53 protein-coding genes (1 of these 53 cut by a window edge) are annotated in these 57,277 nt (G+C 66.9%); 30 read left to right on the forward strand and 23 right to left on the reverse strand.

What is annotated here, in order from left to right; translation table 11 throughout:
• Positions 1-182 precede the first annotated feature (182 nt).
• From E1263_RS00710 to E1263_RS00725, 4 genes are all read left to right on the forward strand, one after another.
• Positions 183-362 (forward strand): hypothetical protein, encoded by a 180-nt coding sequence (locus E1263_RS00710; RefSeq protein WP_132164188.1) that lies wholly within the window; start codon positions 183-185, stop codon positions 360-362.
• 68 nt (positions 363-430) lie between these two features.
• A complete protein-coding gene (gene bla / locus E1263_RS00715; RefSeq protein ID WP_132164190.1) occupies positions 431-1,327 on the forward strand; it encodes a class A beta-lactamase in 897 nt (298 codons plus the stop codon).
• A gap of 168 nt (positions 1,328-1,495) precedes the next feature.
• Positions 1,496-2,044: a hypothetical protein gene (locus E1263_RS00720; protein WP_202868654.1), complete on the forward strand. Its 549-nt coding sequence runs from the start codon at positions 1,496-1,498 to the stop codon at positions 2,042-2,044.
• Positions 2,045-2,064: 20 nt separating this feature from the next.
• Positions 2,065-2,667: a hypothetical protein gene (locus E1263_RS00725; protein WP_132164192.1), complete on the forward strand. Its 603-nt coding sequence runs from the start codon at positions 2,065-2,067 to the stop codon at positions 2,665-2,667.
• Here E1263_RS00725 and E1263_RS00730 read toward each other — a convergent pair.
• A complete protein-coding gene (locus tag E1263_RS00730; protein WP_165956415.1) occupies positions 2,612-3,685 on the reverse strand; it encodes an acyltransferase family protein in 1,074 nt (357 codons plus the stop codon). The two genes, E1263_RS00725 and E1263_RS00730, sit on opposite strands and share 56 nt — an antisense overlap.
• A 380-nt stretch (positions 3,686-4,065) precedes the next feature.
• Here E1263_RS00730 and E1263_RS00735 point away from each other — a divergent pair, with 380 nt between their 5' ends.
• Positions 4,066-5,244 carry an acyltransferase family protein gene (locus E1263_RS00735; protein ID WP_132164196.1) on the forward strand — a complete coding sequence of 393 codons (1,179 nt, stop codon included), beginning with the start codon at positions 4,066-4,068 and terminating at the stop codon, positions 5,242-5,244.
• Positions 5,245-5,303: 59 nt separating this feature from the next.
• On the opposite strand, the gene E1263_RS00740 is transcribed toward E1263_RS00735, so the two are convergent.
• Positions 5,304-6,464, reverse strand: a complete 1,161-nt coding sequence (locus tag E1263_RS00740) for a M23 family metallopeptidase (RefSeq protein WP_132164197.1) — start codon at positions 6,462-6,464, stop codon at positions 5,304-5,306.
• Between the two features lie 124 nt (positions 6,465-6,588).
• Here E1263_RS00740 and E1263_RS00745 point away from each other — a divergent pair, with 124 nt between their 5' ends.
• Positions 6,589-8,802 (forward strand): ATP-binding protein, encoded by a 2,214-nt coding sequence (locus E1263_RS00745; protein WP_132164199.1) that lies wholly within the window; start codon positions 6,589-6,591, stop codon positions 8,800-8,802.
• 122 nt (positions 8,803-8,924) lie between these two features.
• Positions 8,925-9,812 (forward strand): C40 family peptidase, encoded by an 888-nt coding sequence (locus tag E1263_RS00750; protein ID WP_165956416.1) that lies wholly within the window; start codon positions 8,925-8,927, stop codon positions 9,810-9,812.
• Here the strand turns inward: E1263_RS00750 and E1263_RS00755 are convergent, their stop codons facing one another.
• From E1263_RS00755 to E1263_RS00765, 3 genes are all read right to left on the reverse strand, one after another.
• Complete coding sequence (locus tag E1263_RS00755; protein ID WP_238161012.1) at positions 9,813-10,997, reverse strand: serine/threonine-protein kinase; 1,185 nt, start codon at positions 10,995-10,997, stop codon at positions 9,813-9,815.
• Between the two features lie 79 nt (positions 10,998-11,076).
• A complete protein-coding gene (locus E1263_RS00760) occupies positions 11,077-11,898 on the reverse strand; it encodes an alpha/beta fold hydrolase (RefSeq protein ID WP_132164203.1) in 822 nt (273 codons plus the stop codon).
• A gap of 38 nt (positions 11,899-11,936) precedes the next feature.
• Entirely contained in the window at positions 11,937-12,377 is a 441-nt protein-coding gene (locus E1263_RS00765) for an OsmC family protein (RefSeq protein WP_132164205.1), read from the reverse strand.
• A 100-nt stretch (positions 12,378-12,477) separates the two neighbouring features.
• Here E1263_RS00765 and E1263_RS00770 point away from each other — a divergent pair, with 100 nt between their 5' ends.
• From E1263_RS00770 to E1263_RS00785, 4 genes are all read left to right on the forward strand, one after another.
• The gene (locus E1263_RS00770) at positions 12,478-13,065 is read left to right on the forward strand and encodes a TetR/AcrR family transcriptional regulator (protein ID WP_132164207.1); all 588 of its coding nucleotides are present in this window, start codon (positions 12,478-12,480) and stop codon (positions 13,063-13,065) included.
• Positions 13,066-13,172: 107 nt separating this feature from the next.
• Complete coding sequence (locus E1263_RS00775) at positions 13,173-15,116, forward strand: PEP/pyruvate-binding domain-containing protein (protein WP_202868655.1); 1,944 nt, start codon at positions 13,173-13,175, stop codon at positions 15,114-15,116.
• Positions 15,117-15,121: 5 nt separating this feature from the next.
• Positions 15,122-16,339, forward strand: coding sequence for an MFS transporter (locus E1263_RS00780; protein ID WP_165956417.1), 1,218 nt, complete (start codon positions 15,122-15,124; stop codon positions 16,337-16,339).
• On the forward strand, positions 16,336-17,694 hold the full coding sequence (locus E1263_RS00785) for an ATP-grasp domain-containing protein (protein ID WP_132164213.1): 1,359 nt from the start codon (positions 16,336-16,338) through the stop codon (positions 17,692-17,694). The genes E1263_RS00780 and E1263_RS00785 overlap by 4 nt, the downstream gene beginning before the upstream one ends.
• 166 nt (positions 17,695-17,860) lie before the next feature.
• Here the strand turns inward: E1263_RS00785 and E1263_RS00790 are convergent, their stop codons facing one another.
• Positions 17,861-18,634: an SDR family NAD(P)-dependent oxidoreductase gene (locus E1263_RS00790; RefSeq protein ID WP_132164215.1), complete on the reverse strand. Its 774-nt coding sequence runs from the start codon at positions 18,632-18,634 to the stop codon at positions 17,861-17,863.
• Between the two features lie 98 nt (positions 18,635-18,732).
• Between E1263_RS00790 and E1263_RS00795 the strand changes: the two genes are divergently transcribed.
• Entirely contained in the window at positions 18,733-19,548 is an 816-nt protein-coding gene (locus E1263_RS00795) for a helix-turn-helix transcriptional regulator (RefSeq protein ID WP_132164217.1), read from the forward strand.
• Between the two features lie 70 nt (positions 19,549-19,618).
• Here the strand turns inward: E1263_RS00795 and E1263_RS00800 are convergent, their stop codons facing one another.
• Complete coding sequence (locus tag E1263_RS00800; RefSeq protein ID WP_132164219.1) at positions 19,619-20,434, reverse strand: alpha/beta hydrolase; 816 nt, start codon at positions 20,432-20,434, stop codon at positions 19,619-19,621.
• Between the two features lie 106 nt (positions 20,435-20,540).
• Between E1263_RS00800 and E1263_RS00805 the strand changes: the two genes are divergently transcribed.
• On the forward strand, positions 20,541-21,116 hold the full coding sequence (locus E1263_RS00805; protein ID WP_132164221.1) for a TetR/AcrR family transcriptional regulator: 576 nt from the start codon (positions 20,541-20,543) through the stop codon (positions 21,114-21,116).
• Here E1263_RS00805 and E1263_RS00810 read toward each other — a convergent pair.
• From E1263_RS00810 to E1263_RS00835, 6 genes are all read right to left on the reverse strand, one after another.
• The gene (locus E1263_RS00810) at positions 21,113-22,567 is read right to left on the reverse strand and encodes a carboxylesterase/lipase family protein (RefSeq protein ID WP_132164223.1); all 1,455 of its coding nucleotides are present in this window, start codon (positions 22,565-22,567) and stop codon (positions 21,113-21,115) included. The genes E1263_RS00805 and E1263_RS00810 overlap by 4 nt on opposite strands.
• Before the next feature lie 18 nt (positions 22,568-22,585).
• Entirely contained in the window at positions 22,586-23,581 is a 996-nt protein-coding gene (locus tag E1263_RS00815; protein WP_132164225.1) for an aldo/keto reductase, read from the reverse strand.
• Positions 23,578-24,414 (reverse strand): NADPH-dependent oxidoreductase, encoded by an 837-nt coding sequence (locus E1263_RS00820; protein ID WP_132164227.1) that lies wholly within the window; start codon positions 24,412-24,414, stop codon positions 23,578-23,580. The genes E1263_RS00815 and E1263_RS00820 overlap by 4 nt, the downstream gene beginning before the upstream one ends.
• Positions 24,415-24,522: 108 nt before the next feature.
• Positions 24,523-26,274: a cytochrome c biogenesis protein CcdA gene (locus E1263_RS00825; RefSeq protein ID WP_132164229.1), complete on the reverse strand. Its 1,752-nt coding sequence runs from the start codon at positions 26,272-26,274 to the stop codon at positions 24,523-24,525.
• 285 nt (positions 26,275-26,559) lie between these two features.
• On the reverse strand, positions 26,560-27,318 hold the full coding sequence (locus E1263_RS00830) for a carbonic anhydrase family protein (protein WP_132164231.1): 759 nt from the start codon (positions 27,316-27,318) through the stop codon (positions 26,560-26,562).
• A 97-nt stretch (positions 27,319-27,415) separates the two neighbouring features.
• The gene (locus E1263_RS00835) at positions 27,416-27,856 is read right to left on the reverse strand and encodes a MarR family winged helix-turn-helix transcriptional regulator (RefSeq protein ID WP_202868656.1); all 441 of its coding nucleotides are present in this window, start codon (positions 27,854-27,856) and stop codon (positions 27,416-27,418) included.
• A gap of 61 nt (positions 27,857-27,917) precedes the next feature.
• Between E1263_RS00835 and E1263_RS00840 the strand changes: the two genes are divergently transcribed.
• The 6 genes from E1263_RS00840 to E1263_RS00865 all read left to right on the forward strand — a co-directional run bounded on the left by E1263_RS00840 (position 27,918) and on the right by E1263_RS00865 (position 35,827).
• Complete coding sequence (locus E1263_RS00840; protein ID WP_132164233.1) at positions 27,918-28,460, forward strand: DUF6790 family protein; 543 nt, start codon at positions 27,918-27,920, stop codon at positions 28,458-28,460.
• A 57-nt stretch (positions 28,461-28,517) separates the two neighbouring features.
• On the forward strand, positions 28,518-30,014 hold the full coding sequence (locus E1263_RS00845; RefSeq protein ID WP_132164235.1) for an alpha/beta hydrolase: 1,497 nt from the start codon (positions 28,518-28,520) through the stop codon (positions 30,012-30,014).
• Positions 30,011-31,132, forward strand: coding sequence for a sensor histidine kinase (locus E1263_RS00850; protein WP_132164237.1), 1,122 nt, complete (start codon positions 30,011-30,013; stop codon positions 31,130-31,132). Before E1263_RS00845 ends, E1263_RS00850 begins: the two co-directional genes overlap by 4 nt.
• Positions 31,129-31,776 carry a response regulator gene (locus E1263_RS00855; protein WP_132164239.1) on the forward strand — a complete coding sequence of 216 codons (648 nt, stop codon included), beginning with the start codon at positions 31,129-31,131 and terminating at the stop codon, positions 31,774-31,776. The genes E1263_RS00850 and E1263_RS00855 overlap by 4 nt, the downstream gene beginning before the upstream one ends.
• Before the next feature lie 35 nt (positions 31,777-31,811).
• Positions 31,812-34,430 carry an ATP-binding protein gene (locus E1263_RS00860; RefSeq protein WP_132164241.1) on the forward strand — a complete coding sequence of 873 codons (2,619 nt, stop codon included), beginning with the start codon at positions 31,812-31,814 and terminating at the stop codon, positions 34,428-34,430.
• A gap of 119 nt (positions 34,431-34,549) precedes the next feature.
• A complete protein-coding gene (locus E1263_RS00865) occupies positions 34,550-35,827 on the forward strand; it encodes an epoxide hydrolase family protein (RefSeq protein WP_132164243.1) in 1,278 nt (425 codons plus the stop codon).
• 83 nt (positions 35,828-35,910) lie between these two features.
• Here the strand turns inward: E1263_RS00865 and E1263_RS00870 are convergent, their stop codons facing one another.
• The gene (locus E1263_RS00870) at positions 35,911-36,711 is read right to left on the reverse strand and encodes an aldo/keto reductase (RefSeq protein WP_132164245.1); all 801 of its coding nucleotides are present in this window, start codon (positions 36,709-36,711) and stop codon (positions 35,911-35,913) included.
• 35 nt (positions 36,712-36,746) lie between these two features.
• On the opposite strand from E1263_RS00870, the gene E1263_RS00875 reads away from it, so the two are divergent.
• Positions 36,747-38,630, forward strand: coding sequence for an SEC-C domain-containing protein (locus E1263_RS00875; RefSeq protein ID WP_132164247.1), 1,884 nt, complete (start codon positions 36,747-36,749; stop codon positions 38,628-38,630).
• On the opposite strand, the gene E1263_RS00880 is transcribed toward E1263_RS00875, so the two are convergent.
• Both E1263_RS00880 and E1263_RS00885 read right to left on the reverse strand, forming a co-directional pair.
• Positions 38,627-40,222: an RICIN domain-containing protein gene (locus E1263_RS00880; protein WP_132164249.1), complete on the reverse strand. Its 1,596-nt coding sequence runs from the start codon at positions 40,220-40,222 to the stop codon at positions 38,627-38,629. The two genes, E1263_RS00875 and E1263_RS00880, sit on opposite strands and share 4 nt — an antisense overlap.
• A 63-nt stretch (positions 40,223-40,285) precedes the next feature.
• On the reverse strand, positions 40,286-40,774 hold the full coding sequence (locus E1263_RS00885) for a flavin reductase family protein (RefSeq protein WP_202868657.1): 489 nt from the start codon (positions 40,772-40,774) through the stop codon (positions 40,286-40,288).
• Between the two features lie 34 nt (positions 40,775-40,808).
• Here E1263_RS00885 and E1263_RS43105 point away from each other — a divergent pair, with 34 nt between their 5' ends.
• Entirely contained in the window at positions 40,809-41,087 is a 279-nt protein-coding gene (locus E1263_RS43105; protein ID WP_202868658.1) for a hypothetical protein, read from the forward strand.
• Here E1263_RS43105 and E1263_RS00890 read toward each other — a convergent pair.
• Positions 41,047-41,646, reverse strand: coding sequence for an HAD family hydrolase (locus E1263_RS00890; RefSeq protein WP_132164253.1), 600 nt, complete (start codon positions 41,644-41,646; stop codon positions 41,047-41,049). The genes E1263_RS43105 and E1263_RS00890 overlap by 41 nt on opposite strands.
• Positions 41,643-42,644 carry a LacI family DNA-binding transcriptional regulator gene (locus E1263_RS00895; protein WP_202868659.1) on the reverse strand — a complete coding sequence of 334 codons (1,002 nt, stop codon included), beginning with the start codon at positions 42,642-42,644 and terminating at the stop codon, positions 41,643-41,645. Before E1263_RS00895 ends, E1263_RS00890 begins: the two co-directional genes overlap by 4 nt.
• Before the next feature lie 157 nt (positions 42,645-42,801).
• On the opposite strand from E1263_RS00895, the gene E1263_RS00900 reads away from it, so the two are divergent.
• The 6 genes from E1263_RS00900 to E1263_RS00925 are packed head-to-tail and all read left to right on the forward strand — an operon-like array spanning position 42,802 to position 49,961.
• Complete coding sequence (locus E1263_RS00900) at positions 42,802-43,710, forward strand: ABC transporter permease (RefSeq protein WP_165956418.1); 909 nt, start codon at positions 42,802-42,804, stop codon at positions 43,708-43,710.
• On the forward strand, positions 43,707-44,609 hold the full coding sequence (locus E1263_RS00905; RefSeq protein WP_132164255.1) for a carbohydrate ABC transporter permease: 903 nt from the start codon (positions 43,707-43,709) through the stop codon (positions 44,607-44,609). The genes E1263_RS00900 and E1263_RS00905 overlap by 4 nt, the downstream gene beginning before the upstream one ends.
• Positions 44,610-44,611: 2 nt before the next feature.
• Positions 44,612-46,219: an extracellular solute-binding protein gene (locus E1263_RS00910; RefSeq protein WP_132164257.1), complete on the forward strand. Its 1,608-nt coding sequence runs from the start codon at positions 44,612-44,614 to the stop codon at positions 46,217-46,219.
• Positions 46,220-46,237: 18 nt separating this feature from the next.
• Positions 46,238-47,287 (forward strand): Gfo/Idh/MocA family protein, encoded by a 1,050-nt coding sequence (locus tag E1263_RS00915; protein WP_132164259.1) that lies wholly within the window; start codon positions 46,238-46,240, stop codon positions 47,285-47,287.
• Complete coding sequence (locus E1263_RS00920; RefSeq protein ID WP_132164261.1) at positions 47,284-48,432, forward strand: Gfo/Idh/MocA family protein; 1,149 nt, start codon at positions 47,284-47,286, stop codon at positions 48,430-48,432. The genes E1263_RS00915 and E1263_RS00920 overlap by 4 nt, the downstream gene beginning before the upstream one ends.
• Before the next feature lie 26 nt (positions 48,433-48,458).
• On the forward strand, positions 48,459-49,961 hold the full coding sequence (locus E1263_RS00925; protein ID WP_202868660.1) for a nucleotidyl transferase AbiEii/AbiGii toxin family protein: 1,503 nt from the start codon (positions 48,459-48,461) through the stop codon (positions 49,959-49,961).
• Here the strand turns inward: E1263_RS00925 and E1263_RS00930 are convergent.
• Entirely contained in the window at positions 49,943-50,614 is a 672-nt protein-coding gene (locus E1263_RS00930) for an alpha/beta hydrolase (protein ID WP_132164263.1), read from the reverse strand. The genes E1263_RS00925 and E1263_RS00930 overlap by 19 nt on opposite strands.
• A 98-nt stretch (positions 50,615-50,712) precedes the next feature.
• Between E1263_RS00930 and E1263_RS00935 the strand changes: the two genes are divergently transcribed.
• Both E1263_RS00935 and E1263_RS00940 read left to right on the forward strand, forming a co-directional pair.
• Positions 50,713-51,945, forward strand: a complete 1,233-nt coding sequence (locus tag E1263_RS00935; protein WP_238161013.1) for an MFS transporter — start codon at positions 50,713-50,715, stop codon at positions 51,943-51,945.
• Between the two features lie 256 nt (positions 51,946-52,201).
• Positions 52,202-53,422, forward strand: coding sequence for a GGDEF domain-containing protein (locus tag E1263_RS00940; protein ID WP_165956419.1), 1,221 nt, complete (start codon positions 52,202-52,204; stop codon positions 53,420-53,422).
• Here E1263_RS00940 and E1263_RS00945 read toward each other — a convergent pair.
• Genes E1263_RS00945 through E1263_RS00955 form a run of 3 tightly spaced genes read right to left on the reverse strand, consistent with a single transcriptional unit; the run spans position 53,385 to position 55,493 of the window.
• A complete protein-coding gene (locus E1263_RS00945; protein ID WP_132164267.1) occupies positions 53,385-53,867 on the reverse strand; it encodes an ATP-binding protein in 483 nt (160 codons plus the stop codon). The two genes, E1263_RS00940 and E1263_RS00945, sit on opposite strands and share 38 nt — an antisense overlap.
• Position 53,868: 1 nt before the next feature.
• Positions 53,869-54,831 (reverse strand): HEAT repeat domain-containing protein, encoded by a 963-nt coding sequence (locus E1263_RS00950; RefSeq protein ID WP_132164269.1) that lies wholly within the window; start codon positions 54,829-54,831, stop codon positions 53,869-53,871.
• Positions 54,825-55,493, reverse strand: coding sequence for a HEAT repeat domain-containing protein (locus E1263_RS00955; RefSeq protein ID WP_238161014.1), 669 nt, complete (start codon positions 55,491-55,493; stop codon positions 54,825-54,827). Before E1263_RS00955 ends, E1263_RS00950 begins: the two co-directional genes overlap by 7 nt.
• 247 nt (positions 55,494-55,740) lie before the next feature.
• On the opposite strand from E1263_RS00955, the gene E1263_RS00960 reads away from it, so the two are divergent.
• Complete coding sequence (locus E1263_RS00960; protein WP_132164273.1) at positions 55,741-56,685, forward strand: S8 family serine peptidase; 945 nt, start codon at positions 55,741-55,743, stop codon at positions 56,683-56,685.
• A 50-nt stretch (positions 56,686-56,735) separates the two neighbouring features.
• On the opposite strand, the gene E1263_RS00965 is transcribed toward E1263_RS00960, so the two are convergent.
• Positions 56,736-57,277, reverse strand: the final stretch of a protein-coding gene (locus E1263_RS00965; RefSeq protein WP_132164275.1) for an RICIN domain-containing protein. It continues 1,699 nt past the right edge of the window; the window shows 542 of its 2,241 coding nt (coding positions 1,700-2,241); its start codon lies beyond the right edge, outside the window; the stop codon is at positions 56,736-56,738.

Consider the following 57,277-nt stretch of genomic DNA (forward strand, 5'->3'; position numbering starts at 1 on the left):
TGCAGGCCCCCCGCAGCTGGGTCGAGAAGATCTACCCCACCCTCAACTACTACAACAAGCCCACCCGAGGCGGTCACTTCGCCGCCTGGGAAGAACCCGCCCTCTTCACCACCGAAGTCCGCAACGCCTTCAAGTACCTCCGCTAGGGAACCGGGGGCGGCGATTCGTGCGTCGGAACGGGTATGACTGATCAACCTTCGTTGGCTTGTCCGTTGTGTGCGTGTACCAGTTTTCAGCAGGAGGAATCCCGGCAGGACTCCCGGTGGGGGTTCACGTCGCACCGGATGACGTTGCTGATCTGCGAGAGCTGCCGGTACGTGCTGCACTTCTACGACCGGAACTCGATCTTCGACTTCGACTGACGACAACTGGAGCCGGTACTCCGGGGTCCGGCCGCCCGTGATTCCAACGATTGATTAGTGTGGCTGGCATGCGACGACTCCTGTTGGCCGGTGTGTCCGCTGCCCTGCTGATCAGCTCGGCGTGCTCGTCGGGGGCAGTGGCTGCCCCGACGCCAACACAGCCGGCGAGTACGACGACTTCGGCGGTCGCGTCCAGCAACAAGGCGTTCCAGCAGTTGGAGAAGCAGTACGCGGCTCGGCTGGGCGTGTTTGCGCTGGACACGGGCAGCTACAAGACGGTGAGCTACCGGGCGAACGAGCGGTTTGCGTACGCGTCGACGTTCAAGTCGCTGGCGTGTGGCGTGCTGCTCAGTCAGGCCGAGGACCTCGACAAGCTGATCCGCTACACGCAGGCCGATCTGGTCAGCTACTCCCCCATCACCGAGAAGCATGTCGACACCGGGATGACGCTGCGGGAGTTGTGCGACGCGGCAATCCGCTTCAGCGACAACACCGCAGCGAACCTCATCCTGGTCGAGCTCGGCGGTCCGGCTGGACTGCAGCGGGCGCTGCGGAAGTTGGGTGACGGGATCTCCAACGTGAACCGCAACGAGCCGACGCTCAACGAGGCCAAGCCCGGCGACAAGCGCGACACCACCACGCCGCGCCAGCTCGCGACGAGTCTGCAGAAGTTCACGCTCGGCCGCGCATTGCCGCCGGCCAAGCAGAAGATCCTCAACGACTGGCTGCTCACCAACACCACCGGCGACAAGACGATCCGGGCGGGCGTCCCGGCGGGCTGGAAGGTCGGAGACAAGACCGGTACGGCGGGCTACGGCGGCCGCAACGACGTCGCGATCCTCTGGCCACCGAACCGGGCCCCGATCATGCTCGCGGTCATGTCCACGAAGGGCGTCAAGGACGCTCCGACCGATGACGCCCTGATCGCCGCAGCTGCCCGCGAGGCGGTCAAAATTCTGGGCTGATGCCCACGGAAACATTATCCATGCGGCTTTGCGCAACATCTCAGTCGCATCACACGCCGATCAAGCAATTGAAATAGGCGCCCTCAGCTGTTGCTCCATGAGAACGCTCTCGCTAGTGTCCCGAATTGTCATCGAGCGATTCGAACGAACTTTCGGGAGATGAGGGAAATGACCGTGAGGTTCATTGCGGGACTGAGTAGTTTTTCTTTGGCAGGAATAGCGCTGGCCGGGGTGGGGCTCCCCGCTCAGGCCGCGGCGCCGCCGGGCGAGCACTGTGTGCAGAATCTAAAGTCCGGCAGCACGGAATGCTTCAGCACTTTCACCGCCGCGATCAGCGACGCCACCCACGGCAAGGTGCAGAACGCACCTGCTGCCGTACCTGACGCAAAAGGCCGGGCGACGCTGAACAAATCAATTGAAGCAGCCGGCGAAGTTATTCAAGGGACATTCTTCGACAATCGCGATTACGGCGGCGACAGCTGGACCGTGGTCGGGGCCGGATTGTGTGACGGCTCCGACGGTGTCATCAACTACCAGACGAACACCATCGATGGCTGGGCCGACCGGATCAGCTCCGTCCAGCCCTGGGCCAGCTGCAAGATCTGGCTCTACCCCGAGCCCGATCTGAACGGCGACCGGGACGGTCCCTTCACCCAGAACACCGCGTGGGTGGGATCGATGATGGACGACCGGACCAAGTCGGTCGGGTTCAGCTGATCTGAGTGAGGAGCACCGCCATGCCGAAATATCTGACCGCTCTGGCCGGAGTCGCCGTACTCGCCGCGACCAGCTTCACCGCCGCCCCGGCGTTCGCCGAGGGACCGACCGGGCGCGAACTGCTCGACAAGTGCAACAACGGCACCGACTCATGTGTCTTCCACCCGTCCGGCGCACCGGAGCGGTTCCGCGGTGACGCCCACCAGGTCGGCGACACCTACTACAACTGCACCGGTACGCCGCAGCGCAGCACGATCAAGTGGTCCGAGACGACCGGGGAATCCAACAGCTTCGGCGTCTCGCTCTCGGCCGAGTTCGGCTTCTCCGAGGTGTTCAAGGTGTCGATCGAGACGTCGTACTCGCACACCTGGGAGACGTCGAGCACGTTCGGCCAGGACAGCAATGTCGACGTACCGGCCGGCGAGAAGGGCTGGATCGAGCGCAGTACCGAGATGGAGAAGGTGCACGGGCAGTACGAGATGCACTTCCCGGAAAGGTACTACGACCACTACATCTGGTACCAGAACTTCGACGCGACCGGGCCAGTGAAGGACGCGGCCGGTCAGATCACCGCGAAGACGACGGCGATGTCCGCCGATGAGAAGCCGCAGCACTGCGGCTGACCCCGAGACCGAAGGGTAGCTCGAAGAGGGCCTTGGGCAAGTACTTGTAGACGAACAGGCACAGCCAGGCCAGGAACGCCGTCAGTACGACGGGCTCGACGATCTGCGCAACCAGCTGGATCGTCGGGCCCGCGGCCGACAGCGGCTTCACCAGGACCGCATGAAGCACCGCCAGCAAGGGCATGTGCATCACATAGATCGGCAGCGTACGGCGGCCGATGCTGGCCAGCCCGTTCGTCAGCCGGCCCCAGCGAGTCACCAACCCGGCCGCCGTGACACCGAGGACGATCGCGACTCCGCTGACCAGCGGCCATAGCCCGAACCAGGTCTTCGCGTCGAAGAACGCGACCACCGCGAGCAGTACGGCGTACGGGACGGCGATCACGGCCAGTCGCAACCAGCTCGCCTGAGCGGCCAGCTTCTCGATGATCGTCTTGCCGTAGATGCCGGCCAGGAAGAAGATCAGGTTCTGGTAGACACCGGCGCGGTCACCCGGCACCGGGACGAGACCGGCAGACGCAACCGCCGACAGCAGGAACGCGGCCCCGAGAACAAGCCAGGCCGGCAGCCGCTGGGCGGCCTTGGCGACGATGAAGTAGAGCGCGAGAGCGTAGAGATACCAGAGGTTCGACGGCGTGATGAACAGCTGGGCAAGGAACTTGAGCGGGCCGTCCGCGCTCTCGGTGCCGAAGTTCGGCACGAAGGCCAGGATGACGGTGTGGATGACGAGCCACACGACGTAGATGTAGTAGAACTTCGCGACCTTGGTGCGCAGCACCTCCGGCCACGTCCGCTGCACCGCGCGCACCGCGAAGTACCCGGAAACCGCGAAGAACAAGGGCATCCGCAAGGGCAGCAGCTGCTCCCCGAAGGTGCCCCAGGCCCCCTTCAGCGGACCGCCGACGTGCCAGTCGACCTGCAGGTAGTGCTTCATCAGCACGTGCCACAGGACCACCAGCAAGATACAGACGCCCTTGGCCACATCGGCCCAGGCGAGTCGGTTCCGCTCCGTCATCATGTCCTCAAAATTAGGGAGTTCAAGGCAGCAAACCGTCAGCCCCCGGACGGAAGCCGATGTCATCCCGTGGTCTGACCCGGGCGGTCGCCGTACACCAAAAGTGCGACCAGGCGGATCGCAACATGGTCCGTACGGGTGACTACGAGGGACGACAGAGGACAAGACACTGGAGGCAGCAGGAAAGGTTGAGTCGCGTGGCCCGAGTCACATGGCCCGAGTTACAGGCGCAGCACAGCCCTGCTGTACCAATCGGTACGATTTAGGCGGTGGCCTGGCGGCCCGTTAGAGTGACAGACCGGTCTCCGGGTGTCACAGACCGAACTTTTCGCCCGGCGCCGGCGTCGTACCGAACATTTGTCCGGCCCTCGCACAGGAGCACGATGCCCTCCCAACAGACCGCAGACGTCGTACCCCGCGCGATAGCGGAGCAGCCCAGCGGCTCCAGTCAGCCGATGAGCCACACCGAGTACCTGGCGCTGAAGCGGTTCCCGGCGCTCGACGGCCTGCGCGCGATCGCGGCGCTGATGGTCGTGGTCTTCCACAACCAGGGGCCGGACTGGCTGCAGGGCTGGATCGGGGTGCAGATCTTCTTCGTGATCTCGGGCTACCTGATCACCACGCTGATGCTGCGCGAGGAGGACCGCAACGGGCGGATCTCCTTCAAGAAGTTCTACGCCCGGCGGATCTTCCGCATCCTGCCGGTGTACTTCTTCCTGCTCGCCGTCACGCTGATCTCGCAACTCATCCACGGCAATCTCACCAGCAAGGCGCCGGGGAACGAACTGCCGCTCTTCCTGTTCTTCTTCAACGAGTTCGGCCACGGCGGCGAGTACGGGCAGGCCTGGTCACTCGGCATCGAGCAGAAGTTCTACCTGTTCTGGCCGATCCTGGCGTTCTCCGCCATCTACATACAACCCCGTATCGTGCAGCGCAAGGCGAAGTTCGCCAGCCGGCTGGGCGTGAACGTGGTGCTGATGACCGTCATGCTCGCCGCGCTGCCGTTCACGATGAGCAATGACCCGAAGGGCTGGCCGGGGCACTACTTCTCGATCCTGATCGGCTGTCTGGTCGCGGTCCTGATGCACAACCCCAGGACCTGGGCGCTGTTCCGGCCGTTGACCCGGCCCTGGGTCGCCTGTACGGCGGCCGCGGTCTTCGTCGCCATCCACGGGACTGTTCACCTGTGGGCAGCCTTCATCGAGAAGCACCACCTGGCCGGTGACATCCCCGGCTTCGTCGCGGTCCCCCCGCCGTACGTCTTCCTAGTCGCTTTCCTGCTGCTGCCGGCGCTGCTCGCGAACGCCTTCCCGCAGCGCCTGCTGTCGACCCGGCTCCTCGTCTTCCTGGGCGAGCGGTCGTACTCGATCTATCTCGTGCAGCTGCTCGCGCACTCGGCGGTGCTCGGGATCTACTCGCTGTTCGGCGCGAAGCTGAACGCGACCCCGGTGCCGTGGGTCGCGGTGTCGCTGATGTCCATCCTGATGGCCCACCTGTGCTTCATCTGGGTGGAGAAGCCGATGATCAACGTCGGCAAGCGCTTCATCGCTCGCAAGCTGTAGGGCCAGTCAGAACAGGGCTGACAGCCGGGGGCGCTGGGGGCACCCCCGGCCACCTCAGGTCAGGGACAGGTTCCGTTGACCGGTGTTGAGAGCCCGGTCCACATGAACGCGTCGCTGACCCAGGTGCCGTCGCTCAGCCGGTTCCAGAGGCTGGTGGTCCCCCATCGCCCGCTGTGCGAGGTGCCGTTCTTGGAGCAGGCGATGTTCACCGTTGTGGCGTCGGCGATGCTGCCTGCGAGTGCGTAGTTCGTGCCCGGTCCGGTGCGCTTGTTGACCGTGCCGCCACCATTCGAGTCGATGATGCCCTGGGTGAAGCCCAGCGCTCCGTAGTTGAAGAGCTGCTGACCCGGGCTGCGCACCGTGCTGCCGTGCAGAGCGGTGCCGTTGTAAGCCGACGACTGCTGGAAGACCCAGCCACCGACGTTATGACCGGCGATACCGACGTACGCGCTGTTCTGCCGCAGCGCGAAGTGGACGTGCGGACCGCTGGCCGAACCGCCACAGGAGACGTCGGTGCCGATGTTGCCGAGGAACGTGCCCTCGCTGACAGCCAGTCCGTTGGCCGCGATGTTGCCGCTCAGGTGGTAGTAGTCGGTCGCGTAACCACGGTCGTGGATGACTCGGATCCAGCCCTTGCCATTGCCACACATCGTGTACGCCGTACCGCCGCGCGCCGCGAGCACCTGACCGTTACCGCCGGACAGATCCACCGAGCTGTACGGCGTATCCGTGCCGGCCCAACCGTGTGCACCACCCGGCATGCTCCACGAAGCACCGTTCGCGAACGGCAGCCGCATACCGGTCCGGAAGTCGCCACCAGCAGCCTGCGGAGCGAAGAGCTGCTTCTCCTTCCCCGACATCACCGGTGACGCGGCTGTCAGGTCGCTGAAGGCACGCTCGCCCTCCAGACCGACCTGCCACTTGCCGTCGACCAGCCGAGCCGCGAACAGCCAGCCCTCCGGGTGCGTGTCCTGCCCCTGCGGAACCAACGCAACCGTGGTTCCGAAGACGGCGTCTGTCCCCGCGCCGCGGGTCACGTTCACCTGTACTGCGGCGTCTTTGAATGTGGCTAGCACTTTGCTCGTCTTGGCGGCGCTGACCTTGGCGGTCACGGCCTGCTGCAGCGTCTGCTGGGGAGCGGCGTGGGCGGCGGCCACCGGAACCGCCAGCGCACCGGCAGTCAGCAGGGCACCCCAGCGCAATCTCGAGTTGAACGTCATAACGGTCCTCCTGATGGGACGGAACAGGATCGGTGGCAAAAAGCTAGGCGCTGATTACTGAGAGTCGGTTATGTTTTGCCCTGAATGCCGTCCAGAGACTGTCCACTGGGGGTGAGGTGAGGCAATGGACAGCTCAGCGTTGGCTGCGCTCGGCGCTGCCATGCTGCGTTATCGCCTAGCTCGTGGCCTGTCGCTCCGACAGCTCGCCGCGCGCCTCGGCATGCAGGGGCACGGCGGCCTGTCTGACTACGAGAAGGGCCGCCGGCTCGCGCCCGAGGACCTGATCGAGCGGTACGAGGACCAGCTCCAGATCACCGACGGCGAGCTCAGCGCGCTCCGCACCGCAGCCCTCGCCGAACGCGCCACCAGCAGCACCGAGCCGGTCGAGCCGTCCACCCTCACCATCGCCGAGCTGCCTGCTGCCCCCTCCGACTTCCAGGGCCGCCATGCAGAACTGGCATCCGTACGCGCGGCAGCCGCCGACTGTCTGGCCGGACGCGGCCCGGTGGTTGTCGTGGTGACCGGTCAGCCGGGCGCGGGCAAGACGACCCTGGCGGTGCGGGCGGCCCAGCAGGCGTTTCGGGTCGGCCTGCAGGATGCCCAGTTCTTCGTCGAACTCGGAGTCGCCGGGCCAGAAGCGGTACTACGCCGACTATTGCGGGCCCTCGGCGTACCGGATGCGCAGTTGCCCACTGAGGTGGCTGAGGCCACGGCCATGTTCCGGTCCCGGATGGCCGGGCAGCGGTGTGTGCTCGTGCTCGACAACGCGCGGGACGAGGCGCAGGTCCGTGCGTTGCTGCCAGGCCCTGGTCCGGTGCTCGTTGTCGTCACCAGTCGGCAGCGGCTGACTGGGTTGGTCGGCGCCCGCCGTGTGGGTTTGGCCGAGCTCACCATGGACGACGCCCAAGCCCTGCTCACCGACATCGTCGGCGCTGATCGCGCTAAGGCCGAGCCGGAGTCGGTGGCCGAGGTCGTCGCCGCCTGCGCCCGACTCCCCCTCGCTGTACGGATCGCTGGTAACCGACTGGCGTCCTGGCCGGACTGGTCGATCGCTCATCTCGCCGAGCTGCTGAGGGACGAGCAGAACCGGCTCGGTCGCCTCACCGCGGGCGACTTGGCAGTGCGCAGCGCGTTCGCGCTGTCCTACCGCGAGATCTCGCCACTGGCCGGGCGGCTCTTTCGGCGGCTGGCGCTCGCGCCGGGCGCCGACTTCGACGTACAGGCTGCTAGCGCGTTGCTGGGTGAGCCGGCTGAGGCCGCGCTGGAGGTGTTGGCGGGTGCGAGCCTGATTGGTTTGGCAGCGACGCCGGGGCGCTATCGCATGCACGACCTGTTGCAGCTCTATGCGTGCGAGCTCTTGCAAGACGATGCACAGCGCGACAAGGCCGAGAAGGCCTTGCTCAGCTGGGTTTTCGACCAGGCCCGCCGAGCTGCGGCAGCCCTCTCCCCCGAGCCTGCGGAATATCCAGGTGGCCGTTCGGCCGCGGTCGCCTGGCTGGATGCCGAGGCAGGGACAGTGCTCGGCGCCGTACGGCGGACCAGCGAGCGCACCGACGGCGAGTACGACGCTCTGCTGAGCGACCTGACCCAGCTGATCCCCTGGTACTACGACCTGCGCTGCCGGTGGTCGGACATGGTCGAGGTCGCCGATCACACACGCCTTGTCGCGGACCGCAGAGGCGATCCAGCCGAGCGCGCTTTCGCCTACAGCATGCTCGGTCTCGGCCAGCTCGGTCAGCACCGCTACCGCGCCGCCCTGGCGTCGTGCGAGCTCGGCCTTGCGGACGCCCGAGCCGCTGGGCTAGCGGCCGAAGAGGCCGAGCTGTTCGGCCGGATGGGGCTCGCTTATGAGGGCCTCGGCCAGTACGCCGAAGCCGAGGCCAGGCACGCGGATCACGCTGAGCGGTGCCGGGTGCTCGGCGACAAGTTCGGCGAGGCGGCGGCGGTTGGCCGGCGCTCACACACGTTGCAGCTGCTGGGTCGCCATACCGAAGCCGCTGCTTGTCTCAAGCTCGCACTGAAGATGCGGTCGGAGCTCGGCGATGAACGCGGAGTCGCGATGGCGGAGTACCGATTCAGTGCCCTGCGCAACAATCAGGGCAACCACGAAGAGGCGCTCTTGCGCGGGCACCGGGCGCTCGCCGCGTTCGAAACCCACGACGACCAGTGGGGTACGGCGGTCACCCACTACGAGCTGGGTCGCGCGCTGGCCGGGCTCAATCGCCTCGGCGAGGCGGCAACGGCGTACCGGACGGCGATTCGTGGCCTGGAAGAGGTCGGCGAATGGCAGCGCCTGGCCGAAGCGACCTCCGCCCTGACGGATGTCCGGAGCAGGTAGCTGGTCCGTCGGCGGGGCAGGTACGGGCGAGGTACGGGCGAGCTGCGGGCAGCGACGCGAGCACGCAGGCTCCTAGGTTCCCTGCTGACCGCTCAACCGACGGTCGAACCAGGGAGAAGCGAATGTTCACCAACAGACCTATCCGACCGCGCCGATCAGTTCCGGCGATCCTGCTCGCAGCGCTGGCCTTCCTTGCCGCCGGCCTCGTCGTGGCCTCCCCAGCCGCGGCCGCTCCGATCAGCAACCCGAGCCTCGAGATCCCGGTGGCCTGCCCAGGCGCTCGCGCCGTCATCCAGGTCACGTGGGAGGGCACCCGCTCCGCCAGGGTGCACTGGGAACTGACCGACTCGGGCGCGGACCGCGAATCACCGGTGATCAAGATGGTCGCCAGGGACGCGTCCGGCGCCGGCTCCAGCTGGGTCTTCCCCGACGGTGCGAAGGCGTTCACGCTCAGCGGCGGTAAGGGCAGCTCCGCCAGCGGTGTCGACAGCTGGGACCCGGCCGGTATCGCCCAGTTCAACCACCTCGAGATCTCGGTCCGAAACGGCGCGGACGCCGAGACGGCGCAATGCTCGGTCGTGCGGAAGATCTACAACTACAGCCGGCTGGCCTACACGTACGCGCTCAACCTGAGCGACAAGTCCTACGTCTACGGTGACTACGGCCCCGACACGTTCGACTGCTCCGGCCTCGTCTACTTCACCTACAACCTCGTCGCGGGCTTTCCCAACTGGTCGCGCATGTCGTCGGCGCAGCAGCGCAGCTGGGCGGCGGCGGCCGACGCCGACAACAACTCGGATCTGAGTAATCTCAAAAGCCGCGACGCCATCAAGGTCAGCCGCGGTGAGCTACAGACCGGGGACCTGATCTTCTACGACGGCCATGTCGGCTTCTACGCCGGTGGTGGGCAGATGTACTCGGCTTTGAACGAGGCTCGGGACATCACCACCATCGACATGGACTACACGACCCCGTTGGGCTACTACCGCGTCGTCGGCGTCACCAGCTAGCTAAGGCTTGCCCGACGAGGGTTTCGGCTTCTTCGGTTTCTTCGTCTTGTCCGGTTTCGAGGATTTCACCGGTTTCGCGGACTTGGTCGACTTCGTCAGTTTCGGGCCCGTTGTGCGGACCGTGGTGGGTTTCGTCGAACGGGTCACCGGTGGACGGGTCGTGGTGCGGACCGCCACTGCGGTGGCGGTCGGCTCGACGGACGGCTTGCCCGGTAGCAGGCTGTCCGTCGCCGGCTTCTGCTCGGCCTCGTTGTAGACAGCGACGCCGACAACGGCCGAAGCCGCCAGCACCAAGCCCGCGCTCGCCCCGGCGAGCACCCGGCGCCGGTCAGGTCGTCGTACCGGCGGTAGTTCGGTCGTGGTGGTGTCGTTCGACGGTCGAGCGCCACCGGCAATCTGAAGGGCGGTCGGGCGCTTGGCCGGGTCCTTGGCGAGCATCCAGAGGATCAGCTCCTCGCACTCACCGGCCAGCTCGGGTCTGAGCTCACTCGGCGCCACCGGCTCCCGCTCGACATGCTGGAACATGATCGCGGCCGGTTCGTCGGCCGTGAACGGCGTGCGACCGGTGACCAGCTGATACAGGACACAACCCAGCGCGTAGATGTCCGAGGCAGGTCCGGCCGGCTTGCCGAGCGCCCGTTCGGGGGCGAGGAAGTGGCTCGTCCCGACGATCTGGGCACTCGAGGTCATCGTGGTAGTTTCCTCGTCGAGGAATCTGACGATGCCGAAGTCGGCGACTTTGACCGTCCCGTCCTCGGCCAGCAGCAGGTTGCCCGGCTTGACGTCACGATGGACGACGCCCTGTTCATGCGCTGCCGCCAGCCCGGCCGCTGCCTGCCGGACCACGTGCAGGGCGCGGTCGGCGGTGAACGGCCCGTACTCCCGGAGCTCCTCGCCGACCGTGCATCCGGTGACCAGTTCCATCGCCAGGTAGCTGTCGGGACCGTCGGAGCCGAAGTCGTACGCCGAGACGACATTCGGGTCGCGGATCTGCGCGATGGCCCGCGCCTCCCGCTGGAAGCGCTCTGTGGCCATCAGCGTGTCGGCGACCGGCCGGACCAGCTTGAGCGCGACCTCTCGCTGCAGGACTACGTCGACGGCTCGATAGACGTCACCCATCCCGCCCCGGCCGATGGCCTGGACGATCCGGTAGCGGCCTCCGACCGTCTCCCCTGCGCGCCTCACCGCGGCACAGTACCCGCCCCGACGATCATCATGCAGAAACCGGGCGACCCCCGTGGGGCCGCCCGGCTGTCTCAGGAGATCAGCTGCCGTTGGCGGCGGCGATGATCAGCTGGGTGACCTTGTGGGGCTGGGAGACCAGGACCGCGTGCGATGCGCCCTTGACCTCGACGGTGTGGGCGTGGGCCCGCTTCGACATGAAGCGCTGGGCCTCGGCCGGGATGTTCTTGTCGCCGGTCGGGATCAGCGACCAGGACGGGATCTTCGTCCAGGCCGGGTTGCCGGAGGCTTCCTTCAGGGCGGCCTCGGTGATCGGGCGCTGGGTGGCAGCCATCAGCTTGGCCTGCGCCCGCGGCACATCGGCGGCGAACTGCTTCCAGAACAGGTCCTGCTTGACGTACAGGTCGACTCCACCGTCGACGAGCGGGACCGGCTGCAGTGTCGGGCCGAGGGTGCTGCCCGGGAACTTGTTCGACAGGTCGAACGCGCTCTCCCCCTTGGCCGGGATGAAGGCCGCGATGTAGACGAGCGCCTTCACGTTCGGCTCGTTGTAGGCCGCGTTCGTCAGGACCTGGCCGCCGTACGAGTGACCGACCAGGACGACCGGACCCTTGATGCTACGGATGACCGAGCGGACCGAGGCCGCGTCGGAAGCGACGCTGCGCAGCGGGTTCGACGGGGCGATCACCGGGTAGCCGCGGCGCTCGAGCTCGGCGATCTCGCCGTTCCAGCTGGAGGCGTCCGCGAAGGCGCCGTGCACGAGGACGATGGTCGGCTTCGGCCCCTTGGCGATGCTCTCCTGCGTCGCGGTCGCCGAGGACGACGGGATCAGCAGGGTCGCGGCGGTGACGGCAAGCGCGGCACCTGCGGTCAGTGCACGGGTGATGGTGGACTTCACGGACATCTCGGCAACACCTTTCAGAGTTTCGGAGTTGGGAAGGTCTACTGCTCGAGGGCTGCGTCGAGGGTGATCTCGACACCGGTGAGGGCCTTGCTGATCGGGCAACCGGCCTTGGCCTCGGCGGCGAGCTTGGCGAAGGTGTCGGCGTCGATCCCGTCGACCTCACCGCGGACGGTGAGCGTGATGCCGGTCAGCTTGAAGCCGCCGGCCGGGTCCGGGCCGAGCGTGACATCGGCCTTGACGTCGAGCGCCTGCGGAACACCGCCGGCCTCGCCGATCAGCGCCGAGAACTGCATCGCGTAGCAGGACGAGTGCGCCGCGGCGATCAGCTCTTCCGGGCTGGTCGTGCCGCCGGCCTCCTCGGCTGCGCGCTTCGGGAACGAGACCTCGTAGGTGCCGACCTTCGAGCTGGTGAGCTCGACCTGTCCGGAACCCTCCTGCAGGGTGCCGTTCCAAGCGGTGCGCGCGGTGCGTGTGGGCATCTCGATCTCCTCGGTGTCAGGTTCCTGCGGGGTTGATGTGAAGTAGACTAACTAGTTACTCTTGCTGATGTCAACCGACAGAAATGGGATAGTGATCGCGATGACGAACGACACCGCCAGCACCGACCGCGCCCGCCCGGTGCGCGAGCGCCTGATCGACTGCGCCAGCGAGCTCTTCTACGCGGAGGGCATTCGCGCGATCAGCGCCGACCGGATCATCGCCGGGGTCGGCACGACGAAGGCGACCTTTTACCGCCACTTCCCCACCAAGGACGACTTGGTGCTGGCCTACCTCCAGGGCAAGGCCGACTGGGAACGCACCCACATCAGTGCCGCCGCCGACACCCCTGACGCGCGGGACGCCCTCCGCGGCGTCGTCGGCGTACTGGCGAACTCGAGCTGCCAGCCCGGCTTCCGCGGCTGCCCGTTCATCAACGCGGGCGCCGAGTACGCCGACGTCACCCACCCCGTACGACGTCTCGTCGCCGACCAGCGCCAGTGGTGGACCGGCTTCTTCCGCGGCCTCGCCGTGCGGCTGGGCGTCCCCGAAGGCGAGCCCGCCGACAGCGCCGCCGCCCAGATCATGATGCTCCGCGACGGGGCCCTGGTGGCCGGCTACCTCGACGACCCGGCGCACGTGGAAAACAGCCTCACGAAGGCAATTTCTGCGGTCGTCGCCGCGCCCTGAACGTTACAGATGGTGAGACTGCCCACAGGCGGTCACCGAAACTACCGTTCGGCAGGCTCTTTACCTTATTGTGATCTGTTGTGTCTACCGCCCCCACAATTCCTGCGTTGCCCCATGCCCACCTGAGCCTGACCGACTTCGAGGGCCTCGCGACCACAGTCGCCGGATACCCCTATGTGAAGGTCGTTCTCGACCAGGAGACCTCGACCGTCCACCTGATCGACGGCGCCGATCGGCTGCTGCACGTCCAGTACGTCGCCGAGCGCGTGCTCGGGATGACCCGCGCCGAGCTGGCCCGGAATCTGGATGCCTTCAACGACTCGGTCTACCGTGCCGCGGACCGGCGCTTCCTGCTCGGCACCCTCGCGCTGCACAACCGCCCCGAGTACGGCGGCCAGTTCTTCAGCCTCGAAACCGTCGAGGTCGACACGATGAGCGCCGACCTGCTGCACACCTTCTACCGGACGATCCGCGAGCTCGTGGACGCCTCTGTCCCGGTGCTGCTGAAGCCTGCGAACCACCTGCAGGAGAGCTTCCCCGCTGAGGACATTCCGCGGATCCTCGCGCACGAGCTCTACTCGACCGCGCCGTACGTACCCCTCAACCCCGGTACGACGACCGGCCGCCTGCGCGTCTTCACCTCCGAGGACGCGTACCGCAAGACCACCGAGCCCGTGCGCTGGTACGACGTACTGGTGATGGACCGGATGCCCGACGACATCCCGCGCATCTCGGGGCTGATCAACTCCCGGCACACCACTCCCCTGTCGCACACCAACGTGCTCGCGGCCGGCTGGGGTATCCCGAACGCGATCCAGATCGACGCCCTTGCCGACCTTGCGGAGCTGGATGGCGCGTGGGTCGCCGTGGCCGTGGATGCGGCCGCAGCGAAGGTCGAGGTCCACGCGACCGAGCGGCCGGCTTCGATCGACGCCGGACCGTCCTGGGCGATCACGCAGGTCGACATCGGCAAGCCCGACCTGGCTGCCGCGCAGATCCTGCCGCTGGAGGAGCTGCGGGCCACCGACGCGCACCGCTTCGGCACGAAGGCCGCGAACCTCGGCGAACTGACCGCCGTACTGCGGGATGGATCGCCTTACTGGCTTGGTTTCTACACCAAGCCGCGGCCGCCGCGGCCGCACCTGCTCGAGTACCTGGCGCGGCATCTTGATGCCGACAGCATCGATGAGACCGAGCTGTCGCAGACCGCGCTGCGGATGGTCAAGGAGTACGTGACTGTTCCGCGTGGGGTCGCGCTGCCGTTCGCATTGCAGCAGCAATTCCTGGAGTCGTCCCCGGCGATCCAGCAGACCATCGGCAAGCTGAAGATGGCGCTCGCGCTCGGTGGCGAGGTCGACGAGCTGTGCGGCGAGCTGGGTGCGCTCATCCGCGATACCCCGTTGCCGTCGGATCTGCGCACACTGATCGAGGACGCCGTACTGCGGCATCTCACGGGTGCTGGCCGGGTTGTCGTCCGCAGCTCGTCGAATGCCGAGGACCTGATCGGGTTCTCCGCCGCGGGTATTTACGAGTCGATCCCCGAGGTCGAGTCGATCGAAGACGTCGTGAACGCGATCCAGCGAGTCTGGGCATCGCTCGTCACCACGCGTGGCGTGCTGCTCCGCGACGAGGCCGGGATCGGTCTGTCGGACTGCTTCATGGGTGTCGTCATCCAGCAGCAGCTCGATGGCGCACTCGGTGGCGTCATGGTCACCACCAACCCGCTCGACCGGCGCGACTTCCGTTCGGTGCTGCTGAACCTGGCGCGCAACTCGGTCGACGACATCGTCACCGGGACCGGCGATCCGTTGCAGCACCTCTACAACACGATGGAGGGCGGCAGCCGGACGGTTGCCCTGGGCACCGATGGCGTCGACGTGGACGACCAGGCCAAGACCACACTGGGCCGGTTGGCGTTGATCGGCCGGTTGCTGCAGGCCCATTTCGCTGGGGCTGACGGGCCGGTTGATGCTCCGGTGGACGTCGAGTGGCTGGTCGACGGCGACCGGATCGTGTTGCTGCAGTGCCGTCCTTACCAGCTCGCCGGGTGAGCGCCGTGAGCACAGCGACGCCCGAGGCACAGCGGGTGATTCGTCGCTACAACGCCTTCCAGCTGTTCGCCGGACTGCTCTGGTGGTTGCCGGTCTTCTACGTGTTCCAGCGGTCCGCCGGGCTGTCGGACACCGAGATCTTCTCCATCCAGAGCATCTTCTACCTGGCGTTCTGCCTGTTCGACATCCCGACCGGGATGATCGCCGACCGCTTCGACTACCGCCGCTGCCTGCAGGTCGGCTCGGTCATCCTCGTGGTCGCGAACCTGATCCCGGTCTGGGAGCCGACGTTCGCCGGGTTCCTGATGCAGTTCCTGCTGATCGCGTTGGCGCACTCGTTGTTCTCGGGGGCCGGGAGCGCTTACCTGTACGAATACTTGCAGCGGACCGGGAACGAGACGTCGTACCAAGGAGCCGAGGGGTCGGCCCGCGCGTGGACACTGATCGGGCGGATCGTGTGTCTACCCGCGGCCGGCTTCCTCACCGCTTGGTGGGGGCCGTCGGCGTACGTCTTGTCCGCGGTGACCTGCGGGATCGCGGCCATCATTGCCCTGGGCTTCCCCGCCTTGCCTGCAACGGATTCTGACCCGTCCAAGCCCGAACCGGTTTTCCCGGCGCTGGCGGCTGCGCTGCGCTCGCTCGCCAAGTCGAAGCGGCTCATACTGCTGATGGCTCAGGGCATTGCGGTGTTCACACTCGTCCGGATCGGCCAGGCCAACTTGTTCCAGCCGATTCTGGAGTCGAAGCACCTTCCCCTGCACTGGTTCGGCGTTCTCATGGCCGCGACCACCGTGTTCGAAGTCGCCGGTGCCGCGCGGTCCGCCGTACTGGCGCGGTTCGGGCAGATCCGCGTCGTACTGGTGCTAACCGTGCTGATGGCGATCGCGCTCGCCTCGGTCATCCCACTCGGCCTCGTCGGGACGATGGCCTGTCTCGCCGTCTTCTCGCTCGCGTCCGGGCTCGCGTTCCCGGTGCAGCGCAAGCTGGTCAACCAGGCGATCACCGAACCGGCCCGCCGCGCGACCCTGCTGTCGATCGAATCTCTCGCCGACCGCGCAGTCTGTGCTCTGGTCGTGTTCATCATGGGCGGGTTCCTCGCCCGGGGCCAGATGCCGGCCTTCCTGGTCGCGCTGGCCGCCGCCGTCACGGTGGCGATGGTCGCCCTCGCCGTACTTGTCACTCGCAGCCGCGATCGCGCGGCCACCAAGGAGAGCCTCGCGTGAAGAAGATCCTGTATGTCTACGTCAAGGGTGGCGCCCCGCTCGAGACCGCGTTCCCGCGGCTCGCGGCTCAGGGTGAGCTGCATGTACTCGCGCTGTCGCCGTTGCCCGAGGCCGCCAAGTCGATCTGGGAGCCTGCCTGTACGTCGATCGCTGTCCACCCGGGTGGTCTGACGCCGGGTGAGCCGGTCGTCGAGGCGATCATTGCGCACGCCGAATCGATCGGGGCGGATGCGCTGTTCACGTTGTCCGAGTTCGCCGTACTGGCTGTGGCCAACGCTGCTGACCGACTCGGCCTGGCCGGCGCCGGCCCCGGGATTCGGGTCGCGCGGGACAAGCGGCTGATGCGGCAGGCCTGGCAGGCTGCGGGCGTGCCGATCCCCCGGTTCCGCCGGGTCGATTCGGCCGCTGACCTTCGCGGTGCGCTCGCCGCGCTGACCCCGCCGCTGCTGCTCAAGCCGGCGTGGGGTGCGGGCTCGGTCGCGCAGCTCGTGCTGACGTCGCAGGATCAGGTCGCCGATGCGTGGGCCGAGATCGAGCAGGCGTTGCATCGTGGCGGCCAGGTCGGCATGAACGAGCTGTTCGAGCAGAACACCGACGGCGACCGCCTGGTCGAAGAGATCATGGACGGCACGACCGAGGGTTGGTACGACGAAGACGGGTACGGCGACTATCTGAGCGTCGAGGGCATCGTTGCCAAGGGCATCTACCACCCACTGGCGATCACCGCCAAGCTGCCGACCGTTCCGCCGTACATCGAGGTTGCCAGTACGTCGCCCTGTGTCCTGCCGGAGGAGTTGCAGCGCAAGATCGAGGACGTCTCGCGCCGCGCGGTCGATGCACTCGGGCTCGAAACCTGCGGCACGCACACCGAGCTCAAGTTGCGCGCGGACGGCGAGCTCGTCGTGATCGAGGTCGGGGCCCGCTTCGGTGGATTGCTGACCACCCGGCAGACCGAGATCGTCTTCGATCTCGATCCGATCGGAATGCTGATCCGCGAGCAGCTGGGTGAGCCGGTCGACTACCCGCCGGCGATGCTCGTCGACGGCGGCCGGGCCGCAGCTTCGGTGGCCGTCATCCCCGCCGCTGCCGACGGCACACCCTGGAAGACCCAGCCGATCTGGGATCCCGAGCGCGTCGACTGGTCGAGCCTGCTCTCCGAGGGCAGCGCGGTCGAGCCGGTACCGGCGTTCATGATGCCGACCGGCACCGAGGTGCCGCGCTTCGATCCGTCCGGTGGATCGCGCAACTGGCTGGGCGTCTTCCTGCTGACGGCAGTCGACGCACCAACCCTGCAACGCGACTGCCGCGCGATCCTCGACGGCATGGAGTCCGCGCTAGCGCAGCCGGCTTCCTGATCCGAAACCCTGCGACCCACCGCCGGAGACCTATGGGATGAGGTCTCCGGCCATCTCTTCCTGTCTCCTGCGGATGATTCCTTGCGTCCGGTTGATTCCGCGCTGGCCACGACCTGCATGTGTTGGCAACGCAGATCGTCGGCCTCCTGGTCGGCGGGCTCGCAGCTCAGCGGTAGCGGCTCGCGAGTTCCACACTTTGGCCACCGAATGCGGCCAGGTCGGCCCGGAAGACATCGTCGAGCAGGCTGACATCCTCGACGCCCGGAGCAGTGACGACCTCACCGAGTTCGAGGCCGCGCAGGCCAGCGGTGACGACGTCGGCTGCGCTCATCCGTGGGATCGCGCTCAGGTCGAGACCCTGACTGCTGTGAAACTCGGTCGCGACCACACCCGGGCACAACACCTGCACCCGTACGCCGGTGCCGTCGAGCTCGGCGCTCAATGCCTGTGACATCGCGACCAGGTGCGCCAGCGTTCCGGCGTACGCGGCACGTCGTGGCATCACTGACTTGTCGGCCGGTCCACTGAACGCGATCATCCCGGCCACATTGATGATCGCGCCGGCGCCACGCGCCTGCATCGGGCCGACGGCCGCGCGAGTGATCAGCGTCGGGGCAAGCACCTTCACGGACAGCAGTTCGCGAGCCTTGTCGGCGGGCAGGTCGGCCAGCGGCATGTAGTGCGAGACGCCCGCATCGTTGACGAGCAGATCGAGCGGTTCGGTCGCGGCGAGGTCAGCGACCGTGTTGATGCCGTCGTCGGTCGACAGGTCGGCGGTCACACTCGTGACGGATACCTCCGGATGCGCGGCGGCGAACGCGTCGAGGCGTTCCTTGCGGCGCCCGACCAGGATCAGGTTGTACCCGTCCGTGGCCAGCCGCTCGGCGAAGGCCGCGCCGATCCCTGAGGTAGCTCCGGTAACAAGAGCAAGTTTGTTCATGTGATCCACAGTGCTCGCCTGGCCCTCGGACAGGTAGTCGCCTCGGCTTCCTAGGACTGACAGGGCTAGGCAGTCCTAGGCCTGTGCATACTGGAGAAATGGCGCGAACCAGTCTCGGCGAGGCACTCATGACCTGGCGAGCCGCAGTCGCTCCCGGCGATGTCGGCCTGCCCGGCAACGGCGCCCGCCGTACGCCGGGACTGCGGCGCGAGGAGCTCGCCCAGCTGGCCGGGATCTCCGCCGACTACCTCACCCGCCTCGAGCAAGGCCGAGCCGCCAACCCCTCAGCCCAGGTGGTCGAGGCACTGGCCCGGACATTGCAGCTCACCGACAACGAACGCAGTCATCTCTACCAGCTGGCCGGCCTGGCCGCACCCGGCCCTGATCGCATACCTCGAACTATTTCGCCAGGCGTACAACGGATGTTGGACCGGCTGAACGACACCCCGGTTGCCGTCTTCGACGCAATGCTGACCGAACTGCACGCCAACCCCTTGTACGTGGAGCTGATGGGCAATCGCACCGGCAACGAACGCAACGCAGCCTGGCGAAACTTCCTCGGCACCGCTGGCCGCATCCGCCAAACCCCCGAATCCCTCGGGCTGCTGCAAGAACTCCAGGTCGCCGACCTGCGCCGTACGGCGGGTCGCTACCCGAACGATCCGAACCTGCACGCCTTGATCGACGAGCTCCGCCGGCGCTCCGGCCGTTTCGATCACCTCTGGGAATCCGGCCCGGTGGCCGAACACCAGGCAACCCAGAAGATCATCGATCATCCCCGAGCGGGCGCAATCACCTTGGACTGCGACGTTCTCCACGTGGCCGGAGACGACCTGCGCATCATGGTCTACACCGCCGAGCCCGGCTCCGGAGACGCCGACAAGCTAACGCTGCTCTCAGTCGTCCACAGCTGACCCTTCAACTCGGCCAAAGAGCAGCCGCCGTGTCTTTGGGCCCACATGCCGGAGATCGATCGCCGTCGGCTCACCGAGCGTGCGCAACAGCCCAGGTGAGGGCGTAGTCGGCGATCTCTTCCCAGCCGTCCTGGCTGACCAGGCGGTGGGTGCGACCGGCGTACTCCTTGAACTCGACGATGCCGGGGCCGCCGGCCTTCTGGTACTTCGCGACGACGGCCTTGCCGATGGCCGGCGGGACGACGTGGTCGATGCTGCCGACAATGACGAGCAGCGGGGCGCGATCGGCACGGGCGTAGTCGACCTTCGTCACGCCGGACTTCTCGTTGAGGACCGAGGTGACGCCCTCGAAGAAGACCCGGTTGTAGGAGTTGACGGCGTACTCCTTCCAGAGCTTGTCCGACTCGCTCCGGGGCAGGTCGTTGCCGAAGGTGAAGTGGAAGTGCCGCTTCGACAGCGGTTTGGCGCCGTTCTTGCCGAACGGGTTCGAGAGGATCGGGAAACCGGTCCACAGGGTCGACAGCGGCAGTGCCGTGACACCGGCGGTCTGACCCGGGGCGACACCGACATACGCGGCGCCCAGGCCACGATCGGCGAGCATCTGGGTGATGACGCCGCCGAACGAGTGACCCATGATGATCGGCTTCTCGGGGAGCTCGCGGATGATCGCCTCATAGTGGTCGGCGATCTGCTTGAGGCCGATCCCCTTCAGTGCTTCGGGGTTGGAGCGGATGTCGGCGACGCTGCGGTCATCGATGCCAGGCCAGCCCGGTACGACGACCTCGTGGCCCTGGCTGCGGAAGTGGCCCGCCCAGGTGTCCCAGCTCTTCGGGGTCATCCAGAGACCGTGGACCAGGACGATCGGGCGCTTGTGGGTCGTGTTCATGGCGAGCTCCTTAGGTAGACTGACCGTTCCTTCTACCAATGACTTTAGGGACTCGCTCGGCGCCACGTCAAGGGTTTTGTAGAAAGATCGTTCTATCATCGGAGACATGGCTACTCCGACCGGTCCCCGCGGACCTTCCGAAGCCCGGGCGCGCCTGATCCGGGCGGCGAGCGAGCTGTTCTACGCCGAGGGCATCACGTCCGTCGGCGTCGACCGGCTGATCGCTGCGGCAGGCGTCACCCGGGTGACCTTCTACCGGCACTTCCCCAGCAAGGAAGACCTCGTGCTCGCCTATCTCCAGGGCGAGGACGAGGCGATCCAGGGTGCCTTCGCCGCGGCGGCGGAGTCCGGCGCGGAACCGCGCGCCCTGGTCGGGCTCGTCATCCAGGCGCTCGCGGACGACATCGAGCAGCAGCACACCCGCGGCTGCCCGTTCATCAACGCGGCGGCCGAGTACCCGGACGCGTCCTCACCGATCCGGGTCAAGATCGCCGACCACCGCGAGTGGTTCCGGTCGACGCTCGAGAAGGTGATCACCGCTGCCGACCTCCCCGAGCCGGAGGAGAAGGCGCGGGCGTTGGTCCTGCTCCGCGATGCCGCCATGGTCGGCGGCTATCTCGACGGTGCGGCCGCGATCCGGCCGACCTTCGAACGGACCGCTCGCGGGGTGCTCTCGCTCTAGCGCCGGCCCGCCCAGAGGGCGCGGCTTTCGGGGTGGACGTCGGCCACGAGTTTGCCGTCGCCGCCGAATTCCTGCTCGACGCGACCATCGACGTACGACGGCCAGCCGGGGTCGCCGGTCTTGACGAACGCGACCCAGGTGGCGTGCATCCGGGTGGCGACCTCTTGCGAACCGGGTCCGCCGAGCAGACCGGCCCAGTTCGAGTCGGCCAGGTTGTCGAAGACGTACGGCAGCTCCATCGCGTGGCTCGCGCCCAACCGGCCGTCGTACGCCGGGGATTCCCAGCTGAAGCGGTAGACGTGCGCACGTCCGTGGGCCTCGGCCAGGTTGATGGCCGGGATCCGATAGACGGCGTCGGTCAGCAGCGCGACCAGCACTTCGTAGTCGCTGGCCATCCAAGCGCGGTAGGCCGCCCGATCCTTGCGGCCGAGCCCGAACAGTCTCGACATCACGAACGTGGTGAGCCGCGTCTTCCAGCCGTTCTCGGGCAACTCGATGAAGAACAGCCGGCCTTCCTGCGTGTTGTAGCCGACCAGTACGTCGATGTCGCGGCCGGCGCCGTTCTCCATCGCGCGGATCGGCAGCTCGGGCAGCACCTCGCCGTCGATCACCGGTTCGAAGGGCATCAGGTTTGTTGCCACGTCACCCCAAGTCCGCCGGAACGGCGACTTGCCCAGTTGGGCGGAGACCGCCGCCTGCGCTGCAATCAACGCGTCCGTGCTCGCCGTCGCCACTGCTTCCCGGGTCGGCGCGACACCGAGCGCCTTGGCCAGGCGTCGCCCAACGGTCAGCGCTCCGGCCGGCGTAATCGCGTGGTGTCCGGCGCCCGACTCCATGATCGCCCGGTCGAACAACCCCTGAGCCGACGGCATCGTCATCAACGCACCAACACTCATCGCACCCGCCGACTCCCCCATCACCGTTACGGCGGCCGGATCTCCACCGAAAGCGGCAATCGAGTCCCGCACCCACTTCAGCGCCGCCACCTGATCGAGCAGCCCGAGGTTGGCGACCCCCTCGCCGAACCACAAGAAGCCGTTGGCCCCGAGCCGGTAGTTGATCACCACGATCACCACACCGTCACGTGCGAACGCAGAACCGTCGTACCCGCTGAGTGCGTTCGAGCCCGTCACGAACGCGCCGCCATGGATGAAGACCAGGACCGGCGCCGAGCCGCTGACATCCGGCGTCCAAACATTCACGTGCAGATAGTCGTCACCGGCAATCACCACATTCGGCAACAACTCTGAAGACTCCCCGGACTGCGGTGCCGTGGCCCCGGCCTCCCGCGCATCCCGAACCTCAGTCCACGGCGCAACCGGCGCCGGTGGCTGGAACCGCAACTCACCCACCGGCGGCGCCGCATAAGGAACCGCCCGAAACACCGCGCCATGCTCAGTCACTGCGCCAAGCACAGGACCGTACGGCGTCTGCACCACGGGATCAGTCATGCCGCCCAGTCTGGCAGCTCACAGGTTGAGGCCGGTGCCGTGGATGCCGTGCTGGTCGATGAGTGCGAGCTCGTCAGCGGTCAGCGGCGGGAACGCGAGTGCCTTCAGGTTGTGGTCGAGTTGCTCCGTCGAACTGGCACCGATCAGGGCTGAGGTGACTTCTGGTCGCCGGAGGACCCACTGCAGCGCAAGCTGGGCGAGGGACTGGCCGCGGGATTCGGCCAGCTTGTTCAACTCCGCCGTACGGCGTCGGTAGGTCTCGTCGATGACATCGGGCGACAGGAACGTGCTGTTCTGCGCGCGGGCGCCGTCCGGAATGCTGTCCAGGTACTTGTCGGTCAACAAGCCTTGGGCGAGTGGGCTGTAGACGATGACGCCGAAGCCGTTGCGCTCGGCGGTTTCGAGTAGGCCGTCTATCTCGGGGCGGCGGTCGTAGATCGAGTAGCGGCTCTGGTCGATGAGCAGCGGGACGCCGGCTGCCTTGAGCAGTTTCGCTGCGGCCTCGGCGCGATCGGGCAGATAGTTGCTGATGCCAACGTAGAGCGCCTTGCCCTGGTCTACCGCGCTGACGAGCGCGCCGACGGTCTCCTCCAGCGGCGTCTCCAGGTCGGGGCGGTGGTGGTAAAAGATGTCCACATAGTCCGTGCCCAGATCGCGCAGGCTCTGATCGAGAGACGTCAGCAACGACTTTCGCGAACCACCACTCTGATACGGGCCCGGCCCGATCGGATTACCGGCCTTCGTCGCGAGAATCAGCTCATCCCGGTACGGCGCCAGGTCCGTCGCGAGCAGTCGGCCGAACGTCTCCTGAGCCGCCCGACGCGGTGGGCCGTACCGATCGGCATTGTCGAAGTGCGTGATGCCCAGATCGAAAGCATGTAAGAGAATCTCGCGCTGCGTGGCATACGAGTAGTCCTGCCCGAACTTCTGCCACAACCCGAACGAGAACGCCGGCAGCTTCAGCCCCGAACTCCCCATACGGCGATAGTCCATCGTCTCGTAACGCGCGCTCATCGGAGCTGGAACCCCCTGTCGAACAGAGCCGCCCGCAGGTGCTCTCGCCCCTTCAACCCTGCAACACTCCCAAACCGATGCGCCACCCGCTGAGCCCACCCCTCCGGAAGGCCGGCCTCGGCGTAGAAGCCGTTCAGCACGTCCTCATAAGTTTCAAGATGTGCCGGGTCCAGCGAATACTGCTCCCGATGCAGCACGGCCTCCTGCGGCAACCGCGGCTTCACCGCCGTCTCCTCCAGCCGGTCAGGATGACCAACTGTCAGCCCGAACACCGGGAACACGTTCGGCGGCAGCCCAAGCTCCGCGGCCACCTCCAGCGGCTTGTTGCGGATGGCACCGACAAACACCGTGCCTAGTCCCAGAGACTCTGCCGCCAGCGAGGCGTTCTGCGCGGCCAGCGCGACGTCGATGAACGACAGCAGCGCCGCCTCCACGAAGTCCGCACCCTCGGCCGTCGCTGACCCGGTCTTCGAAGTCACCTGCCGAGCGCGCGCGAGATCCGCCAGCCAGACCAGGAACAACGGCGCCTGCGCGACGCTGCTTTGTATCGGATTGGCCTGCTCCCCCGCCAACGCGGCCAGCCGATGCCGCCGCGCATCCTCACGCACCGCCACGACGCTCCACAGTTGCAGGTTCCCCGAGGTGGGCGCCGACTGCGCCGCCGCGATCAGGGCCGACAACGTCTCGTCGGACACTTCACCATCCGCCCGATACCGCCGTACCGATCGGTGGGCCAACTGCTGTGCCAGCACCTCGGTCCACTCAGCCGGTGGCTCCCCCACCACCGGCGCGCCGTACCGCAACCGGTACGACGCCTTCGCACTCACGCTCATGTACACCAACCTAGAAGACATTCCCCCGCAGTGGGGCTCGTCTCACAAGGTGGCGAACTGCTGCAGATCTTTCAAGAGCGCTGTTCAGTGCTCGCTCATGGTTGCTCCTCAGCCGAAGCTGTAGGTGAAGGCCGTCAAGCCGGGGCTGTAGGTGACGGTCATCGTCTTGCGTTGCTGGCTGGGCAGGTCGACCAGTTGGTAGGCGTTCGGCGTACCGGAGACCTTGAGGGTCTTGTCGGGCAGGCCCGGGATCGACACGGTGACGGTGCCTTCGCCGGACAGGACGTGGAAGACCTTCGCTGCGTTGAAGTTCAGCCGGCTCTGCGAGGTCTTGGTCGACGTCACGCTCTGCGTACCCACCGCCCAGTCTCCGCCGAGGCTGTAGGTGTCGGCGGGCTGCTCGGGGTTGAGGCCGAAGGCAACGGTCTTGTTCGGGGTGAGCTTGCCCGAGCCGTTCAGGTTGGCCGAGCGGGAGTAGGACAGGTAGGTCTCCGGCGTGGTTCCGTCGGCGCCGATCGAGTCTGCCTTGACGGTGCCGTCGACCGGGGCCGGGAGCTGGACGTTGGGGTTGGCGTCCTTGAGGAGCTGGCGGATCTGGTTCTCGGTCTGGGCGTAGCTGCCTTCGCCGAACTTGATCGATCGGACGGTGCCGCCGGCATCGACCAGGTACTTCGCGGGCCAGTACTGGTTGCGGTATTCGGTCCAGGTGGCCAGGTTGTTGTCTTGGCCGACCGGGTAGTTGATGCCTTCCTTGCGGATGGCGGACTCGACGTTCCCGGCGCTCTTCTCGAACGCGAACTCGGGTGAGTGGATGCCGACGATCTGCAGGCCGAGGGACTGGTAGGCCTTGTTCCAGGCGAGCAGGTGCGGGGTGGCGCGCTGGCAGTTGATGCAGGAGTAGGCCCAGAAGTCGACCAGGACGACCTTGCCCTTCAGCTCGGCGAGCGTCGCGGGCTTACCACCCGGGGTATTGAACCACTTCTGCGTCCCGGTGAACTCCGGCGCCGCACCACACATCGCCAGCTCGGCGGCCCCCGGCGTGCACTTCGCCAGCTCCTGACCACCTTGACCGAGCGCCGGAGCGAGCACACCCTGGACCGTCTTGTTCTCGGCAACCTTCTTCTCAAGACCACTCGTGTACGACGGCAGCGAGCGCTGGATCACGTCGGTGATGTTGAAGGCCAGCGCGATGGCGAGCAGGATCATGACGATACCGCCGCCGATCCGGAAACCCTTCTGGTGATCGCGGTACGCCTTCACCCGCTGGGAAATCCGCGAACCGGCCGACGCGAAGATCAGCAGCGGCAGCGCCGCGCCCATCGCGAAAGACACAGTCAGTACGACGGTCCGCCAGCCAACGTTGCCCGTGGCACCGGCCACCGTGATCGCGGCAAGCACCGGTCCCGCGCAGGGAACGTACAGGGTGCCTAGTCCGAGACCGAGGACGAAGGCGCCGTTGTTGTTGCGGTTGATCTTCGGCAGCCGGTAGAAGGGCTTCTCGATCCAGTGACCGAGCGCCGGGAAGATCAGGCCGAGGCCGACCAGCGTCAGGATGGTCAGGCCGCCCCAGCGCAGGAAGCTGTCCGGCAGACCGAGCGCGGACAGGATCACCGAGCCGGCGAGCGTGAAGAGACTGAACGAAACCACGATCCCGGCGATGATCTTCAGCGGCCTGAAATCTCTTGCAGGCTTGGCGATCTCGATCTCTTCGACGAGGACGTCACCCTCGGCGCGGGTCTTGTTGGTGGTCTTCGTTTGTTTGGTTCCGGCGAAGAAGATGATCGGAAGCATCGGCAGAACACAAGGTGAGACCCCGGTGATCAGACCGCCTACCAATCCGATGAAGGCCAGTGTGAGCATCAGGAATCTCCAAGGCTGGAAAGCCGAACAGGACGTCTGCTCTTCGGTCCTGCCACCGCCTCCGGATGGGTTCAGAATCTTTCTCCGATCCGACCCATCCACCCCCTGCACAGCCCCGAAGTAGAGGTGTTGGCCGCCGTACCGGTCGTCAACGCCACCGTCTACCTGATCGACACGGTCCTGATGCCCCCGGCCGCCTGACGATCCGGTTTGGGGTATCACTGAAGCGGCGCGATCGAGCTGACACGACTCGATCGCGCCGCTTCGGTATGCCCAGGTACTAGCTCAGTGCTGGGGACGGTACTTGACGGTCCGCCCGTTCAGCGCCTGGAGCGGGCGGCTGTCGCCGTCGGGGAAGCGGGACTGGAAGTGCGTGAGCGAGGACGACTTGATCTCGCGGATGTGGTTGAGCACCAGCCAGGACACCGGCTCCGAGTACGGCGCGGTGGTCAGCGAGCCGTCGTACCGGAAGGTGGAGAGGTCGGTGGGAAGCGCGGCGGCCAGGTTGGCGCCGTGCAGGCGGACGTTTTCGGAGCACTCGGCGGGGACCGTACTCAAGGCCTGGTCCTGCAGGGTGCCACCGTGGCCGCCGCTGGTGATGAACAGGCCGATGACGAGCTTCTCGCCGTTCGGGCCGAGGTGCACCCAGTGCTGCTCGAGCGGGAACTGGTGCCCGTCGAGCCGGTGCTCGGAGCGGGTGTGGAAGTGAAAGTTCGCCAGGTCGTAGCGAACCCCGCCGAGCGTCACCCAGGCCGCACCGGCTGGGATCTCGGCCAGGACGGTCTCTTCCGCGGTGCGGTGCTCGCAGCCGCCGGGCTGACCGGAGTCCTTGCTCTCGTAACGGATCTCCAGGTCGAGCGAACGCGGGTAGTGCACGTGGAGCGCGGGGAGGTCGTGGGCGACGACGGCTCCGCTGCGGTGGATGTCGATCGGGCTCTGGTGCGGGGTGGCGGCGGTCGCTCGGCCGATCAGAGCCGGGGATGCGATGGCGGCGGCAGCGGCCGGGACAGCGAATAGGACGGAACGCCGGGTCAAACCGGACATGCATTTACTCCGAACTGGTAGGTAGCGGCAACCGGCCTCATCCGGCCGCCTGCAGCAGTATGTGCCTGCTACCTCACGGTGAGCACAACGCCCCCGTTCATGACCCCGCGCGCGGCTTGAGCAGCTCGGCGAGCTGATTGGTGTCCTGCAGGTACCGCTCGTAGGGGAAGCCCGAGGCCACCAGATGCTTGCGTAACTCCTCGACCAGCGGCTTGCCGCTGTTATGGAAGACCTTCCGGCCGGTCTCGGTGATCGTCACCAGCCTGCGCCGGGCGTGATCCGGGTCGGTGACGACCTGGACATAGCCCGCCGCTTCGAGCGGCTTCAGCGCGCGGCTGATCGCCGGGTCAGAGACCGCCATCGCCTGCGCGAGCTGATGCTGAGTGGCCGGCTGGATGTCCTCCACCGTGCCCAGCAAGCGCAACTGGCTATAGGTGAGGCCGTCAGTGTCCTCGGTTCGTCGGCGCGCCGACTCTCCGATCATCAGCACTACACGGTGCAACAGGTCTGCCAGTCCGTCATCCACAAAGGTGAGCATACCGTGAATGTTGACAGGTTAATATTAACCCTGCAACATTGCCGCTATGACTACTTCAAGCATGAGCACATCGACTTACATCGCCCAAACATCCGTTCCGATGATCTGGCTCGTCCTGGCGGTCGCCGGCGCCCTGATCAAGACCCGCAACGTCACCTCCCCCAAGGCGAGGCTCGAAACCTGGCAGCGCTGGTGGGCCGGCGCCGCCCTCGGAGGGGGAAGCGCATGGATGGTGGTCTCGTTCTTCACCATCCCCGGCGTGATGTCCGAGGCGATCGGCTTCAAGCAGACGCCGTTCGAGTTCGAGATCGGCTGCGCCAACCTCTGCCTGGCCGTCCTGGCGTTCCGCGCCGCGTCGTCGAAGTCGAACGCCCGCGAGCGCCTCACCATCGGCCTCGGCGCCGGCATGTTCCTCTGGGGAGCTGACCTCGGCCACCTGTACCAGTTCTTCTTCAAGGGCGACCACGCCCCGGGCAACACCGGCGGCGTCCTGCTCTATGACCTGCTGATCCCCGCCGTGATGATCGCCCTCGCCGTTCGCGCCCAGCGCTCCGAGCGGCTCGTACTTTTGGCCGGGTCCGAAGTGGCCGCGCGTGCGATGTGAGCCGGCCTCCCAGCCGGAAGGGTTGGGGTCGTCCACAAAGCTCGGGAGGAACGAGAAATGCGGAAGACCCTGTCCCTGGCAGTTGCCGCCGCCACGATGGCGACGGCTCTGATCCCCAGCACGTCACAAGCCGAGACCAAGGATGACCTGAACTGGGACGCGTGCCCGGCGGATGCTTCGCCGGGCATTCCCTTTCCCGCTGGAATGCAGTGCACGACCCTGAAAGTCCCGCTCGACTACCGCAATCCAGCCGGTCCGAAGATCGACGTCGCGGTCTCCCGGCTGCCGAGCAAGGACCCGGCCAAGCGCCGCGGGATCCTGATGACCAACCCCGGCGGACCCGCGGCCGGGCTCGGCTACCCGGCCACCCTCGTGCTGGCGAAGCTGCCGCAGAGCGTTCTCGACCAGTACGACGTGATCGGATTCGATCCGCGCGGGATCGGGCACAGTACGCCGGTGACCTGCGATCTGACCGCGGAACAGCAGCTGTACGGCAACATCCCGCCGTACGCGAAGAATGCCGCTGACGTGGTCAAGCGGGCCGGCGAGGTCCAGCAGATCGCCAAGCAATGCGCGGCCTCCAAGACCGGCTCCCTGCTCCCCCACATGTCGGTCGCCAACGTGGCCCGGGACATGGACCAGATCCGCAGCGCCCTCGGCGAGGCCAAGACGTCGTACCTCGGCGCTTCCTGGGGCACGCACCTCGGGGCGGTCTACACGACGCTGTTCCCGGAGCGCAGCGACCGGTTCGTGCTCGACAGCAATCTCGCCCCGGGCGGCTGGGACTACCCCAGTGACCGGCTGTTCTCGCAGGGCGTCGAGGACCGGTTCCCGGACTTCGCGGCGTACGCGGCGGCCAACTTCCGCGAGTACGGTCTGGGCCGGACGCCGGCTCAGGTGACCGCGAAGTTCCACGAGCTGGCAGCGCGGCTGGACAAGAACCCCATTCCGGCGGACGGCGTCGAGTTCGACGGCAGCATGTTCCGGCTGCTCAACTTCGCCTACTCGTACGGCGCCACGCAGATGCCGGGGCTCGCGCAGCTGTGGAAGTCGCTCGACGCGGGCGAGCCACCGGCACCGCTCGAAGCGAGCGCGGCCAAGATCGCCGCGGATGGCGTCGATCAGGTCATCTCCGGCCGCTACGCCATCATCTGCAACAGCAGTCGCTGGCCGACCTCGGTCAAGACCTATCAGCACGCGGTCGCCGTCGACCGGATTCGCTTCCCGCTGTTCGGTGCGGCCGGCGCCAACGTCCAGCCGTGCGCCTACTGGCCGAACCCGGCCGAGCCGCCGATCCAGATCGGCGACCACGGTCCGGCTAACGTGCTGATGGTGCAGAACCTTCGCGATCCCGCCACTCCCCTGGCCGGAGCCCGCAAGATGCGGCAGGCTCTGGGCGACCGGGCCACGATGGTCACGGCCGACGAAGGTGGTCACGGTGTCTACGTGTTCGGTAAGAACCAGTGCGCCAACTACGCGGCGACAACGTTCCTGACGACCGGCGTCCGCCCGGCGCACGACTACACCTGTACGGCGGCGGCGTCGCCACGATGACTCGCTCCCGTGCGTTGATGATCGCCGAGATCGCCCTCCTGCTCGGTCTGAACGTCCATGAGGCGATCTCGCGGTTCATCCTGCACGGACCGCGGCCCGGCGAGGTGTTCTACTTCTCGTCGGGCGTGGTCATCGGCGCGCTGGCCCTGCTGCGCCGCCGCTATCCGGAGCGGACCGGCCAGCTCGCGGCCGTGGCGGTCGCCATCTCGCTGCTGTGCAGTGGGGTCGGTGGGCTGGCCGAACCAGCCGCCCGCCTCGCCGGGGACTGCGAGACCCTGGCGCTGATGCTCCTGATCGGCGCCTGCTGCCATCGGCTACCGCCGATCGAGGCAGGTGCGCTCGCAGTGGTCGGCGGGTTCGCCATGGTGATCGCTCCGGTGAGCCGCTACAGCGGTGACCAGGCGGCCCTCACCATCGCGGTTTTCTGGGCCATCCTCTGGGGCGTCGGGGTCGCCGTCGGGCTGATCCTGCGCGATGGCGCCGCGCGCCGCGAGGAGGCCTTGGCCGCCGCCCGGAACCGCGAACGACTGGCGCTGGCCCGCGAGCTGCACGACCTGGTGGCGCACCACATCACCGGCGTCGTCGTCAGCGCCCAGGCGGCTCAGGTGGTCCTTGCCGACGGCACCGAACAGAAGCTGCTCGGCGACATCGAGCAAGCGGGATCCGAAGCCTTGGCTGCAGTACGGCGAATGGTCGGCGTACTGAGGAGTCCGGACGACGCGCCTGCGGTGATCGCCGGCGGGCTGGTCGAGTCGGTCCAGTCGGTTGTCGACGGCAACGTCATCCTTCGGATGGCGCCCGGGCTGGCCGAGCTGGCGGTCGCGCCGGAGACCGTCTCGACCGTGCACCGCGTCTTACTGGAGTCTTTGACGAACGTCCGCAAGCACGCGCCTGACGCGCGGCAGGTGACGGTCGCTGTCACGGCCGAGGATCGGCTGCTGCGGGTCGAGATCCGCAATGACGGTCTCACGCGCACTCGTCGTACGGCGGGCGGTTACGGGCTGATCGGGATGGGCGAACGAATCGATGCACTGGGCGGCACGCTGACCGCCGGCCCCTATGGTGAGCGCAGCTGGCAGGTGCTCGCCCAACTACCTCTGTCCAAGGAGACTTCGTGACGCTGCGCGTGCTGCTGGCCGATGACCAGGCCCTGGTACGCGCGGGGTTCCAGCTGATCCTCGAGCGGGAGCCCGGGATCGAGGTCGTCGGTGAGGCTGCCGACGGCAGGCAAGCCGTTGCCCTGGCCAAGGAACTGCGGCCGGACGTGACCTTGATGGACATCCGGATGCCGCTGCTCGACGGCCTGGAGGCGACCCGCATCCTGGCCGGTCCGGACGTGCGCGATCCGCTGCGGGTGCTGGTCGTAACGACGTTCGATCTGGATGAGCTCGTGCATGAGGCGCTGCGCTCCGGTGCCTGTGGGTTCCTGCTCAAGGACGCCGGCCCGCGGCTGCTGGTCGAGGCCGTGCATGCGGCGGCGAACGGCGAATCGCTGGTTTCCCCGTCGATCACCACGCGGCTGCTGGCCCAGTTCTCGTCGCCGAGCGGCAAGGCGCGCCGAGCGATTCCCGCGCTCACCCAGCGCGAGACCGACGTGACGATGGCGGTCGCTCGCGGCCGGACCAACGCCGAGATCAGCAAGGAGCTGCTGATCTCCCTGTCGACGGTGAAATCGCACCTGACCGCCGTCCAGCGCAAGATCGACGCCCGCAACCGGACCGAGGTCGCCGTCTGGGCCTGGGAATCGGGTCTGGTTCGTTAAACAGAACCTTCACAATCAGTCAGTACTATGCCCAGGTGGTCAGAGCTGAGCTCGTGGGGCGCCGTGCGGAGAGCATCGAGCTCGATCGCCTGATCGAGGCTGCCCGCGGTGGGCGCAGCGCAACGCTGCTCGTGCGAGGCGAGCCGGGTGTAGGAAAGACGGCGTTGCTCGAGGCGCTGGTGGACCGGACCACAGGCTGCGTTTTCACGCGCACTGCGGGTGTCGAGGCCGAGATGGAGCTCGCGTACGCCGGGCTGTATCCGCTCTGCCAGCCCTTTCTGGAGAACCTCGACCGGCTGCCCGGCCCACTGGCCGAAGCCCTCGGTACGGCGTTCGGCCTGGTCAGCGGGCCGACGCCGAATGCGTTCCTGGTCGGGTTGGCGGTGCTGAACCTGCTGGCGGACGCAGCCGCGGACAAACCGCTGATTTGCCTGATCGACGATGCCCAGTGGCTCGACAAGATGTCGGAAGTCATCCTTGCCTTCGTCGCCCAGCGCCTGAACGCCGAGGCGGTCGTGATGATCATTGCCGTCCGCAACGGTGTCCAGCACCGCTTCACCGGGGTCCGCGAGCTCGAGCTCGGTGGCCTGGACCGCGCTGATGCGCAGACGCTGCTGACGACGTCACTTCCTGGGTTGATCGATCCCCGGGTCAAGGACCGGATCGTGGCCGAGGCCCAGGGCAATCCGCTCGCGTTGCTGGAGCTCCCGCACACGGGGGCCGGGCATGCTGACGGGCGAACGGCACTGATCGAGGAGAGCTTCGAGCAGCGACTCGACGAGCTGCCCGCGACTGCCCGGCAACTGCTGACGCTGGCGGCGGCCGAACCGCTGGGCGATCCGACCTTGCTCTGGCGTGCGGCCGAGCACCTCGGGCTTGGCGCAGAGGCCGCCACGACCGCGCTCGAGTCCGGGCTGATCACCTTCGGAACGCACATCCGGTTCCGGCATCCGCTCGTCCGATCGACGGCGTACCGGACTGCCTCCGCGTCGGATCTCCAGGCTGCCCATCTGGCGCTCGCCGAGGTGACCGATCCGGACCGTGATCCGGATCGCCGCGCTTGGCACCGTGCGCAGGCGAGCCCGCTGCCTGATGAGGATGTCGCCGCCGATCTCGAGCGGTCGGCTGCTGGGGTCCGCGAGCGGGGCGGCCATTTCGCGGCGGGTGCTTTCCTGGAGCGCGCGGTCGAGCTGACGCTGGATCCCGAGCGCCGGGCCGAGCGGATGCTGGCTGCCGCGACTGCCCGCTGTGCCGGTGGCGCGCTCGACACCGCCCTCAGTCTCCTCGACAACCTGCAGAACAGCCCGCCCGACGAGCTCCGGACCGCGCTGGCACAACGGTTGCGCGGCCAGATCCAGTTCGACCAGGGCGACAACCAGACTGCAGCTGCCACGCTGCTCGACGCAGCACGCCAGCTCGAACCCCTGAAACCCGACCTCGCCCAGAGCACTCGCCTCGCCGCTCTGACCGCGGCGATCTGGGCGGCGGGGCCGGACGCCAAGGGCATCGTCGCGGAGGTGGCCGCAGCCGTCCCGGAACCGGCTGGGCTCGCCGAGTCGTTGCTGGAGGCGTTGGCGGCGCGGTTCACGCGCGGATATGTGACGGCAGCGCCTGACCTGGCTCGGGCGCTGGCGGCTGAGCTGCGGGATCACTCGGATCAGGCGACGGGGCATTTGGTCGGCGGGATCATCGCCGTTGACTTGTGGGATTTGGAGACTGGGCAGCGGCTCGTAGCTCGGCAGGAGCGGATTGCGCGGCAGACCGGCGCGCTGTTGCGGCTGCAGTTCGCGCTCGACTTCGGCGCAGCGCTGCAGTGCATCGGCGGCGACCTCACCGCGGCAAGCCGGATGGTCGACGAGCAACGCCGAATCGCCACCGCGACCGGCAATCCGTCGGTCGAGTACGGCGCCCGGCTGGTCACCGCCTTCCGGGGCGAGCCGGCAACCACGAGCGGAGCGGGCGTGCTGACGACGTACGCGGAAGCCGTTCTGAACAACGGGTTGGGGCGCTACGAGACGGCACGCGATGCGGCGATGCGGCTCTTCGAGCAGGACGTGATCGGGTACGGCGCTCTGGTGGCGAGCGAGCTTGCGGAGGCGGCATCGCGGACCGGCGACAGCAACCTGGTCGAGTCGACGCTCACCTGGTTGCGGGCGCGAGCGGCCGCCGTACCGACTGAGTGGAGTCGTGGGATCGAGGCGCGGGTCGGAGCGCTGCTGAACAACGACGAGGGTGAGTATCGGCGGTCGATCGAGTGTCTCGACCGCACGAGTCTGCAGGGCGAGGCTGCGCGCAGCAGACTCCTGTACGGCGAATGGTTGCGTCGCGAGGGTCGTCGCGCCGATGCACGCGGCGAGCTGCGAACGGCGTACGACGCCTTGACCAACCTCGGCCTCGGAGCCTTTGCGGAGCGCGCGCGGCACGAGCTGCTCGCGACCGGTGAGACCGTCCGGAAGCGGTCGGTCGAGACTGTGAACGAGCTCACCACCCAGGAGGCGCAGATCGCCGGGCTGGCTCGGGACGGGCTGACGAACCCGGAGATCGCGGCGCAGCTGTTCCTCAGCCCGCGGACTGTCGAGTGGCACCTGCGGAAGACTTTCGCGAAGCTCGGGATCACCTCCCGGCGGCAACTGCGAGACGCCTACCCCCGCTGACTAGTGGGGTCCGCGCTGACACGTGGGTTGCCCCAGTGTGCACACTGGGGCGACCCGGCTCCGGTCTGGCGATGGTGGACAGGTAAGTGCCAGTCCGCAGCGCAGAAGGAGCCCTCCCCATGACCGACCGCCGTCAGTTCCTCGGCCTCGCCGCCGCGAGTGCGGCCGCCGTCCAGTTCGGCGTACCGAATCTGGCGCACGCCACCGGCGCCCAGCCCGACGCTCGGATCCGCCCGTACAAGATCAAGGTGCCGCAGGCCGCGATCACCGATCTGCGGCGGCGGATCAAGGGCACCCGCTGGCCTGACCGGGAGACCGTTGCCGACCGCACCCAAGGTGCGCAGCTGGGCAAGATCAAGCCGCTGGTCGAGTACTGGGGTTCGCACTACGACTGGCGCAAGGTCGAGACCAAGCTGAACGCGCTGCCGCAGTTCATCACCTCGATCGACGGCCTCGACATCCAGTTCGCGCACATCCGCTCCAAGCACGCGAACGCGTTGCCGATGCTGATGACACACGGCTGGCCTGGCTCGATCATCGAACTGCTGAAGATCATCGACCCGCTGACCAACCCGACCGCGCACGGCGGCAAGGCCGAGGACGCGTTCCACCTCGTACTGCCGACCCTCCCGGGCTACGGGTTCTCCGGCAAGCCCACCAAGGGCGGCTGGAACCCGGGCCACATGGCGACCGCGTTCCACCAACTGATGCAGCGCCTCGGCTACCCGGAGTACGTCTCCCAGGGCGGCGACTGGGGCGCGATCATCTCCGAGGTCCTGGCGACCCAGGAGCCCAAGGGCCTGCTCGGCATCCACATCAACATGCCGGGCACCGTGCCGGACGACGTCCTGCGGCACCTGCGCAACTTCGACTCGGCGCCGAAGACGCTGTCGCCGCGCGAGAAGGTCGCCTACGACCGGCTGCTGCACTTCTACCGTGACGGCTTCGGCTACGCCGCGATGATGAACCAGAGCCCACAGACGATCGGGTACGCGCTGGCCGACTCACCGGTCGCGATGGCGGCGTACTACTACGACAAGATCGCCGAGTGGACCGACAGCGGCGGCGTACCGGAGAAGGTCCTCACGTACGACGAGATCCTGGACGCCATCTCGCTCTACTGGCTGACGAACACCGGTACGTCGTCCTCGCGCTCGTACTGGGAAGGCGCCCAGGCGGGCGGCGGTCCGTTCAACGCCGTACCGATCCCGCGGGTGCCGGTCGCGGTGACCGTCTTCCCGGCCGAGATCTACCGCGCACCGCGCAGCTGGGGTGAGAAGACCTTCGGCAACCTCATCCACTGGAACGAGGTCGACCGCGGCGGCCACTTCGCCGCCTGGGAGCAGCCTGCGTTGCTGACTCAGGAAGTGCGCACTGCCTTCAAAAAGCTCCGATAGAGCTGTAAGCAGCTGCGCTAGCAAAGCCAGTCGGTGGGCACCTGGGTCGGGGCGGATCCGGTGCCCACCGACTGCCTACTTCGTCACCACCACTTGTTCTCGTTCGACTCGGTGGTGCCGCCCGTGGTGTCGAGGGCATCCAGGGTGGCCACCGCCGCGTCGTCGAGCTCGAAGTCGAAGACCGCGAAGTTCTTCTGGATCCGCTCCGGGTTCACCGACTTCGGGATGACCGACAGACCCTTCTGGACGCCCCAGCGGATCAGGACCTGGGCCGGAGTGCGGCCGAGCTCCTCGGCGATCCGGCCGACGACCGGGTCGGTGAGGTGCTCGCCGGTGCCCAGGGGGCTGTAGGCCTGGGTGATCAGGCCGGCCTCGTTGCCCGCGTCGAGCAGGGCCCGGCGGTAGGCGAACGGGCTGAAGTAGACCTGGTTCACGGCGGCCGGGATCTCGCTCACCTTCGCCAGCTCGGCGAGCTCGGCGGCGCTGAAGTTCGAGACGCCGATGCCCTTCGACAGGCCTGCCGCGCTGACCTTCTCCATCCCGGGCCAGGCCCAGGTCGGTCCACCCTGCGGCCAGTGGATCAGGTACAGGTCGAGGTAGTCGGTGCCGAGCCGTTCCAGGCTCTTCTCCGCCTCGACGAACGGGTCGTCCTCCGCGGGCAGGAACTTGGTCGTCAGGAAGATCTCCGCGCGCGGGATGCCGCTCTCGCGGATCGCCTTCCCGACGCTCGCCTCGTTCCCGTAGCCCTGCGCGGTGTCGATCAGCCGGTACCCGGCCTCCAGCGCCGCCGAGACCGCACGCTCGGTCTGTGCCCCGTCCTCCACCTGCCATACGCCCAGTCCCACCGCGGGGATCTCGGTACCGTTCGAGAGCTTCAGATTCATGGGGCCAACACTACGGTCTACTAGAGTTGCGATCCATGAGCGTCTTGGATGTTGTAGGGCAGATTCTTGCGGCGCGCGGACCGCTGACCGACGAGCAGCTGTTCCCCGAACTGGCCGAACTCGGAATCGACCTCGGTGAGCACGCCGCGGACATCCTGGCGGACGAGCTCGAGCAGCTGCCGGACTCCCAGGTGGTGCTCCTGGCCGACGACCGCTGGGCCTGGCTCCCCACTTTGCTGGCCGGGCGGGTGCTCGCTCATCGGCTGACCGACCCGGAGGTTGCCCACGATCTGCTCTTTCTGGTGCCCGACCTGACCTCCGCCTCCCTGCTGATCGAGACCGACGAGGCGCACCTGGCCGACGGCACCGCGATCGAGCTGGTGATCCTCCCTCTTGAGACAGACAAGCTCGTCGAGCGCGGTGTCGATCTCCACCAGATCTTCGACTACGAGGTCGTCCTCCTCCCCCAGGGATATTGGGCCGGCCAGAACCTCCAGTCCGGCGACCTGGTCGCGCTGCGGATCGGCGAGCAGGGCCTCGCCCTCGAGGTTCCGGCGGCGCCAGCCGATCCGAAGGCGATCACCGCAGTCGCGGAGGCACTGAACGCCGTACTGGAGCAGAACGAGCCTGAGCAGGTCGAAGCGGCGATCTTGACGGCGTGTGCCGCGGATCCCGAGCTCTTCCGGGAGCCGTTGCTGCCGCTGGACGAGCTGTTCGCCGCGAGTGGTCTCACCCGGACAGTCGACATGCTCGCGCGGGACGGTTTCGACTTCGACGGGTGGGAGTCCGACACTCACCACGCCGGTCTGATGGAGCGCTACGAACTCGATGAGGTCGAGGCGCGCGCCGTACAGGCTGGTATCACTCTGTACGAGCAGGTGCTCGACGAGGTCCCTCTTGATCCGACTGCGATCGCGGCGCTGTCCCCATTGAGCGAGCCGTTCGTCGCCATGGCGCTACTGGAGCAGACGACCTCCTACGACCGCTTGCTCGCCGAACCGCTGGGCGAGTTCGCCGAGAAGCTCGAGCCCCTGCTGGCCAAGAACACCTGGCCCGCGCTGCGCTGGCTTCGGGCCAGGTCGCACGAGCTGCTCGGCGAGGTCGCGGCTGCCGAGCAGGTCTTGCTGGAGTCCGAGGCGCTCGATTCCGAATGGCCGCTGACCGTCTCGGCGCTGGCTCGATACTCCTTCGACCGCGGGAACACCACGCGCGGGCTGTCGCTGCTGCGGCGCATCGGGGTGCCGGACGACGAGCCGATCGTCCAGGCCTTCGAGCGGTACGACGCGGCGCCGCGGACCGATATCGGGCGGAACGACGAGTGCTGGTGTGGGTCCGGGAAGAAGTTCAAGAAGTGTCACCTCACCGGCGGCGGACTCTCGCCGGAAGAGCGTGCATTGTGGCTGTACGAGAAGACCTCCCGCTATCAGATGGACTCGCCGCGGCACCTGCTCCACGACAATTTGAGCGATGTCCGCGCTCAGTATGCCGAGACCGAGGAGGAGATCTTCGACGCCGTCACGGATCCGCTCGTGATGGACGCGCTGCTGTTCGAGGGTGGCGGCTTCGCGGAGTTCCTCGACATCCGCGGTGTGCTGCTGCCGGAAGATGAGCAGGCGCTGGCGAAGCAGTGGGTGGCGACGAAACGTTCGGTGCACGAGGTGACCGCAATCGAGCCCGGCGAACACCTGACGCTGCACGATCTACGCAGTGGTGAGACCGTCCAAGCCCGCGAACGCATTGCGAGCACAGAGGTCGCGATTGGCGACCTGGTCTGCGCTCGGATCTCCCTCACAGGCGACGAGCCGGGGATCCTCGGCGGGATCGAGCTCGTAGCGCCAGAGCAGCGCGACGAGCTCATCACTCTTCTCGACTCCGGGCCGACGCCGACTGAGCTGGTCGAGTTTCTCACCCGGCCCTAGCGGCGTTCGAGCTTCCAGATCTGGGGCTGCAGGTTGTTGCAGTGCCAGATCTGGAGGTCGGCACCGGCCGCGGTGGAGCCGCCGGCAACATCGAGGCAGAGGCCGGAGTTCTGGCCGACGATCTTGTAGTAATTGCGACCGACGTTCACGAACCGCCAGCGCTGCCAGCCGCCGTCCTGACAGGCGAATTGCTGAATCTTCGCACCAGGCTCGAACGAGTTCTTGGTGACTTCGACGCAGAGCTGGCTGTTCTGTCCCTTCAGCCGGTACAACCCGTTGCCCTCGGCAGTGAACTGGAAGTTCTGCGGGCCAAGGCCGTTGCAGTACCACTGCTGAATCCGGCCGCCGTACTCACGCGAGTCCGCAGCAACATCCATGCAGTGGGTGCTCTGCGCGCTGAGCAGCCGGTACGTCGCTCCGCCGACCACGCCGGCATCCGTCCCGGTGCCGTTCGTGGAACCGGTCGCGAAGAACGTCTGGCAGTCGCCGTTGCTGAAGTCACTCGCCAACTGCAGAACGCGGTTGCCATCGGCCGAGCCAACCAGCGGTGAGCTGTAGTTCGGGCAGTAGTGGTTGTAGGGATTCGGGACCTGGACCGGCGACTCGAGCTCGTACCAGGCTCCGTTGCCGCCCTCGGTACTGGCCAAGATTGTGCGACCGTTGTCTGCGGCAACCGAACCGTTCGCGTTGAGCAACATCTGGCCGATCAGCAACAACTTGCCACCGGCAACAGCCACGGTCGGCGCATGCGCGAAGTACTTGCCGTCCAGGGTTTGTGGCCGGCTGCCGAGGTCACTTGGCGATCCCCAGTTCCAGCCGTCGCTCGACGTGCGCTTGTGCACGACGCAGTCGTACTGGCCGCCCAGCCCGCAGATCTCGTAGACCATGATGTAGAAACTCGGGTTGAGCTGCCGCACGACCGGCATGCCAGGACGATGACCGCCGGTGGTGCTCTGCACCGTCGGCACGCGATCGGTCCAGTTCATGCCATCGCTGCTGCGGACCTCCATCAGCTTCTGGCTGTGGACACCGTCGGTCTCGTCGGCGTAGTGACAGACCAGCCGGCCGTCGGCGGCAACCGAGAACTCGGGTTCCCACAGGCCCTTGTCGTTCGGCGCGGTCGCGCAGTTCGACAGGTAGCTCCAGGTCCGGCCGATGTCGTTGCTTTTCCAGATCCGGATCCCCATCGGGCGGTCGTTCGAACCGACCGAACCGGCCCACAGCAACGTACCGGCCGGCATCGAGCCGATCTGACGCGGCAACTCGAAGAGGGTCGCGCAACACAGACCCTGGTTGTTCGCGGCCTCCGGATCGGCCACCGCGCCGACCTCGGCGAAGCTCGCGCCGTCATTCGTACTCTCGTGGATCACGCCGACGCCGTTCGCCGAGCCTCGGAAGGACACGACACTCGCGATGATCCGGCCGTTCGCCGTACCGCTGTTCTGCAGGCGGATGGCGCGGGGATAGAGGCTCGCTCCGGCCGGCTGCAGCAGCGTGCCGCTGGCGGTCGGAGCCATGGTTTGGGCGGAGGCGGGGACCAGACCGACCACCAGCAACAGGGCGGTCACCAGGACCAACAACAAACGTCTCATCAGGGCAGCTCCAATGCGTCGGGGCGGAGACGGACTGGTTACAACGATGTATTGGGCAGCCTGTCACCGATCTGTCAAACGCACAATGACTGGCGCCAGTGGGCAACCGACGCAGGTCAAGATGTACCCGTCGGCGCGCTGTTCCGGGGTCAGGCAGTTCGGCTCGCTCATCGCGACGTCCCCGGCCTTCAGCTTCACCATGCAGTCACCACAACTACCCACCGTGCACGAGAACGGCATCGGCAGCCCGGCCGCGAGTCCGGCATCGAGCATGGTCTGACCGGGTTCGACGACCACTGAACCCATCCCCTCGACGACCATCTCCTGGGGCGCGACCACCGTCGTCGGCTCAGCTGCGCTGGCGTACGTCTCGCGATGGACCCGATCGGCCGGTACGCCGTACTTGGTCAGGGCGGTGGTCGCTTCGTCCATCAGCGCCTCGGGACCGCACAGGTAGTACTGGACCTCGGGCGCCGGCGGCTGCTCGGTGAGCCAACGATGGACGCCGGACGCGTCCAGCCGACCGCGGTCTCGGGTCAGGTGGTGGGTCACGGCCAGTCGATCAGCGGTAAGTTCGTCGGCGAAGATGACCTCGTCGGCGCTGCGGCTGCAGTACAGCAAGGCGATCCGGCGGACGAAGCAGCTCGCCGACATCATCGTCCGGCACCCCGACACCCACGTCGCCGCGCCCGAGCTGGCTGCCGAGCTCATTCTCTTCACGGTCGAGGTGAACACCCACAGGTTCATGGCCGGACCTCGCGCCGTACCGCTGGCGGATTTCGAGAACGAGCTCGTCGCCATGGTCACCCGCTACCTCGAAGGCACTAGACCTTCACAGGGCAAAGCACCCGCCACAGTGGAATGAAGGCGGGCTGGTTCGGCTGGCCGGTGAGGTAGCCGGTCAGGCCGGCCTGCTCGGCGGCGGTGATCTCGGCCGGGGTCTCGCCTTCGTAGAACGAGCGGCACGGTGACGCGTTCGCCTTGCCGCGCTCGAACAGCGGCAGGGCGGGCTTGGACTCGGCCTTGGTCCGCGGCGTCAGGATCCGGTCACCGAACAACGCCCACGGGAACGGATCCGCCTCGGCCCACTGACCGTCGACGTACGCCTTGGTGGCCGCCGCGCGCTCGGCGTCGGTGGCTCCCCACTCCGGGGGCACGTTCGTGATCAGCCCGATCGGTACGCCGACGCTGCGCAACTGCCGGAGGTGTCGCAGCGCGTCCGGCATCCAGGTCATCTTTCCGGCGACCTTCGTGTCGACCAGGGTGTTGCCCAGGTCGAACCAGACGACCGAGCAGCGCGCAGGGTGCTGCGCAGCGGCCTCCGGGGCGACCACTGCCGTGACCTGTGCCGTGGCCGTGGTGGACAGGCCGAACAGAAGGCCGGCCGCGGCGCCTGCCGCAGCCAGTCGGGCGATGAGTTTCACTGTGCCTCCGAGCGCCCGTCCGCCCCTGTCACATCTGCTGAGAGGGGCGGTGGCGCGGTCGATTCTCGGTGGATGAGCCGGTTAACCGTCCGGGTGGACGGTTCCGGTGCGGGCGTGCAGTGGATCTCGGCGAGCAGGCGATGGATCGCATCGCGGCCCTGTGATTCGCGGTCCACGGCCACGGTCGACAACGACGGCAGCGCGAAGCGGCCGTACTCGTCGTCGTCCCATCCGAACACACTAAGGTCGCGGGGCACACTCCAGCCCCGGGCCCGCGCGCCGCGCATCACCCCGAGCGCGGCGAGGTCGCAGGCGGCGACCACCGCTGTCACCCCGCAGTCCTCCGGCAGTGCGGTGATCGCGTCGACACCGGACTGGCCCGACCAGTCACCGTCGTACACGCCGACCGACTCGAGGCCGAGCCGCTCGATCGTCTCCAGGTAGACGCGCTTGCGATTGCGCCCCGAGGTGAAGCTCTGATCGCCGGCTACATGCAGGAACCGGCGGTGGCCCAGCGAGCACAGGTACTCGATGATCTCCGCGATCTCGGCGGCTCCGGCCAGCTTGCCGAGCACATGCAGCCGCTCGTCGTAGCTCTCACTCTGCACGAGCGGAATCCCGAGGGATTTCGTCTTCAAATCAATGGACGAAATCGCAAGAATTCCGTCCACCTGGCCGGATCGCGCCAAATCCTCAATGCGCGCCGCGCGCGCTTTGGGACCACCTTCGACGCTGACGATTTCGAGCTGATAGCCAGCTTGATGAGCGGTCTCGGAGGCCGCGGCGAGCTGCCTGCCGGGGAAATGCGGACCTGTCGCCAGGACAATGGCCAGCCGGTTCGAACGGCGGGTGCGCATCGACCGGGCGACCAGGTTCGGCCGATAGTCGAGCGCCTTCACCGCGTACTCGACCTTGATCCTGGTCTGCGGCTTCAGGGCGTTCTTGTCCTGCAGGTAGCGCGACACGGTGGTGTGCGAGACGCCGGCCAGCCGTGCCACCTCATGGATCGTCGACGCGCGCTTGTCCCCCGGTTCGGTCACGGCAGCACGGTAGCCGATCCCGCGAGCTCTTGACACCCTCCGGGGGCTCCGGTTAGCTATCGCCACAGAAGTGGATCGATCACATTTTAATGCGCCTCCCCCACAAAGGAGGAAAGTGTCTCTTTTCACGCGCTTACGCCGCGACTACCCCGTCCTCCTGCTGGCGATCCCCGGCCTGCTGATCATCTTCGCTTTCCATTATTTTCCACTCTGGGGCAATGTCATTGCCTTCCAGGATTACCAGCCCTATCTCGGGGTGGGGAAGAGTCTCTGGACCTATCTCGGCAACTTCTCGACCATCGTCGACGGTGATCCCGAGTTCCTGAACGCGGTCAAGAACACGCTGGTGCTGACCGCGATCCAGACTGTGATCGTCTTCCCGGCCCCGATCGTGGTCGCGCTGGTGCTGCACAGCCTGCTGTCGAACCGGATCCGCCAGTTCGTCCAGACCGTCATCTATCTGCCGCACTTCATGTCCTGGGTGATCGTGGTCGCGGTCTTCCAGCAGATGCTCGGCGGCACCGGAATGATCAACAACTGGCTGCGCTCGCACGGATACGACCCGATCCACGTGATCGGCAACGCCGACGCGTTCCGCGCCCTACTCACCTCACAGGTGATGTGGAAGGACACCGGCTGGGCGACGATCCTGTTCCTGGCCGTGCTCTCCCAGATCGACCGCTCGCTCTACGAGGCCTCCGCGGTCGACGGCGCCAGCCGCTGGAAGCAGACCTGGCACGTCACGCTGCCCGGCATGAAACCGATCATCATCCTGCTGCTGATCCTCAAGCTCGGCGACTCGCTGACCGTCGGTTTCGAGCAGATCATCCTGCAGCAATCCGCGGTCGGAGCTGAGGTGAGCGAAGTGCTCGACACCTACGTCTACAACAACGGCATCCTCGGCGGCGACTGGGGAACGTCGGCCGCGGTCGGCCTGGTGAAGAGCGTGGTCGCGCTGACCCTGGTGCTCGGCGCCAACAAGCTGGCCCATCGTCTCGGTGAGGAAGGGGTGTACCGCGGATGAGGCGGCAACAAGCACTCGTCGGCGGGATGCCGCCGCCGAGCCGCATCGAGAGCGTCGTGAAGGCGATCTTCCTGACCGCGATCTGCCTGGTGGTGGTCGTGCCGTTCATCGGAGTCGTCTCCACGAGCCTGGCCTCCCCCGAGCAGGTGATCAAGTCCGGCGGCTTCGTCCTGTTCCCGACCCACGGGATCGACTGGTCGGCGTACAAGTCGATCCTGTCCGGCGGGACGGTGACGCAGTCCCTGCTGGTGAGCGGCTTCGTCACCGCCGTCGGTACGGCGATCGCCCTGTTCCTCACGTGCACTCTCGGCTGGGCGCTGAGCCGGCGCGGCAGTGTCGGCAACAAGCCCTTGCTGCTGCTCGTGCTGATCAGCCTGCTGTTCAACCCCGGCCTGATCCCGAGCTATCTCGTGGTGCAGCAGTTCGGGCTGCTGGACAGTCTGTGGGCGATCATCCTGCCCGTGTCGGTGAGCGCGTTCAACGTGATCGTGGTCCGGGCATACTTCGTCGGGCTGCCGGCCGAGGTTCTCGACTCGGCCCGGATCGACGGCGCCTCGGAGTGGAAACTGTTCTGGTACATCGGCCTGCCACTGTCCAAGGCGGTCGTCGCGGTGGTCGGCCTGTTCTACGGCGTCGGCTACTGGAACAGCTTCTTCGGCGCGCTGCTCTACCTGAACGACAGCAGCAAGTGGCCGCTGCAGCTCGTACTGCGGACCTACGTGGTGAACGGCGTCGAGATCGGCGCCCAGGATCTCGGCGCGGCCGGTGAGGCGCTGCCGCCGCAGACGTCCATCCAGATGGCGATCCTGATGATCTCGATCGTCCCGATCCTGTGTGTCTACCCGTTCATCCAGCGGCACTTCGCCAAGGGTGTCCTGACCGGAGCGGTGAAGGGCTGATCATGAGTCTCGATGATGCACGACTGTCCCGCCGGGCCCTGCTCGGTGGCGCTGCCGCCCTCGGTCTGGTCGCCTGTTCCAACGAAGGCCGCGGCGGGCTGCCGGGAGGCAACGGCGGTGGCGGCGCGCGGCCGGCGTACATGCGCTACACCGGGGTGAAGCCGGACCTGCCGGGCGCGGAGTACAACATCCCGAACGCGTTCATCCGCTACCCGGCCAATCCGGTCGAGGCGATCCGGAAGCCGCCGGGTGATGGCAAGCCGATCGACGTACTGACCTACACGAACACGCCGATTCCGCCGAAGGTCGAGCAGAACAGCTTCTGGCAGGAGTTCAACCGGCGGGTCGGATCGCCGGTCACGGTGAACCTGACCCCGTCGGTGGACTACAACCAGAAGTTCGCGACCGTGGTCGCGGGCGACCGGTTGAGTGACATCTTCCTGGTCGGCGCGGTTCCGCAGGTGCCCCAGTTGCTGGCGGCCAAGGCCGTCGACCTGACACCGCATCTGTCCGGTGACGCCGTGAAGAAGTACCCGTTCCTGGCCAATCTCCCCGAGACCGCCTGGAATCCGTGCATCTTCAACGGCCGGATCTTCGGCGTACCGATTCCGCGGGGTGCGATCAGCTCCCAGACCATGTACAGCCGGGCGGACATCCTGGAGAAGGTCGGTGTCGACGGCAACGTCAAGAGCCTCGACGAGTTTCTCGAGCTGTGCAAGGCGGTCACCGACAAGCGGCAGAACCGATTCGCCCTGGCCGGTGCGCCGACCCAATGGGTCCGGAACATGTACGACGTACCGAACAACTGGAGTGAGCAGGGCAAGACGCTCGTCAGTAACCTCGAGCACGAGGCGCAGGAGGAGGTCTTCGAGGTCCTGCGGAAGTTGTGGAGCTCGGGGTACATCCACCCGGATGCCTTCTCGGGCCAGAACCAGGATCTGAAGGTGCGGTTCGGCAACGGGTCGAGCCCGCTGGTCCAGGACACCTACAGCGCCTGGCCGAGCTACCTGCAGACCGCGGTCGATCCAGCCATGCAGATCGCGATCATGACGCCGCCGAAGCACGACGGCTCCGGTCCCGGACGGCTCTGGCGGGGTGCGCCCGCGATCGGGTTCGCCGCGATCAGCAAGAAGGCGGCCGGCCGGGTCGAGACGATGCTTGCCTACCTCAACTTCCTCGCGGCGCCGTTCGGGACGCAGGAGTACCTGTTCCGCAAGTACGGCCTGCCCGGGCAGCACCACAAGGTTGTCGACGGCAACCCGGTGCTCACCGAAAAAGGGTTCAGCGAGGTGCAGCTCGGGTTGATGTACACCGCGGACGCGCCGTGGACGATCTTCCTGCCGGAGAAGCCCGGCAACGCCGAAGCCGCGTTCACCGCGATGAAGCAGACCTGCCCGACTGCCTTCACCGATCCGGTCGCGGGGATGTACTCCGAGACCAACGTCCGCAAGGGTCCGCAGCTGACCGCGGACATCACCCAGATCACCAACGACATCATCCAGGGGCGCAAGCCGGTCTCCGCCTGGGCCGCCGCCGTCAAGAAGTGGAAGAGTGGCGGCGGAGACAAGATCGCCGAAGAGTTCGCCCAGGCACTCGCATCATCACGCTGACTTCTGAGAGGAATTTCCTTGACTACCAGCACCGTCAGGTTCGCGGCCGTCGGTCTTGATCACGCACATATTCACGGCCAGGTCGCCGGGCTGATCGCCGCCGGCGCCGAATTCGTCGCGATGGCGACCGACGATCCGGCGGCAGCGATCGCCGTACAGGTTCGGGAGCGGTATCCCGACGTACCGGTCGTCGATGACCCGGCCGCGCTCATTGCGCGCGGGGACATCGACCTGATCGTGACGGCCGCCGTACCGGACCGGCGCGGGCCGATCGCGGTCGCAGCGTTGCGGTCCGGCAAGGACGTCATCGCCGACAAGCCAGGCTGCGTCAGCTTCAGCCAGCTCGAGGAGATCGAGAAGGCCGTTGCCGAGAGTGGGCGATTCTGGTCGGTGACGTTCTCGGAGCGGTTCGAGGTGCGCTCGGCGATCAAGGCCGGCGAACTCGTCCGCGCAGGCAAGATCGGGACCGTCATCCAGACGATCGGGCTGGGCCCGCACCGGATCGGCGACCGCGGTCACCTCGGTGGCGGCGCTGGGCGGCCGGACTGGTTCTACGACAAGGCCCGGTACGGCGGGATCCTGGTCGACATCGCGTCGCACCAGATCGACCAGTTCCTCTTCTACACCGGATCGCGGACGGCGGAGGTCGTGGCGAGCTCGGTCGGGAACTTCGCCAACCCCGACAAGCCCGGGCTGCAGGACTTCGGCGATCTGCTGATCCGCAGCGAGAACGCGCAGGGCTACATCCGCGTCGACTGGTACACCCCGGACGGGTTGCCGACCTGGGGTGACGGGCGGCTGATGATCCTCGGCACCGAGGGATACATCGAGCTGCGCAAGTACGTCGACATCGCCGGACGCCCGGGTGGCGATCACGTGTTCCTGGTCAACCACGAGGGCACGCAGTACGTCGACTGCTCGGACGTGCAGCTGACGTACTACGCCGACCTGGTGAACGACGTACGGGACCGGACCAGTACGGCGGCGCCGCAGGAGCACACGTTCGAAACGATGCGACTGGCTTTGACCGCGCAGCAACAAGCCGTCGTCCGGGGAGCTGCGCAGTGACGGACTTGAAGGTTGCGATCGTTGGCTGCGGCAACATCAGCCGCAGTCATGCTTCGGCGTATGCCGCCGCACCTGTTGAGCTCGTGGGTGTCGCGGATATCGTTCCTGAGAAGGCAGTTGAGCTCGCCGAGAAGTACAGCTCGACCCCTTTCGACAGCTTGACGTCATTGCTCGCGGCAACCTCTCCGGATCTGGTGTCGGTGACGACACCGCCTGGCAGTCATGCAGCGCTGGCGATCGAGATCCTTGCCGCAGGCAAGTCTGTTCTGCTGGAGAAGCCGCCGGTGCTGAGTTTGGCCGAGCTGGACGCGGTGGCCGAGGCTGAGCAGGCCAGCGCCGGCTCGGTGTATGTCGTCTTTCAGCATCGACACGGGTCGGGCGGGCTGCGGGCCGCCTCGCTGCTGTCGACCGGCGCTCTAGGTCGGCCGCAGGTCGCGGTCTGCGAGACGTTGTGGTTCCGGCCGGTCAGCTACTTCGATCCGGAGTGGCGCGGGACGTGGGTCGGCGAAGGTGGTGGGCCGACGCTTGGACACGGGATTCATCAGATCGATCTGCTGCTGCATCTGCTGGGCCCGTGGAAGTCTCTGACCGCGACCGCCGTTCGGCTCGATCGTCCGGTGGAGTTCGAGGACGTGTCGATGGCCTCGGTGATCTTCGAGAGTGGTGCGGTCGCGACGGTGATCAACAGCCTGCTGTCGCCGCGAGAGCTGAGCCGGATCCGGATCGACACGACGGGCGGGTCACTCGAGGTCAACCACCTGTACGGCTACTCCGACACGGACTGGTCGTTCACACCCGCGCCGGATGCGGCACGTGCTGCGGCAAATGGACTCGACCCGGGCGCTCGCCGTACTGAGGATGTTGCTGTGGGCACCGACCCATGGGCGGACTCGGCAGGTGGCGACGTACCAAGTAACCACGCGGCTCAGCTAGGCCGACTGGTCGCCGACCTGCTCGCAGGACGGACCCACGAGACCACCTTGGCGAGCACCCGACCGACGATGGAGTTCGTCACCGCGCTCTACGCCTCGGCCCTCACCGGGGCTGCGGTTCACCGCGCCGAGCTCACTCCCAGCCACCCCTTCTACAGCGCGCTGCACGGCAATGTCCCGCAGCCCGAAATCGACCAATCCCTCAAATTCTGACCTGACAGGCCTGGCATCATGACCCGGTGCGTGACATCACCGGTGACTTCGAGATCCACCTGACCTTCCAGGCGTCAGACCCGGCGAACGCGGCCGTCGCCGCACAGCACGGCCTGAAGTACAGCGAGATCGTGCTCGAGCGCGGCCGCGTCCCGGTGCAGCCGATGGTCACCGTGGCCGCGCAGGGCACGTTCTCCCAGGTCGAGCAGCTCGGCCGTGAGTGGGCCGACAAGTTCTACCGCCGACCCGTCCGGGTCAAGATCGAGGCCGCGCCGTGGAATGACGGCGTACCGGTGGACGAAGCCGAGGCCGTGGACGGGCGGTACTTCGAGCACCACGTGAAGCTGCTCCTTCCCGACGAGCAGTTGGACCCCCTGACCACCTTGCTCGCACCGCACCACGCTCACCTGTCCCGCAACGCCCGGCGCCAGCGTCCCGACGGCAAGCACGAGCGCTTCGTGACCCAGCGCTGCCACCAGGCCGGTCGTAACAGCTCGAAGCCCCGGTTGGAGGCTCTGGTGGCGGCCTTGCGCGAGGCGGGCTACGAGATTCTGGAGATCGAGGAGGAGTACGTCGTCCTCGACAGCCACGAGGACCTGGACACCGGCTGGCTCGAAGAGGACGTCGAGGCCTCCCCCATCCCGTCCGGCTATCCGGCGACGTACCTGCCAATGACTCCAGCCGCCGGCGTCCAGCAGCGCCGAACTTTTGATCCAGCACTGAAGCAGTACGACAACGCCTTTCGCCCGGGACAGCCGACGTTCGCGCAGCCAGAGCGCGGCGACCAGTGGCGGTCGCTCCGCCGTACCGCGATCGATCACCTGCTGCTGCTGATCGCAACATCCACCCTCGCCGACCACCTCGTCCTCCGTGGCAGCATCACGTTGCAGCACTGGTACGGCGACCAGGCGCGCGAGCCCGGTGACCTCGACTTCGTGGTGATCCCAGCCGGCATCGGCGTTGACAGCACGGAAGGCCGTGGCCTGCTCGAAGACGTCATCGCCGCAGTCGCCGCCAACCCAGGGCCCGGTTTCAAGGCAAACGAAGTAGCTCGTGACGAGCTGTGGACCTACGACGATCGGCTGCCCGGCCGTCGGCTTGTCTTCCCCTACGAGCACGACGGCCTCACCGGCACCGTCCAGCTCGACTTCGTCTACAACGAGGACCTACCGATCGATCCCGAGCGGCTGTCGATCGGCGGCGCCTCGCTCCTGACCGTCAGCCCAGAGCTCTCCCTGGCCTGGAAGCTCCTCTGGCTGGCCACCGATGCCTACCCCCAAGGCAAGGACCTGTACGACGCCGTACTGCTGGCCGAACGCACCGACGTCTCCCCGCTCCTGGTTCAGCAATTGCTCGACAACCACGAGGATGCTCAGCACGTCCAGGGATTCACGTCGTCGACTGTCCTGGAGTGGGAGGTCGACTGGCAGAACTTCCTCGACGAGTACCCGACCATCGAGGGCGACGCCGAGTCCTGGCAGGAACGCCTCGCCGTCGCCCTGCGGCGGTCCTACACGCGCCGCTGGTGAATGAACTCGGCAACCTTCTCTGGCTGGCTGAGGAAGGGCGAGTGGCTGGTGGGCCAGGTTTCGGTGGTGGTGCAGCGGGCGGCGAAGCGCTCGGCCAGGGCGGCGGAGACGGTTTTGTCGTTGGAGCAGACGACGTAGGTGGTCGGAGTGTCGTGCCAGGTGACCTTGGCTGGGGAGGCGTCGAAGATGGCGGGTGGCTCGGGGCGAAGCAGGGCGATCGCGCGGGCGGCGGTTGCGTCGTCCACGTCGCCGTACAGGTTGGTTCGCGCTTCCGCAGGGGCGACAGCCAGCCGACCGTCGGCGTCGGGCGTGAGGGCTAGGCCCTCGGGCGCGACGCCGGTTTCCTTGGCGAGCTGTTCGAGGAGCTGAGCGGGCGATTCGCCTACGTCCAGCAACCAACCTGCCAGAAAGATCTGCCCTTGCGCACCCTGCACAGTGCCCGCAACCACCCCGCCGAACGAATGGCCGACCACCAGCGGCGGGCGCTCTGCGGCATCGACGATGCTCTGCACCAGGGCCGTGCCCTCGTCGACGGTGAGCTCGTAGAGGTCCGGGACCTCGACATTCAGCCCGCGTGAGCGCAGCAGCTCCGCCAACTCGTCGAAGTGTGCGGGCTGGTGCCAAGAACCGTGCAGAAGAATCACGTCAGTCATTTGATTGACGCTACCTACCTGTGAGCCCGGCTTCGAACCGATAACGGCTCACCGGTACGACGAGCATCCTGGTACCCGTTGTCAGTACGTTGTGATTCATGTCCCGCCCCGGTCAGCCCGAACGCTCTGCCACGTACGCAGAGGTGTTCGCGGTGGCCGAATTCCGCTGGTCCTGGATCGCCCTCGTCGGCTCGGTGATCGGTGATCAGCTGGCGCGGGTCGCGCTCTCCATCCTGGTCTTCGACCGCACGGGCTCGGCCGGCCTCGCCGCCTTGACGTACGCACTGACACTGCTGCCGGACATCGTCAGCGGCCCACTGCTAGGCGGCCTGGCAGACCGCCTCCCGCGCCGACGCCTGATGGTCACCTGCGACGCGGCACGCGCCGTACTGGTCGGCTTGATGGCTATCCCCGGTGTCCCGCTGTGGATCCTCTGCGTGCTTCTCGTTGCCGTCCAGATGTTTGCAGCACCCTTCCAGTCCGCCCGATCGGCCTTCCTGGCATCGATGCTGACCGGCGACATCTACCGCGCGGCGATCGGCCTGTCGTCGGTCACCGACCAGGCCGCCCGACTCGCAGGTTTCGTTCTCGGAGCCACGATCGTGGCGGCGCTCGGCACCAGCCAGGCGCTGGCGCTCAACGCACTGTCTTTTGCGGCCTCGGCCGTATTGCTGAGATTCGGCCTGCAGGAACGTCCGGCCGCTCTGGGCGACGATCCGGCGGCCAGGCCGAGCTGGTGGAGTTCCCTGGTCGCCGGCGCCCGGCTGGTCTGGAGCAACCGGCGACTTCGGTACCTGCTGGCGCTGTGCTGCGTACCGGGTTTCTACAACACCGTCCTAGGCCTCGCGACCCCGTACGCCGCCTCGATCGGCGGCGCCGAACTGGCGGTCGGCATCCTCTTCGCCGCAAACCCGGCCGGCCAGATCGCCGGCATCTTGCTGACATCCCGAATCGCCCCGGCCAGACGGATGGCCATGATGGGACCACTGGCGATCGGGACCTGCGCAGTCCTGATCGGCGGTGTGTTCCAGCCGGGGCTCTGGGTAACGGTCGGATTGTGGTGCCTGTCAGGAATGTGCGCATCGTTCCTGCCGTTGGCGCAAGCCACCTTCGTACAGGAGATTCCTGATGCGCAGCGCGGACAGGTGATCGGCCTCGCCCGCACTGCACTGGTGGTTTCTCAGGGGATGGGGATCCTTGTCGCCGGCGCCGCGGCGGATCTTTGGAAGCCGGCCATGGTCATGACCGGTGCAGGTGTCGTCGGCGTGATCTACGCAGCCGGTGCAGCCCGGGGGTACCGGAATGCTGGGTCAGAAAGAGCCAACAAATGACCACAGACTCAGAACCAGTCGTTCGCGCGCATTGCGATGCACCTCCTCCCGAGAAGCGGCACACAATAACTACCTGACAACTCAGTGACTTTAGGTCACGTCGCGTTTACTCTGACTGCGAGGCACGAGTGAGGCTGGGGGAACGTTAATGCTGAGTATCCGGCATTGGAGGCTGCAGCGCAGGCATCGGCGTGACAGTGACGTTGCTGTGTCCAAGTGGTTACCCGCGCACTGGGCGCTCTGGTCAACTCCCTCGATGGTGATGGGATATGTCCTGGCCGTGGACGCGCTCGCACTGGCGGTCGTCGGTGCATCGTTCATCGGGCTGGACGTCCATACCTACGACTGGATGCGGTTCGCCGCGCTGGTGATCGGATCAGCCCTTCACGTCGAGGCGGGCCGGGAGATCGAGCGTATCCGCTCGGTTGCTTCGGAAGGCTCGACCTACGTGAGCCTCAAGTCGATGTGGATGTTCGCCGGCGCGCTGATCCTGCCGCCACCCCTCGCGATCGCGGTGATCGCCATCTCCTACGTGCATTCGTGGGCACGGCTGCGACGGAGCCCACCACACCGCGGATTCTTTTCGGCCGCGACCGTTGTGCTCGCCGCCGCCGTTGGCTTGATGTGCCTACGGAGCATCAACCCCGACCACCATCCCGGATTCTCCGGTGGCTTCATCGGCCTGGTCGCAGTCACAGCGGCCACGCTCGCCTACTGGCTGATCAACTTCGCGCTCGTCGTCGGTGCGGTCCTGCTCTCCAACCCGGACACGACGGCCCGCAAGGCTCTCGGGCAACTGTCGGATCAGCTCATCGCCGCAGGCGCGCTCGGCCTCGGCATCTCGACGGCGGCTCTACTGCTGTACCAACCCTGGCTGGCCACTGTCTTGCTGGTCACGGTCCTCGGGCTGCAAAGGGCGTTGCTGGTCGGGCAGTTCCAGTTCGCGGCGCGTACCGACCCCAACACCGGTCTCGCGAACACGGCGTTCTGGCACGAGATGGCGGCCAAGGAGCTCGAGCGGGCTCAGAACAACAACGTGGCGCTCGGCATCCTCTACCTGGACCTCGATCACTTCAAGATTGTCAACGACACGCACGGGCATCTGGCCGGCGACCAGGTACTGAAGGCCATTGCGAGCGAACTCAAGCACGAGGTCCGCACCGACGACCTGGTAGGGCGGCTCGGCGGCGAGGAGTTCGCCATCCTGCTGCCCAACACCGACGTCAACGACACTCTCCTGACAGCCGAACGGATCCGCCATCGCATCGGCGGCCTCGTCATCCCGGTCACGGCCGCTGCCGGAAACACGACGGTCGACGGGATCACCTGTTCGATCGGCGCAGCGACGTACCCGGCTTCAGGCCAAAGCCTCGACATCCTCTTGATGGCGGCCGACACGGCCACCTATGCGGCCAAGGAAGCCGGTCGCAATCAGGTGGTCACAGCCCCTTCCAGGACTCCTGGTCAACTGAGCTGAGGTAGACGGCCTGCTCGTCTGCATGAGGTGGGTCGAAGTCGGCCAGGTGCTGGGTGAGGACTTCGTCGGTGAGGTCTCGACGGTCTTGGCGTGCTCGGCGTTCGTGGATGACCTCGGGGTCGATGTCCAGGTAGAGCAAGGTGAACTCCGCATCGAAGTCGGCCGCCACTGCACGCCAGGCGTCGCGAAGGAAGCGCGGCGAGCTGGTGTCGTCGACGATCACGGAGGTGCTGGCGGCCAGGAGGGCGCGGGCCTCGGTCGTTGCCTCGCCGTGGGTGCGGATCCATTCCTCGACGGGGATACCGTCGCCGCCCCAGAGGCCGCGGCGGGCGTTGATCTCGTCGAGACTGACGATCGTCGCCGCGAATTGCGGGGCCAGCTTCCGCGCCACCGTGCTTTTGCCGGAGAACGCCGTACCGCAGAGCAGGACCAGTCGGGGTGGCATGTCAGGTCTCCAGGAGTGAGCCGGCGATCAGCGCAACAACTCGGTCGGGGTCGGAGGACAGTCGGCGGAGGGTTTCTTCGACGATCGGGCGCGGTAGCTCGGCAAGCGCTTGGGTGAGGCGGATTCGTGCGGGCGAATCGCTGCGGGCGAGCGCGTCTGTCAGTGCGGTGAGAACGGTCGGGTCCGCAGCGAGAGTGCCGAGGATTTCGGCCGCCTCGACGTCGTTGATGCCGTCGACGATCATGCTCACCAACGCCGGAATCGCGGCCGTCACACCACGGTTGCCCAGGGCAAGGGTTGCGTGTTTGCGGATCGCCGGGTCGTCATCGGCAAGGACAGTCTCCAGTACGGCGGTCGCGTCGTCCCCGGGCAGTTCGACGATCGCCTGGACAGCACGGCGTCGTACGGCGGGATCGGGCGACTCCAGACCCGCAGCAAGAGCCGTGACCGCGTTGTCGGCGCGCGCGAGGGCCCAACGGAGGGCACCGGCCACGTTCGCATCGGCCTCGGTCAGGACTGCCTTGACCAGGACATCGGTGGGGACTGCATCAGGAACCAAAGCCGCCTGTTGCCGACGGGCGGCGTTGGGTGAGTCGAGACTGTGCAGGAGTTCGATGATGCGCAGGACGTCCTCCCAGCCGGAGGGGGCCGAGGCGTCCACTGTGTTCAGCCGGTCGAGGAGTTCCTGCTCGCGGCGCAGGCGGTCCTCGGTGCGCTGGATGAGGTCGCTGACCAGCGCGGCCGGGGCAAAGGCGGGGTCCTCCAGCGCGCGGCCGATCTCGCGCAACGACAGACCGAGCGAGCGCAGGCTCTCGACGTGGAAGATCCGGCGGATGTCGTCGGCGGAGTACTCGCGATAGTTCCCGACAGTCCGGCCGGTCGGGCGCACCAGCCCGAGGGTGTCGTAGTGCCGGAGCATCCGGCTACTCACCCCCGAGCGGCGCGCCACCTCACCAATCAGCACGCGGTTTCGGCCGCCTTCTTCGCTGCTTCGGCAGCGGCTTCCTTTTCGGGGCCGAGCGCGTCCACCCGCTTCGCTGCCTCGACGTCCGCGGCGAAGGCTGCGTCCGGGTCTCGCAGCAGCAGGTCGGTCGCCCGAGCGTGGGACCGCACGCGAGGATCAACGCTAGCCAGCGCCGGTTCCAGCGCCGGCCCAACGAGCTCCCCCAGGCCAACCAACGCCCGGCTCAGGCTCAGCTGAACCGTCCGGTCCCCTCGCCCAAGCTGCGTCACCAACACGCCCGCCAACCACTCATGCATCTCGAACGGCGCCAGTACGACGGCCGCCCGCCAAGCGGTCCGCGCCACCTCGTCGTCCGGGTCGCGCAGCAGCTCCGGCGTGATCGCAGCCCACGTACTCGGCACTCCGAGCTTGGACAGCGTGTGCAGCGCCTGACTCCGCGCCTGCGTCGTCTCGGACTGCAGCTCCGCCAGCACCTTCGGCACGGTCAGCTCGACCGGCTGCCGGGTCAGCGCCCACGTCAGCATGTCCCGTACGAAGAAGTCCGGCTCCACCGCGCACCGCTCCAGCAGAGCGTCCACCAGTCCCGGCTCCGACCCCACCGTCATAGCCGCCCGCAACCGAGCCGACGAGTTCCCCGCCGCCAACGTCTCCACCGCAGTCACCGTGACCACCTCCTGCACCCAGTGAAGACCTTGTCACAGTGTCAAGGTCAACCCTCACACCCTTTGAGCACCCCTCAGTCACCAAACCCACCCCAAAATGACTGAACCGTGCTCAAGGCAGCCCGAATCGGCATGGCATACGTGTGGACGCCGGTTCCGGTTCACGGGATTTGACCGGGATTCAAACGTTTGTGGGACCGGTCGGCAGCAATCAGGCTCTGAGGCTTCCCCACAAGGAGGCAACGACATGGCAAGACTCCACACCCGACGCAGCATCGCCCTGATCGGCGCGGCGCTCGCATCAGTCACCCTGCTCGCCCAGACCCCGGCGTACGCGGCCGGCAGTCAACCCAATCCGGGGTCCGCCCTGGACCGGATCGACCAGCGAGACCTACCGCTGAACAAGAGCTACAGCTGGACTGCAGCCGGCGTGAACGTCCGGGTCTATCTGCTCAGCTCAGGTGTGAGCGTCACGCACACGGACTTCGGCGGCCGCGCCATCCAAGGCGCCGACCTGGTCGGCGGTCCCATCACCGACGGCTGTACGACGACCGGTACAGGTGTTGCTGGACTGGTGGCCGGCAACAAGTACGGCGTCGCCAAGGAAGCCCAGGTAATCTCGGTGCGGGCATTCCCGTGCAGCGGCCGACCAACCGCAGCCCAGGCAGTCGCTGGAATCAACTGGGTCACGCAGCACGCCGTGAAGCCCGCGGTCGCCGTACTGCCTGACGCATTGACTGCCGACCCCGGCATCGATGCGGCCGTCGCGCAATCGATCCAAGTCGGCATCACCTGGGTGGTCGGTGCCGGTAACGAGGGCACCGACTTCGGCGGCGACGCCTGCAAGCTCTCCCCCGCACGCGTCGTCGACGCGATCACCGCCACCCATCTGGAGCAACACCCGATGGGCATCGGCAAGGAAAACCTGGCAGCGGGCGCCAACCGCGGTCAATGCGTCGACCTCGCCGCCCCAACCGGCACCACCGCCATTGGTGGCGACAGCCATGAGAACCCGTGGAGCGTCGGCGGCGGCAACGTCGGCGTCACCGCGGGTGCTGTGGCCAAGCTGGTCGGCCAGAGCCCGAACTCCTCGCCCTACGTCATCCAGCAGCAGCTCAAGGACGCTGCCACCACCGGCAGACTTTCCCCGGATACGGTCGGCACCCCGAACCGCATCCTGTTCACCCACTGACCTGGGTTCGACGCCCTGCCGCAGCAGGCAGGGCGTCGAACGTCACTGGATCAGGGGTAGTTGACCCACTGGGCCTTGTTGGTGGTGGAGTTGGACGGGCCGCCGGTGTTGTTGATGACGTGGGCGATGGTGCCCCTGCCGCCGAGCGACACCGTGACCATGTTGTGGAACTTCACGTTCGGTTTGTTCGGGACCTCGAAAGCGCGTTCGGCGACGATCGAGGCGTCGGAGGTGAAGACGCAGTAACTGCCCAGTCCCCAGGCCTCGTGGGTGTTGACAGAGTCCGCGACCTTGTACGCCGCGTAGCCGCGGGTCGAGCCGTTCATCCAGGCGGCCTGGTTGGGCGGGTCGTAGGGCAGCTCGTTCTGGTAGAAGTACGTGCGGCCGCGTTCGCCGTTCCAGATCGTCTGGTACTTCTGGTAGTGCTCGACGAACAGCCCGTACGCCGTGACGTCGTCGCCGTTGACGACGAGCCCGGTGTCGGCAGTGTTGGTGCCCCAGCCGACGCCGAACTGGTGGTCACCGCGCCAGAGCCAGGCGTGGTCGAGAATCACGTCGTCGCTGTTGATCCGCAGGGATTCGGTGGCCTTGC

The organism is Kribbella antibiotica (genome assembly GCF_004349055.1).
GTDB classification, from domain to species: domain Bacteria; phylum Actinomycetota; class Actinomycetes; order Propionibacteriales; family Kribbellaceae; genus Kribbella; species Kribbella antibiotica.

Excerpts from the sequence above, each read along its gene's own strand:
- E1263_RS00930 (WP_132164263.1), bottom strand. The coding sequence starts at position 50,614 with ATGACTGACGTGATTCTTCTGCACGGTTCTTGGCACCAGCCCGCACAC.
- bla (WP_132164190.1), top strand. The coding sequence starts at position 431 with ATGCGACGACTCCTGTTGGCCGGTGTGTCCGCTGCCCTGCTGATCAGC.
- E1263_RS00940 (WP_165956419.1), top strand. The coding sequence starts at position 52,202 with ATGGTGATGGGATATGTCCTGGCCGTGGACGCGCTCGCACTGGCGGTC.
- E1263_RS00790 (WP_132164215.1), bottom strand. The coding sequence starts at position 18,634 with ATGAACAAACTTGCTCTTGTTACCGGAGCTACCTCAGGGATCGGCGCG.
- E1263_RS00845 (WP_132164235.1), top strand. The coding sequence starts at position 28,518 with ATGCGGAAGACCCTGTCCCTGGCAGTTGCCGCCGCCACGATGGCGACG.
- E1263_RS00825 (WP_132164229.1), bottom strand. The coding sequence starts at position 26,274 with ATGCTCACACTGGCCTTCATCGGATTGGTAGGCGGTCTGATCACCGGG.
- E1263_RS00795 (WP_132164217.1), top strand. The coding sequence starts at position 18,733 with ATGGCGCGAACCAGTCTCGGCGAGGCACTCATGACCTGGCGAGCCGCA.
- E1263_RS00710 (WP_132164188.1), top strand. The coding sequence starts at position 183 with ATGACTGATCAACCTTCGTTGGCTTGTCCGTTGTGTGCGTGTACCAGT.
- E1263_RS00740 (WP_132164197.1), bottom strand. The coding sequence starts at position 6,464 with ATGACGTTCAACTCGAGATTGCGCTGGGGTGCCCTGCTGACTGCCGGT.
- E1263_RS00730 (WP_165956415.1), bottom strand. The coding sequence starts at position 3,685 with ATGATGACGGAGCGGAACCGACTCGCCTGGGCCGATGTGGCCAAGGGC.
- E1263_RS00750 (WP_165956416.1), top strand. The coding sequence starts at position 8,925 with ATGTTCACCAACAGACCTATCCGACCGCGCCGATCAGTTCCGGCGATC.
- E1263_RS00850 (WP_132164237.1), top strand. The coding sequence starts at position 30,011 with ATGACTCGCTCCCGTGCGTTGATGATCGCCGAGATCGCCCTCCTGCTC.
- E1263_RS00815 (WP_132164225.1), bottom strand. The coding sequence starts at position 23,581 with ATGAGCGCGCGTTACGAGACGATGGACTATCGCCGTATGGGGAGTTCG.
- E1263_RS00835 (WP_202868656.1), bottom strand. The coding sequence starts at position 27,856 with ATGCTCACCTTTGTGGATGACGGACTGGCAGACCTGTTGCACCGTGTA.
- E1263_RS00770 (WP_132164207.1), top strand. The coding sequence starts at position 12,478 with ATGACGAACGACACCGCCAGCACCGACCGCGCCCGCCCGGTGCGCGAG.
- E1263_RS00830 (WP_132164231.1), bottom strand. The coding sequence starts at position 27,318 with ATGTCCGGTTTGACCCGGCGTTCCGTCCTATTCGCTGTCCCGGCCGCT.
- E1263_RS00720 (WP_202868654.1), top strand. The coding sequence starts at position 1,496 with ATGACCGTGAGGTTCATTGCGGGACTGAGTAGTTTTTCTTTGGCAGGA.
- E1263_RS00870 (WP_132164245.1), bottom strand. The coding sequence starts at position 36,711 with ATGAATCTGAAGCTCTCGAACGGTACCGAGATCCCCGCGGTGGGACTG.
- E1263_RS00840 (WP_132164233.1), top strand. The coding sequence starts at position 27,918 with ATGAGCACATCGACTTACATCGCCCAAACATCCGTTCCGATGATCTGG.
- E1263_RS00760 (WP_132164203.1), bottom strand. The coding sequence starts at position 11,898 with ATGTCCGTGAAGTCCACCATCACCCGTGCACTGACCGCAGGTGCCGCG.
- E1263_RS00810 (WP_132164223.1), bottom strand. The coding sequence starts at position 22,567 with ATGACTGATCCCGTGGTGCAGACGCCGTACGGTCCTGTGCTTGGCGCA.
- E1263_RS00875 (WP_132164247.1), top strand. The coding sequence starts at position 36,747 with ATGAGCGTCTTGGATGTTGTAGGGCAGATTCTTGCGGCGCGCGGACCG.
- E1263_RS00725 (WP_132164192.1), top strand. The coding sequence starts at position 2,065 with ATGCCGAAATATCTGACCGCTCTGGCCGGAGTCGCCGTACTCGCCGCG.
- E1263_RS00880 (WP_132164249.1), bottom strand. The coding sequence starts at position 40,222 with ATGAGACGTTTGTTGTTGGTCCTGGTGACCGCCCTGTTGCTGGTGGTC.
- E1263_RS00735 (WP_132164196.1), top strand. The coding sequence starts at position 4,066 with ATGCCCTCCCAACAGACCGCAGACGTCGTACCCCGCGCGATAGCGGAG.
- E1263_RS00765 (WP_132164205.1), bottom strand. The coding sequence starts at position 12,377 with ATGCCCACACGCACCGCGCGCACCGCTTGGAACGGCACCCTGCAGGAG.
- E1263_RS00745 (WP_132164199.1), top strand. The coding sequence starts at position 6,589 with ATGGACAGCTCAGCGTTGGCTGCGCTCGGCGCTGCCATGCTGCGTTAT.
- E1263_RS00865 (WP_132164243.1), top strand. The coding sequence starts at position 34,550 with ATGACCGACCGCCGTCAGTTCCTCGGCCTCGCCGCCGCGAGTGCGGCC.
- E1263_RS00800 (WP_132164219.1), bottom strand. The coding sequence starts at position 20,434 with ATGAACACGACCCACAAGCGCCCGATCGTCCTGGTCCACGGTCTCTGG.
- E1263_RS00945 (WP_132164267.1), bottom strand. The coding sequence starts at position 53,867 with ATGCCACCCCGACTGGTCCTGCTCTGCGGTACGGCGTTCTCCGGCAAA.
- E1263_RS43105 (WP_202868658.1), top strand. The coding sequence starts at position 40,809 with ATGACCTCGTCGGCGCTGCGGCTGCAGTACAGCAAGGCGATCCGGCGG.
- E1263_RS00960 (WP_132164273.1), top strand. The coding sequence starts at position 55,741 with ATGGCAAGACTCCACACCCGACGCAGCATCGCCCTGATCGGCGCGGCG.
- E1263_RS00910 (WP_132164257.1), top strand. The coding sequence starts at position 44,612 with ATGAGTCTCGATGATGCACGACTGTCCCGCCGGGCCCTGCTCGGTGGC.
- E1263_RS00905 (WP_132164255.1), top strand. The coding sequence starts at position 43,707 with ATGAGGCGGCAACAAGCACTCGTCGGCGGGATGCCGCCGCCGAGCCGC.
- E1263_RS00820 (WP_132164227.1), bottom strand. The coding sequence starts at position 24,414 with ATGAGCGTGAGTGCGAAGGCGTCGTACCGGTTGCGGTACGGCGCGCCG.
- E1263_RS00805 (WP_132164221.1), top strand. The coding sequence starts at position 20,541 with ATGGCTACTCCGACCGGTCCCCGCGGACCTTCCGAAGCCCGGGCGCGC.
- E1263_RS00935 (WP_238161013.1), top strand. The coding sequence starts at position 50,713 with ATGTCCCGCCCCGGTCAGCCCGAACGCTCTGCCACGTACGCAGAGGTG.